At 46.9% G+C, this 40,767-nt stretch carries 26 protein-coding genes and 1 tRNA gene (1 of these 27 cut by a window edge); 12 read left to right on the top strand and 15 right to left on the bottom strand.

From position 1 onward, the window contains the following. Positions 1-1,587: 1,587 nt before the first annotated feature. Together B5D42_RS15230 and B5D42_RS15225 are read right to left on the bottom strand one after the other, a co-directional pair. A complete protein-coding gene (locus B5D42_RS15230; protein ID WP_078832379.1) occupies positions 1,588-3,603 on the bottom strand; it encodes a M1 family metallopeptidase in 2,016 nt (671 codons plus the stop codon). Between the two features lie 171 nt (positions 3,604-3,774). Then, positions 3,775-4,668, bottom strand: a complete 894-nt coding sequence (locus tag B5D42_RS15225; RefSeq protein ID WP_078832378.1) for a winged helix-turn-helix domain-containing protein — start codon at positions 4,666-4,668, stop codon at positions 3,775-3,777. 104 nt (positions 4,669-4,772) lie between these two features. Between B5D42_RS15225 and B5D42_RS15220 the strand changes: the two genes are divergently transcribed. Next, positions 4,773-5,384, top strand: a complete 612-nt coding sequence (locus tag B5D42_RS15220) for a YceI family protein (RefSeq protein ID WP_078832377.1) — start codon at positions 4,773-4,775, stop codon at positions 5,382-5,384. Between the two features lie 124 nt (positions 5,385-5,508). On the opposite strand, the gene B5D42_RS15215 is transcribed toward B5D42_RS15220, so the two are convergent. Together B5D42_RS15215 and B5D42_RS15210 are read right to left on the bottom strand one after the other, a co-directional pair. Beyond that, positions 5,509-6,168 (bottom strand): response regulator transcription factor, encoded by a 660-nt coding sequence (locus B5D42_RS15215; RefSeq protein WP_078832376.1) that lies wholly within the window; start codon positions 6,166-6,168, stop codon positions 5,509-5,511. Between the two features lie 47 nt (positions 6,169-6,215). Next, positions 6,216-9,185 carry a sensor histidine kinase gene (locus tag B5D42_RS15210; protein ID WP_176113034.1) on the bottom strand — a complete coding sequence of 990 codons (2,970 nt, stop codon included), beginning with the start codon at positions 9,183-9,185 and terminating at the stop codon, positions 6,216-6,218. Between the two features lie 287 nt (positions 9,186-9,472). Here B5D42_RS15210 and B5D42_RS15205 point away from each other — a divergent pair, with 287 nt between their 5' ends. Further along, the gene (locus B5D42_RS15205; RefSeq protein WP_078832374.1) at positions 9,473-15,961 is read left to right on the top strand and encodes an FG-GAP-like repeat-containing protein; all 6,489 of its coding nucleotides are present in this window, start codon (positions 9,473-9,475) and stop codon (positions 15,959-15,961) included. A gap of 18 nt (positions 15,962-15,979) precedes the next feature. After that, positions 15,980-16,978 carry a PorP/SprF family type IX secretion system membrane protein gene (locus B5D42_RS15200; RefSeq protein ID WP_078832373.1) on the top strand — a complete coding sequence of 333 codons (999 nt, stop codon included), beginning with the start codon at positions 15,980-15,982 and terminating at the stop codon, positions 16,976-16,978. Positions 16,979-17,152: 174 nt separating this feature from the next. On the opposite strand, the gene B5D42_RS15195 is transcribed toward B5D42_RS15200, so the two are convergent. Further along, a complete protein-coding gene (locus tag B5D42_RS15195; protein WP_078832372.1) occupies positions 17,153-19,273 on the bottom strand; it encodes an ankyrin repeat domain-containing protein in 2,121 nt (706 codons plus the stop codon). Positions 19,274-19,419: 146 nt separating this feature from the next. Between B5D42_RS15195 and B5D42_RS15190 the strand changes: the two genes are divergently transcribed. Next, on the top strand, positions 19,420-20,016 hold the full coding sequence (locus B5D42_RS15190) for an alpha-ketoglutarate-dependent dioxygenase AlkB family protein (RefSeq protein WP_078832371.1): 597 nt from the start codon (positions 19,420-19,422) through the stop codon (positions 20,014-20,016). 81 nt (positions 20,017-20,097) lie between these two features. Continuing rightward, positions 20,098-21,435, top strand: coding sequence for an ApeA N-terminal domain 1-containing protein (locus B5D42_RS15185; protein ID WP_078832370.1), 1,338 nt, complete (start codon positions 20,098-20,100; stop codon positions 21,433-21,435). Here B5D42_RS15185 and B5D42_RS15180 read toward each other — a convergent pair. Continuing rightward, positions 21,432-22,598: a hypothetical protein gene (locus B5D42_RS15180; RefSeq protein WP_078832369.1), complete on the bottom strand. Its 1,167-nt coding sequence runs from the start codon at positions 22,596-22,598 to the stop codon at positions 21,432-21,434. The two genes, B5D42_RS15185 and B5D42_RS15180, sit on opposite strands and share 4 nt — an antisense overlap. Before the next feature lie 167 nt (positions 22,599-22,765). Between B5D42_RS15180 and B5D42_RS15175 the strand changes: the two genes are divergently transcribed. Genes B5D42_RS15175 through B5D42_RS15165 form a run of 3 tightly spaced genes read left to right on the top strand, consistent with a single transcriptional unit; the run spans position 22,766 to position 25,797 of the window. Continuing rightward, positions 22,766-24,628, top strand: a complete 1,863-nt coding sequence (locus B5D42_RS15175; RefSeq protein ID WP_139367191.1) for a hypothetical protein — start codon at positions 22,766-22,768, stop codon at positions 24,626-24,628. A gap of 21 nt (positions 24,629-24,649) precedes the next feature. Beyond that, a complete protein-coding gene (locus B5D42_RS15170) occupies positions 24,650-25,381 on the top strand; it encodes a hypothetical protein (protein WP_078832367.1) in 732 nt (243 codons plus the stop codon). Positions 25,382-25,419: 38 nt separating this feature from the next. Continuing rightward, positions 25,420-25,797, top strand: coding sequence for a hypothetical protein (locus B5D42_RS15165; RefSeq protein ID WP_078832366.1), 378 nt, complete (start codon positions 25,420-25,422; stop codon positions 25,795-25,797). Positions 25,798-25,904: 107 nt separating this feature from the next. Here the strand turns inward: B5D42_RS15165 and B5D42_RS15160 are convergent. Next, positions 25,905-25,978 (bottom strand) — tRNA-Arg (locus B5D42_RS15160). A 120-nt stretch (positions 25,979-26,098) separates the two neighbouring features. Between B5D42_RS15160 and hutH the strand changes: the two genes are divergently transcribed. From hutH to tilS, 3 genes are read left to right on the top strand one after another with little or no spacing between them, the layout of a single operon-like run. Continuing rightward, positions 26,099-27,604: a histidine ammonia-lyase gene (gene hutH / locus B5D42_RS15155; protein ID WP_078832393.1), complete on the top strand. Its 1,506-nt coding sequence runs from the start codon at positions 26,099-26,101 to the stop codon at positions 27,602-27,604. Positions 27,605-27,642: 38 nt separating this feature from the next. After that, on the top strand, positions 27,643-29,304 hold the full coding sequence (locus B5D42_RS15150; RefSeq protein ID WP_078832365.1) for a glutamine--tRNA ligase/YqeY domain fusion protein: 1,662 nt from the start codon (positions 27,643-27,645) through the stop codon (positions 29,302-29,304). A 26-nt stretch (positions 29,305-29,330) separates the two neighbouring features. Continuing rightward, positions 29,331-30,710, top strand: a complete 1,380-nt coding sequence (tilS, locus tag B5D42_RS15145) for a tRNA lysidine(34) synthetase TilS (protein ID WP_078832364.1) — start codon at positions 29,331-29,333, stop codon at positions 30,708-30,710. Here tilS and B5D42_RS15140 read toward each other — a convergent pair. From B5D42_RS15140 to B5D42_RS15105, 8 genes are all read right to left on the bottom strand, one after another. Beyond that, positions 30,698-31,339, bottom strand: a complete 642-nt coding sequence (locus B5D42_RS15140; protein WP_245825719.1) for a rhomboid family intramembrane serine protease — start codon at positions 31,337-31,339, stop codon at positions 30,698-30,700. The genes tilS and B5D42_RS15140 overlap by 13 nt on opposite strands. Positions 31,340-31,679: 340 nt before the next feature. Further along, positions 31,680-32,153: a 23S rRNA (pseudouridine(1915)-N(3))-methyltransferase RlmH gene (locus B5D42_RS15135; protein ID WP_078832363.1), complete on the bottom strand. Its 474-nt coding sequence runs from the start codon at positions 32,151-32,153 to the stop codon at positions 31,680-31,682. A gap of 88 nt (positions 32,154-32,241) precedes the next feature. Beyond that, positions 32,242-33,864, bottom strand: coding sequence for a tetratricopeptide repeat protein (locus tag B5D42_RS15130; RefSeq protein ID WP_078832362.1), 1,623 nt, complete (start codon positions 33,862-33,864; stop codon positions 32,242-32,244). A 21-nt stretch (positions 33,865-33,885) separates the two neighbouring features. After that, positions 33,886-34,734, bottom strand: coding sequence for a putative universal stress family protein (locus B5D42_RS15125; RefSeq protein ID WP_217698841.1), 849 nt, complete (start codon positions 34,732-34,734; stop codon positions 33,886-33,888). 81 nt (positions 34,735-34,815) lie between these two features. Next, positions 34,816-35,475, bottom strand: coding sequence for an HAD family hydrolase (locus tag B5D42_RS15120; RefSeq protein WP_176113033.1), 660 nt, complete (start codon positions 35,473-35,475; stop codon positions 34,816-34,818). Then, positions 35,453-36,172 (bottom strand): glycosyltransferase, encoded by a 720-nt coding sequence (locus B5D42_RS15115; RefSeq protein ID WP_139367190.1) that lies wholly within the window; start codon positions 36,170-36,172, stop codon positions 35,453-35,455. Before B5D42_RS15115 ends, B5D42_RS15120 begins: the two co-directional genes overlap by 23 nt. Positions 36,173-36,510: 338 nt before the next feature. Then, positions 36,511-37,905, bottom strand: coding sequence for a sensor histidine kinase (locus B5D42_RS15110; protein ID WP_078832358.1), 1,395 nt, complete (start codon positions 37,903-37,905; stop codon positions 36,511-36,513). Further along, complete coding sequence (locus B5D42_RS15105; RefSeq protein ID WP_078832357.1) at positions 37,906-38,598, bottom strand: response regulator transcription factor; 693 nt, start codon at positions 38,596-38,598, stop codon at positions 37,906-37,908. A 155-nt stretch (positions 38,599-38,753) separates the two neighbouring features. Between B5D42_RS15105 and B5D42_RS15100 the strand changes: the two genes are divergently transcribed. Then, positions 38,754-40,767: the 5' portion of a B12-binding domain-containing radical SAM protein gene (locus B5D42_RS15100; RefSeq protein ID WP_078832356.1), read on the top strand. The gene runs 182 nt beyond the window's last position; the window shows 2,014 of its 2,196 coding nt (coding positions 1-2,014); it begins with the start codon at positions 38,754-38,756; its stop codon lies beyond the right edge, outside the window.

Raw genomic sequence — 40,767 nt, 5'->3', positions numbered from 1 at the left:
TCAAGTGCGGCGGTGATCCCGAAAAAATGAACGCTATTTTATTGTGTAACTCCTCATAAATATCTTTCGAACACCTGTGGTCGCCTGACCAGCAATTATCTTACGTTGTTAGTAAACTTGATATCTCCTGCAGGGGATTCAGCGCAACAGGTTGCATTCGATTATTCTCCACTGACGTCTCCCGAAGGGGACTCAGCGCAGCACACTGCCACCATTTCTAAAGTTGCTTATAGATTCCAATCTTCACGCGGGTGAGGTTAGCTTTTGGAAAGTTTAAAACTTTCCAAAAGCTTTTCGCGACGATTTTACGCTGCTTCTGCTGACGTCTCCCGGAGGGGGCTCAGCGCAGCACGCTGCCGCCATTTCTAAAGTTGCTTACAGATTCCAACCTTCATGCGGGTGTCTGCATTTGTGTCGCTCGGGCCGCTGGGCCTCGTCTTTGCGCCAGCGCTGCTTTGGCCTCTATCAAAATGATGCGCAGCACATTTTGATAGCCTTCGCTTCGCTGGGCACCGAAGCCAAAGAGGCGCCTCTGCAAAGACTGGTTTGGATCTTTTGGTGAATGGTTAATCATGCCGGTCTTACGCTGCCTTCGCTGAGGTCTCTCGAAGAGCGCTTTATCCTCCGCTGACGTCTCCCGAAGGGGACTCAGCGCAGCACGCAGCCACCATTTCTAAAGTTGCTTACAGATTCCAACCTTCACGCGGGTGAGGTTAGCTTTTGGAAAGTTTTAAACTTTCCAAAAGCTTTTCGCGACGATTTTACGCTGCTTCTGCTGACGTCTCCCGGAGGGGACTCAGCGCAGCACGCAGCCACCATTTCTAAAGTTGTTTATAGATTCGAACCTTCACGCGGGTGCTGTCATCTGTGTCGCTCAGGCCGCTGGGCCTCGTCTTTGCGCCAGCGCTGCTTTGGCCTCTATCAAAATGTGCTGCGCATCATTTTGATTGCCTTCGCTTCGCTGGGCACCGAAGCCAAAGAGGCGCCTCTGCAAAGACTGGTTTGGATCTTTTGTTGAATGGTTAATCATGCCGGTCTTACGCTGCCTTCGCTGGAGTCTCTCGAAGAGCGCTTTATCCTCCGCTGACGTCTCCCGAAGGGGACTCAGCGCATCACGCAGCCACCATTTCTAAAGTTGCTTACAGATTCCAACCTCCACGCGGGTGTCTGCATTTGTGTCGCTCGGGCCGCTGGGCCTCGTCTTTGCGCCAGCGCTGCTTTGGCCTCTATCAAACTGTGCTGCGCATCATTTTGATTGCCTTCGCTTCGCTGGGCACCGAAGCCAAAGAGGCGCCTCTGCAAAGACTGGTTTGGATCTTTTGGTAAATGGTTAATCATGCCAATCTTACGCTGCCTTCGCTGAAGTCTCTCGAAGAGCGCTTAGTGTAGTGAGGTTAACTTTTGGAAAGTTTTAAACTTTCCAAAAGCTTTTCGCGACGATTTTATACTGCCTTCGCTGACGTCTCCCGAAGGGGACTCAGCGCCACACTTGCTATTTTTTAAAGATGCCTATCATTGAAAGTATCACTCAACTGCAAAAGAAAAGGAGGCTATTTGAAGGCCTCCTTTTCTTTTCAGACTTATTTTTTATTTCTTCGTCCACACATTATTCGCCGGATTAAAATCAGGCAATACTTTGTCAGGATCGTAAGTAACAGATTCTATTTCTTCGGTGGATGGATATTTGAATGTCCAGCTTACATTCCGCATCCAGATCTCTACCGGCAGTTTTACACGGTCAGTTTTGCCGCTTTTGGTTTTGATCTCCAGGATCACAGGCATTGCCATTTTTTCGAGGTTGTCGATCGTGATCAGGGAACCTTTGGAGAAGTCGGTGCTATCGGTATATTTTACACCACGCACACCAACATCCAGGCGCCAGTTGTTTACGAACCAGCCGCGCCAGAACCATTGTAAACTTTCTCCGGCAGCATTTTCCATGGTACGGAAGAAATCATCCGGTGTAGGATGTTTGAATGCCCAGCGGTTGATATAGGTTTTGAAGGCAAAGTCGAAACGTTCTGGCCCAAGGATGGTTTCGCGAAGCATTGTAAGACCCAGGCCCGGTTTGCTATACAAAAGAGTGCCGTTGTTGATTTCTTTCAGGTTATCCGGACCGTTGCTCAGTACGGGTTCCAGGGTAGGGCGGGTATAGTTGCCTCCCGTCATCTGTACATTGGTAGGTCTGCCTTTGAATTCACCGTTGTTGAAATTATCGGTAGAAAGGGTATTGATGAAAGTGTTGAAGCCTTCATCCATCCAGCCATACAGTCTTTCGTTGGAGCCCACGATCATCGGGAACCAGGTATGGCCGAATTCGTGATCATGTACGCCCCATAAGCCACGTCCGCTGCTCCTCGCACCGCAGAATACGATACCCGGATATTCCATACCACCCGGCGCACCTGCAACAGCTGTAGCTGCAGGGTAAGGGTATTCAAACCATTTTGCAGAATTGTATTCGATGGATTTTTTTACAAATTCAGTAGAGCGTCTCCAGCCCTGGCCATTTTTGGCAGTATCACTTTCAACAGGGTAAGCGGAGATTGCAATAGATTTTTTACCACTTGGCAGGATCATTTTTGCCGCGTCGATCACAAAAGCGGCGGAAGCGCCCCAGGATGCATCGCGTGCATTCCTGATCCTGAATTTCCAGGTCAGTTCCTGTTTGCCCTGCGGACGGGAGCCTGCATCGGTTACTTCTTCTGCAGAACGGATCATTACCGTTTTCTCGCTTTTTTCAGCCGCAGCCCAGCGTTTGAGCTGTTCGGCAGTGTACACATCCTGCGGATTCAGCAGTTCGCCCGAACAAACCACGATGTGTTTGGCGGGTGCGGTGATGTTGATGTCAAAATCGCCGTATTCCAGGTAAAATTCACCAGGACCGGTATAAGGCAGGGTATTCCAGCCAGACACATCATCGAACACACACATGCGCGGGTACCACTGGGCAACGGTAAAAATCTTACCATTTTTTGTTTTCAGCACACCCATGCGGTCGGAACCCTGATCGGGTGAGATAAAGGAGTATTCGATTTTCAGCTTCAGTTGTGCACCGTTGGCGCCGAGTTCCTTCGGAAGGTAGATCTGCATACGCGTATCTTCTACCAGGTATTTTACATCGGTAGCAGCGCCTTTGGCGTCGAGTACTTTAACCGATTTGATCTTGTACCCGGCATCGAAGACCTGGCCACGGCCACCGTTACGGCTGCCACCGACAGGTACGATCAGGCTTCCGCGGGAATCGGGCTTGAACAGGTTCTGGTCAAGCTGCATCCACACAAAACCCATTTTCAGCGGGCTGTTATTGGTATAAGTAACGATTTCCGTTCCGGTGATCTCATTTGTTTCGTCGTTCAGTTTGGCGCTGAGCTGGTAATCCGCACGGTTCTGCCAGTATTTTGGTCCCGGCTCACCCGTGGCTGCACGCTGATCGTTCCCGTTTTTGGTGTAAAAAAATGGTGCGAATGCATCATAATAACTGTACTTGGTTGTAGGGGCATTCGGATCAGGCTGCTCGCCGCCTCTCGGGCGCTGTGCCTTAACAGCCGAAACACCCGCAAGCACCGCCAGAGAAAGCGATGCCATGAATCGTAGTTTCATTTACCTGGATTTTTAATGGAGAAAGACACAATGTAAAGAATAATGGTATGATAATACCGGGAATTAAGGGTAGATTCGGTGGAAAAGGGATGGATTCGGTAGATGGGGATGATGAAAGTCTCAGTCCGGAAATCCGGAAAACTGCCTCCCGTTTTCAATCCGCAAACAACTTTACACAGATTCGATCTGCAGCTTGTATCCTTTGCCGTGAATATTTACCAATTGTACCGATGGATCGTTTTCCAGTTTTCTTCTCAGTTTTGAGATAAACATGTCAAGGCTCCGTCCTACGATCACACCCTCGTCTTCCCAGATTTCTTTCTGGATCCTGCTCCGTTCGATAACCTCGTTGGGGGAGTTCGCAAGGATGTGGAGCAATTTGTTTTCTTTGGGTGTTAATTCGGTGATCATGCCCGAAACGGTAAGTGTGCGTTTTTCAGCGTCGAATAGAGTGTTTCCGATGCGAAAGCCCTGTTCCGGCTCAGGGATGACAGACCGCCTTCTTCTCTTCCTGAACGGACGAACCGCAAGAATCCCCATGAACGCGAAAAGGGATGCCCCGGCTATCACATAGCTTTTCGACAGCATAGGGTCTGATTCCTGAAACTCGATATTTACCACGTAACATCCTTTTGCCTGGATCCTTCCCTTGCAAGGGATGATATCATTTTGCCCCTTTTGCGAAATCGCATATCCGAACAGGATATCTTCATTGGAGCAGTCCAGAACATTTACGATATAATCGGCGGGATGATCTTCTTTCTCCAGTGTTTCCCTGATGATCTTCACCAATGTATCGGGTTCAAAAGTAAATTCCTTCTCGAACCGGATCTGGTATTTGCCAATGCCTTTTTCCTGAACCGGTAATACCCTGGAAGTGCTGTCGCCCGATGCTAAAAGTATTTCATGCCCGATTTTCCGGAGCAGGATCTGTTGTCTGGCCATGCTGAAATTATCCTTCCCCGAAAACCTGAATGCGGCCAGACCGGTAAATGCCACCAGCAAAAGCAGAAGTCCCCAAAAGTAACGGTTCCCGGAAACAGGGTTGTTTTTAGCGGTATCCATAGGTAAACGATGATAATTTACAATGTTTACAGTTTAATTTACTATACCAATGCAGAGCAATACTGGATGTGGCGCTAGGTTGCAGTTTCAAAAAAATATACATTATGAAACTGAAATCTTCAATCGTTGTACTGTTTTTTATGGCCATTCAATCCTTTGCTTATGCCCAGAAAATACAGGGCGCTTATCAACTCGATACCAAAAAAAGCAAAATTTTGTGGAATACCGGCAAAATGATGGGCGGCCATTCCGGTTATATTTTGTTTGCGTGGGGTAATTTACAATATTCAAATACAGGAGAGCCGGTAAAAGGGGTATTTATTATCGATATGAATTCGATCCGCAGCACCGAAGCCAAAGAGGAGACCAGCAGGCGGAAAACTGATGCCAATCTGCGGCAGCCGAAGTTTTTTTCATCAGATCAGTATCCTTCCGCTACAGTGGATATAAAGAAAATAAAACGCATTGGTAATACATCAACCTTTAACGTAACCGCCGATCTCACCATAAAAGGAATTTCCAACCCTGTCGATTTTATCGCCACGATACAACCCAGATCCGGTTCCGTATTTATTACTGCCAATATCGGTATCAGCCGCTCTCTGTGGGATATTGATGATGAGCCGAAACCCCGTACGCTGGAATTAATTCCGAAGCCCAAACAACCGGCTGCAGCGGATATTTTTGTAGCGCTGGATCTGGTGCTTGTAAAGTAGTTTTTCAGCCGGAAGACTTTAAAGATGTATGCAAAGCTATTTTGGGTGCTGATATGTTGGTAAATAAAGAAGAATGATTGTGAAACTGCTCAGTGATGAAGTATTGCAGGTATTGTTCTGTTAATTACACCCACTTATTTTTAATCGCCAGTTTTACGGCTTGCGTTTTTGAAGTGATATGCAGTTTGTCGTAGATCCTGGTAATATGGTTCCTCACGGTATGCGGACTGATAAACAGCTTCGCTGCGATCTGCCTGTAATCCATTCCGGCCACCATATTCCTCAGGATTTCTTCCTCCCGTTCAGACAGCCCTGTTTTAACTGTGTCTGTTTTGTGAACAGGGGATTGGTTCAATAAAAGCTTTAAAGTTTTCCGGGCGATGCGGGGAGACATGGGGGCCCCTTTTTTCTCGATGATCTCTTCAATCGCTTCCAGGATCTCCTCGTGCCGGTTATCTTTTAACAGGTAGCCGCCGGCACCTGCCTGAAGCGCTTCGAATAGTTTGTCATCATCGTCAAAAACGGTCAGCATTACATATTGTATGGCAGGATATAAACTGCTGCCCTGCCTTACCGCTTCAATACCATTCATTACCGGCATATCGATATCCATCAACACAACCTGCGGATGTTGGTCTGCCGGCAATTTGTTTAGCTTTTCCAGGAAATCGGCTCCGTTCCGGGCAGTGAACACAATATCGATCTTTCCCGAATGAACTAATTCCTGTGAGACGGACGCAATGATATTGGGCTTGTCATCTGTAATAGCCACTTTGTATCTCATAGGGTAAAACTATTTAGATTTTCAATAGCGGTGATGGTGCATTTGCTTCATTTTTTCCGGATGGTGATCACGGTGCCTTTTCCAGGCCGGGTATCGATCGTTAGTGTACATCCGATTTCATCGCAGCGGTGCTGCATATTATCGAGCCCGTAATGTCCATCGGCTCTCCGGGCAGCGTGGATAAAACCGATGCCGTTATCGGCAACAATAAGCCGGTAGTGGCCTTTATCGTTGTAGCATTCCAGATCAAGTTTCGTAGCATTTGCATACTTAAGCGAGTTAGCGATCGCTTCCTGGGATATCCTGAAAAGATGGATTGCCTCGGAAGGGCCCAGAATCAGCGAATCAGTGTTTTCGCCTTCATGGAATGTCAGTTGGCAACCTGCGGCAGCATTGTTGAGTTTTTGTGCGAATACTTTCAGTTTGTCGAACATTTCTTCAAGAGAGATCTTATCCCTGTTCAATGCCCATATTGTTTCGCGCAGTGTAAAAATAACCTCTTTTGAGGTCTGGCTTATATTCCGGAGGTTATACATGCGGTCCGATTCGGATACTGCTTCACGCGGATCAACTGCTTCTTCCAGGTGTTTGCTGATCAGGCTCAGTTGTGTGCCCACATTATCGTGCAGGTCGCGCGAAATGCGTTCGCGCTCCAGCTGGATCTTATGCTGTAATTCAAGTTTTCTGAATGTTTTTCGTTGCCTCCATTTCTGCACTGCAATGCCGGTACCGATAGCCGTGAGTAAAACAGATGCTATGATCAGTAAACGGAACCATGTTCTTTGCCAGAAAGGCGGAATAATAGTAATGCTGATATTTCTCTCGCTGCCCCAGATGCCATCACTGTTAGCGCCTTTTACGCGGAATATATACCGGCCGGGTTGCAGACCTGCGTACCGTGCAAAGCGCCGGTCTGCTGCATTGATCCAGTGATCATCAACCCCCGATAACATGAACTGGTAACGGTTGCCCGTTTCTCGTGTAAACTCGGGCAGGGCAAATTCAAAACTTATGGTATTCCTGTTAAAGGGCAACCGTATTTCTGGTACAAGCCAGTATGCCGTATCGGTTTGCAAAGGCTCATCGAAAACTTTAATACTGGTAATATTTACTGTTGGGGTATTCCTGTTCTGCGCAACCTGTTCCGGTCTGAAGCCGGTAACGCCATTGGTGCCGCCAAAGAATAAAGTGCCGTCTTCTGCCGCAAATGATGCGCTTACATTGAATTCGTTCGATTGCAGTCCGTCCTGTTCATTGTAATGTTCAAATGTTTTTTCTTTCGGGCGGTATACGCTCAGACCTTTATTATGACTGAACCATATATTGTTGAACCTGTCCCGTATGATCGCATATATATGACCGTTCACCAGTTCTTTTCCCTCGGTATAATGTGCAATTGTTTTCAGTTCCCTGCTTACAACGTAAATGTCGTGGTTGGTACCCAGCCACATATTACCATCTCCGTCTTCGCACATGGATTTGATCTCCTTGTCCTCAGGAAGGGCAACACGTTTCCATTTCCCGCCATCGTACTCCTTGAATACACCGGTAAAAGTACCCACCCATCGTTCCCCGTTGCTGTGTGTGAAGCCGCTGGCAATCGTTTCGCCGGGAAAATGACGGATCACAGCCGGCGTAAAATGAGTTTCACCAGATGGCGTAAGCCTTACCAGGTATTCGCCTGCATTGAGAACAAGATTGCCCTTTGCTTCTTTGTACAGGAAGTTGCGGAGGTTTCCGCTGCCCCAGTGGGCCTGTAGAAAGTCAGTCACTTCTTTATTTACAGGCCTGATAGTACCATTTGTCTTCTGATAAATCAGCGGCACATGTGCATCATTTTTCCTGGCGGCCGGAGCCAGCAGCATCAACCTGTTTTCCGCAACCGGCGTGATGGTGATCACACTGTTTGATGCCTGTGGTGCGGCCTTGTTCACCGTAATATTCTGATCCGGCTTCCCGTTTCGCGAAAAAATGTTCAGACCCTCTGCCCACCACATACCGGTATAAACAGATGCAGCATCTGCGGCAATGCCGAATACGTTGTTACGGGTGGTAGCAGAACGGAAGTTGCGGAATGTTTTGTAAGGGTAGGGGATCTTTTCCAATCCTTCACCGGTCATGCCTATCCAGGTATTACCCGATCTGTCTTCAAAAAAGCTACGGGCCGACAACACTTTCTTTCCTTCCCTGTCTGTATGCGTTATGCGCCTGGCCACGGAAAAAGGTTGCGTATTGATATAAAAAACGCCATTCTTCTGCGAACACAACACCGCCGAATTTGCCGTTCTGCGAAAGAGGCTGATGGAATTGTGGTGTGCACCATCGGCCATGACTGGCATCTTACTGTAAAGAAGCGTTTTCTTGTTGATCAGGAAAACGTTTTTCGAATCCATGCCGAGCGCCATGGAATCATTCATGTTTACAATATTGGTGACCGGCAACGGGATCGTGTCTGCCTGCTGCCGTGCGATATCATATATATAAAATACCGGCCTGGCCGATTCATTGTTGTCAATGACCCATAGCCGGTTATTATCGAGAAATCCATGATAGCTCACGTCATTACTTGATCTGTGTGTGGAACGTGTCAGTGATGTGTGATGAACCCTGAGCGTTTGTTTATCCACCTTAACGATGCCGTAACTGCATAACCCGATCCAGATAAATTGCTGGTCTTCCCCGAAGAAATGATTTTCCGCCATTACCACGCCCTGTGGTTTATAAGTAAGGAGGTTGTTGAAGTCATCGGTCAGTTCATTGTATAAACTGATCCCGTTAAAAGAAACGATCCATAAACGATCTTCCTTATCAATATGGAACCGGAATTCCTTGTAGGAGGAAATGGCCTTAGGATTTTTTTCCGACATCGCATAAGTATGGAACTGGTAGCCATCAAAGCGGCAGAGACCGCCGGCAGTGCCTATCCAGAGAAAGTTCCGTTTATCCTGTATTATGTCATAAATACTGTTTTGCGGTAATCCCTGCGTAACCGTATAATTCACGGAATGTCCGGGCACCTGTGCATTTGCACGGATGCATAAGGTAATACATATAAACCAAACATAATATCTGCTGATGAAGTTTTGCACGGAGGTTTGCAACAATACATTTTTTTTGAATCACATCTTCGGCTGCAGCGAATTTCGGGAACGCATTTGAAAAAAGAATAAACCGCAGTCTTTTAATGCCTCAATCCTGAGAATATGAAGCATATGCACTATTGCCCGTGTTTTATTCTGCTGATAGATTTGTGTCCGTCTTAGCAGACAACGAAATCCCTCAGAAAACATCTTAAAACAGGTTTATGCGTTACCAAACGGCATACAGGTATGTATTGTCTATAATTACCCTTTGTTTTTTCTCTTCAACAACATCATGGTCGCAATGGTCAACTTTTGCCAGTATAAACACCCCCGATGCAATTGCAACCGGTCATCAGGGTAACTCCCCGGTTGCCGGATACGGATCTGGCGGAATTCAGCAATGGTTATCTGATGGTATTACCGTATCCGAAGCCACAGATAACAAATCGGGTCAGCCTTTGTACTCGCCAGGCTTGCTTTCTGCCGTTCCGGTGATCAGTTCATTTACACCCGTTTCCGGAGCTGTAGGTTCAGTTGTAACCATTTCAGGAACTGGCTTCGATGCGGTTACCGCCAATAATATTGTGTATTTCGGAACGGTAAAGGCAACTGTCACAAGCGCTACCACAACCAGTCTCACAGTAACAGTACCGACAGGTGCTATGCTTGCGCCTTTAAGTGTATTGAATACAACGAATAACCTGCAGGGCCAATCGATGCTTAGTTTCATAGTGACCAATCCGATCGGTAAAGATCTCGGTAATAAAGACCTGCCCATGCCGGAAAAGTTCGTTATGTCAGGTCAGGTATCGCGAATGCTGTCGGTTGACATAGACGGCGACGGCAGGAACGATATTCTGACGACTGGCTTTGGTTCTGAATTCTCTGTATTCCGCAACACAGCTACTGCGGGATCCGTCAGCAGCAGCAGTTTCGGGGTTCGTCAGGATATTACAGTTTCAGGTGCAATACTCCACAAAATTACGGCCGGTGATATCGATGGCGACGGGAAGCCGGATATTGTTATCTCGGACATGATCAACCAAAAAGTACATATATTCAGGAATACGAGCAGCAGCGGATCAATCAGTTTCAGCACTTCGGTGGAACTGCCCATGGACTATCCATCACCGGTTGTGCTTGCGGATATAGATGGCGACGGGAAACTGGATATCGTAGTGAGCGATGGTATTATGTCTGCCAAGATCACTGTGTTCAGGAATCTCGCAACCCCGGGTTCAATTACAGTTTCATCTTTCGATGCAGGCGTTACATTTTTCCCGCCGGATGTTGTGAACGATATGGTGGCGGGAGATATAGACGGCGATGGGAAACAGGACCTGCTGATGTGTGCTTATTCGGGCAGGTTGCATATTTTCCGCAATACGGCTACATCCGGTGTTATCAACAACGGAACATTTGCCCCGGTTGTTTCCCTTCCCATTACAACCGGAACGGGTGCGGATTGTGCAAAACTTGCAGATATCGACGGCGACGGAAAACTGGATCTGTTAGCGGTCACCTACGACGGACCCGGTACAATGAATATATACCGGAATAACAGCACGCCCGGGTCTATCACCACTTCATCGTTCGATGCATTGGCAGCTTTCCCGGTAGCCGATTATGTAGTTGATGTGCAGATAGGTGATATCACCGGAGACGGGAAGCCGGAGATTGCGGTTGCATCGCCATCCAATGCGGTCATACAGATACTTCAGAATACGTCTGTGACCGGTACAATTGACGCAGGCAGTTTCAGCAAGTCCACAATATTCAATAGTTCTAACGGTATATCAAATCCATACTGCCTAGCATTGACAGATATAGACGGTGATGGGCTCATGGATGTTACCGCGGGTCTGCATTTCGGCACCTGGTACATGGGTGTATTTCGTTACAACCCGTTGCTTGCACCTTCAACCAGCGCTACTGCTATTAATTTTACAGGAAATACAGGCACCCAGGTAACGGTAAACTGGACAAAAGGTAATGGTCAGCAGCGCATGGTGCTGGTCAATAAGAATGCATCTGCAAGTGCGCCGCTTCCTGTGGACGGCACACTTTACAGCGCAGGCGCTGTGCTGGGACAGGGATCTGTTATCGGAACTGATAACTGGTCCGTAGTATATATCGGTGCAGGTAATTCGGTAACGGTCAGCAATCTCGAGGTCGGGAAGTCGTATAAGGTTGCGGTGCTGGAATTTAATGACAATGGCTACAATGGGGCCAGTGTATTCAACAGCAATGCGGCTACGGGTAATCCTGTAACGCTGATAATGCCGGCCACATTAAATACGATCAGCCGTGTTAGTGATGAAAATACCAATGCCGCAGTGGTTGATTTTGACCTGGTGTTTAATAAGCAGATAACCGGCCTTACTGCCGCCAACCTGGGTGTGATCACCACAGGCACTGTCAGCGGTGCATCTGTTGGAACGATAAGCCCTACCGGCGCTTCTGATGTTTACCGCGTATCGGTGAATACCGGCACCGGCAACGGAACGATCGCATTGCAGCTTGCAGATACGACGGGAATAAACTTACCGTTAACGAATGCGTTGCCTTTTACGGGAGAATATTATACTATTGACAAGGACGCACCGGTTCTTACTAATACGTCCATCAGCAGTAATAATGCAGTCAACAGCGCTTATGCAACACTGGGAAATGTTATTACGCTCCAGGTAGCTAAGCCAGCCGATGCTGTATCTGCAACGGCACTGATCAATGGTATTGCGGTTACACCAACTTTATCGGGCGGAATGTATCTTGCTGCATTAACCGTATCAAGTGCTATGCCTGATGGTATAGTGAATTTCAGCATGACGGTGCGTGATGCAGCGGGTAATACTGCTACTACCAATGCTGTTACCACAGGCACACCGGTAACGATCGATCAGACAGATCCCGGGCTGACAGGCATCGTCATCTCTTCTAATAACAGCAATACGGCAGCGGCAAAACCGGGTGACAGGATCACGGTTCAGTTTACCGCGAATGAGCCCCTTAGCTCAGCAACTGCCATTATCATGGGTACGGCAGCCACGGTTACACAGGTGAGTCCTACGGTCTGGACAGCCTCATATATACCAACCACCGCAGCCGCAGAAGGAGTGGTCAGTTTCTCCGTAGCATACAGGGATCTTGCGGGAAATAACGGAACAGCCGCAACTGCTACTTCAGACGGAAGTACCGTTACATTCCGGAAAACCACGCCGGTAGCAACCGCTGTTACAATCGCTTCGAACTATACGGATGCAACCCTGGCTGCAGCAGGTGATGTAGTAAAAATCACATTTACCATGAATGCACCGATCGTTACACCTGTAGCAACGATCGCAGGACATACGGTTACGCCGGTGAAGATCTCATCGCTGGTATGGGAGGCGAGTGTTACAATGACGGGATCAGAACCGTCAGGCCCGGTTGCATTCAATATCTCCAACATTATTGATCCGGCTGGTAACACGGGGGCCAATATCAATACCACCACCAACTTCACAAGTGTACGGTTCGATAACACTGCTCCGGCTTTAGTATTCATCGGGATCAGCTCTGACAATACTATCGGCACCTTGTCAAAGCCCGGCGATGTAGTAACGATCAGTTTCAGCGCGAACCAGACATTACGGGCCCCGGTGGCAACGATTGCAACGCATGCAGTAACGCTTGTCAATACCACTCCAACGAGCTGGACCGCTGCCTATACGATGACCGCAGCAGACACAGAAGGCAATATTCCATTCACGATCAGCTATACCGATTTTGCCGGTAATACTGTAAATACGGTAACTGCAACCAGCAACAATACCAGTGTGTTGTTCGATAAAACACCACCGGTGCTGGATCCACTCACCATCACATCCAATCATACCAACCCGGGCCACCTGAAACCAGGAAATCTGGCTGTTGTAAGGTTTACGGCAGATGAACCGATAAGGACGCCTGCGGTTGTTATTGCGGGTAATACTGCATCACCGACGGTTACCGGAACCAACAGGTGGCAGGCTGTCTATACAGCCAGGAACACTGACCAGGAAGGTATAGTTCCTTTCTCGGTGGTGGTTAGCGATATGGCAGGAAATACCGCATCTTTTACAGCTGCTACAGATCAGCAGGATCTGGTTCTTGATAAAACAGTGCCGGTAATAAACAATGCTTCCATCAGTTCAGGTAATACAGTCAGCAACAGGGCAAAATCCGGTGATATCATAACCCTGACATTTACTTCCAGCGAAGCGGTTGAAATTCCTGTTGTAACATTCGGCGGCCGTGCAGCAACAGTAGTGAGCACAGGCGTAAATAACTGGAAAGCAACCTATACCATGTCGGGAGTAGATCTGAATGGTACAATTTCATTTGCTATCAATGCTGTTGATCTTGCCGGTAATGCAGCAGCGGCAGTAACCACCACCAGTGATAACAGCATGGTAGTGTATGACAGATCGCCGCTGGTGATCAGCAATTCAAATATCAGATCGAATAACAGCATCCGGACAGACCGTGCAAAGCCTGGTGATCTGATCACGCTCAGGTTCGCCACCAATAAAACAGGTCCGGCACCGGCAGTGACCATCGCTACGCACATCGCAGCCGTTGTTAATACAGGCGGAAATAACTGGGAAGCGACCTATACAGTAACAACTTCAGACCAGGAAGGCGTCATTCCTTTTTCCATCAGTGCATCCGATCTTTCCGGCAATACAGCCGCACAGACTTCCGCAAGCGATAACAGTATCGTGCTCATGGATAAAACAATACCTGTTGTCACAAACATATCGCTGACCTCAGACCATTCTTTAGCAGACAAGGCGAAAGCCGGGAATATGGTTACACTTGCATTCACCACAAGTGAGCCGGTTACCACATCGGCAATATCCATCGCCACGCATAGTGTCACTGCAACCAGCGTTGGTGGCAGCAGCTATAGCTGGCAGGCTACCTATGTAATGACTTCAGCGGATGCAGAAGGAAATATTCCATTCAGCCTGCGCGTAACGGATTTCTCGGGCAATGAAAGTGTGATCGCAACCGCAACCACGAATACAAGTAAAGTTATATTCGACAAAACAGCGCCGGTATTGAACAGCATCAAACGGCAGGTACCATTGGCGGCAAATGTATCATCAGGGCCCGTAACTTTCAGGGCGTCGTTCAATGAACCCGTTACAGGTGTATTGAGAACCGCATTCACTGTTACCAGTACAGGAACCGCCAATGCAGCAATAGATGCGGTACTGATGATTAACGACAGTACTTATGACATCAGGTTGATCAACCTTACCGGTAACGGATCTATCCGGATCGACCTGTTAACGTTTGCAAATGTTACTGACAGTTCCGGAAACAGATTGACTGCAGCTTTTACCAATGGCGACAGTTATACCGTTACCACCAATTCCGCGCCGGTATTTGATGCAGGAACCACAACTGGTTTTGCCCTTTGCCAGAATGCCGGTGCATTCAATCTCTCGTCCCTGTTAAAAGCAACCGATGCAGATAACGGCCAACTGTTGACATGGACGGTCACCGGCAGTCCCGCACACGGAACAACAGGCGGTTTCCCGGCAACGGCTAACAGCAACGGCGGCTCTGTTCTGCCACAAAATGTTACCTATTCACCGGCTGCAGGATACAAGGGAACGGATCAGTTTACGATATCGGTTTCAGATGGTACAGCAACGGCTTCTATTGTTGTAAATGTAATAGTTAACCAGCTTCCCGCAGTTGCCATCTCCGCAGCACAGGGCACGGCGCTCTGCGGATCCAATGCTGCTTTGCCGCTTACTATTACTTCCGGAACTGGTTTTGCCTGGATGAGGAACGGCACATCAGTTGGTGGTAATACCAGTTCCCTGGTTGTAAATACAGCAGGTAGTTATACAGCTTTGGTTACTGATGCAAACGGTTGTACCGCACCTGCGTCCAACAGCATTGTTGTTACCATGGTTCAGCCACCGAAGGCAGCGTTTGGCTTCACCGGTTATTGTGTGAACATGCCTGTGGTTATCACCAATCAGTCCACGGCGCCGGGAACGATCGCTTATCAATGGAGTGACGGTAATGGTGGTAGTTCTGCATCGGCTTTGCCATCATTTACCTATCCGCAGGCCGGCAGTTACCAGCTGAAGCTGAAGATCACATCATCTGATTGCCCTGCACAACCGGATAGTCTTACACAGGTGATCCGTATAGAAAGCCCGGCAGCAGCTATCCGCATGAACACGATCAATACCCAGGTATCGCAACCGGTGAACCTGCAGGCGCGCAGTTTCGGCCTTGCTTACCAGTGGTCGCCGGCTACAGATCTTTCAAGCGCTGTGATCGCAAACCCGGTATTAACACCTAAAACGGAAAGACAGTATACGGTGAAGATCACTTCGGCTGCGGGATGCGTTACGGTGGATACCTTGCTCGTTAAAGTCTTCGAGAACAATGTGTACGTGCCCAGGGTGTTTACGCCGAACGGCGATGGCCAGAACGATGTGCTGTATTTCAATTTTGTCAACATAGCCCGCCTTGAATATGTACGTGTCTTCAATCGCTATGGAAAACAGGTATTTGAAACCCGGAATATGAATGAAGGCTGGGACGGCAGGTTGAACGGAACGCTTCAGCCGCTTGAATCCTACGTATGGGTGATCAAAGCCACCGACACCAATGGCAAGCCTGTGGTCAGGCAGGGAACTGTAACACTGTTACGATAAAAACAATACCAAACAGTTATGAAACGATTTACAATATATATGAGCTTGTGCCTGGTTTTAACAGCAAAGACCTATGCACAGGATCCTCATTTCTCGCATTACTTTAATTCGGCCTTTTCCATCAATCCCGCATCAACGGGTAAGAATGTCGACGACTGGCGTGCAACCGCCGTATTCAGATCGCAGTGGTGGGGCGCGTATTCAGAGCCGTACAATACTACAAGCATAGCAGTGGAGAAAGGATTTACTGCCGGACTTGCGCAGAAAAGCACATTTGGGCTGGGCATCTCATTGCTGAACGATGCTTCTAACGGCGGGCTGCTGAAAAACAATTATGCCGGCCTTCATGCGGCCTACCATCTCGCGCTGGATAAAAACGGGGACCAGCAGTTGGGTATGGGTATATCCGGGATCTATGCCAACCGCCTGCTGAACCTCAATATGTTCGAATATCAATCGCAGTTCGGCAGTATGGGATTTCAGCGAACCGCACCTTCCTATGATGTGCCGGTGATCGATAACAGGAAATATGTTGATTTTAATGTTGGTATGATCTACAGTAACAGGAAAGCAAATTCCGGCTATTACCTTGGCGCGGCTTTATTCCATGCCGCCAAACCCGTGCAGGGGGCTTTCAAGAACAGCAATTACAGCCTCGATCAGCGGTACAGTTTCCAGGGTGGTATACAGTGGTATGCAAAGAATGGAAACGAATTCGCTATCAGCGGTCTGCTCGATGTTCAGGGCGGGAATAAAGTATTCACAGCCGGCGCCGTATACAGGATGAAAATGCATACAACAGCCGTGGAAACTTTCAACCTGGGACTCTGGAACCGCTTCGGCGATGCGTGCTATCCTTATGTGGGTGTGCAGGGGAAAAAATGGCTGATAGGAATCAGTTATGATATCGTCACTTCAAAGATCAATGATTACAACTCGGTGCAGAGCCTTGAACTATCCTGTGCATGGTCATTCGGAAAACAGAAAAGTGAAGCCGGGATGATAATGCGGTATTAGAAGCCTGATATGTAAGGAGCGGTGCAACGGCTGTTTATATAAAGTATATTATTGATGATGTTGCAGCACTGGCAGAATTAGTAAACATGAAGACCGGAGATCTGCTCCGGTCTTCATGTTTAAAATAATCTATAGTTGGTAAGATCAATAATGGCAGGCATTATTCCCTGGTCTTTAATATTGCCGCGTAATACAGGTAGAGCGCATCTGCGCGAACTCATATTTCTTCAGATCCTCTTTTTTACTTTCCACCATTTTAGCAACGTAGGCCGCCGAGGCTTCGGACAAACGCTGTTCACCACTGCGATGCCGCCTGTCGATCAGCAGCGCAATATCCAGGATCTTTTTCGATGCATTCACCATCATTGCGATCGCATTGCACCTGGCCGCAGGAGACTGGGCGTGATTGGTGTAGATCTCCGTAAAACGCATTACGTCCAGCTTCCATTCCCGCATTTCCCGGGCTTCCTCTCTGTAGTACAATTGTAAATCGGCATAGGGATCGGTAGGGGGGATTTCGTAGAAGATCTTCCTGGGACTGATTTGCTGTCCCGGACCGTTTAACCCGTTCGGGAGGGAAAAGTTGAGCGGACCGGTGCTTACTTTGATCAGCTCGTCATAAAAAGAACGGCCTTCGCTGAAATTAATGGCGGCAACTGACATATAGTTGATCACTTCGGGGTCTTTAACCGTAGGCAGGGCTTTCTTAAATGCGGCCAGGTCGTTATCGATCATCGCATCCATCAATACTGCGCCGGGTTTGCCGATGATAGAGCCGCGTATGAAACTGGTTTCAGTGCAAGACGGCATAAGGCCAGGTTTACTTTTTTCCAGCAGGTACAGGACAGCCAGGCTGCCCGGACGGTAATACAGCGCAGAGCTGAAAATGTCGCGCCCGGTTTTGGAAGACAGGGTAGGATCTGCTCCAGCATTCAGCAACATTTTTACCAGCGAAGCCGAATTGTCGGTGCCGGAGTAACGCGATAACGGCGTGATGCCATCCTGATCAGCCAGGTTTACATCAGCGCCGGCTGATATCAGCAAACGGATATAATCCTCGTTCATGTAAGTGAACGAATACAGTAAGGGCGATTCGCCCCGCCAGTTGCGGATGTTCAGGTTGGGCTTTTGTTTCTGCAGGAGATCAGCCATCACCAGAACATTCTGTGCGCCGGTATCGGCAGGGCCGCCCAGGTAATGCAATGCGCTGAAGCCAAGATCATCCTGTGCATTCACATCCACACCTTTCTTCAATAATGTTTCAAACAACGGAAGATTTCTTGTTTTGGCAGCATATAAAATCGGGTAATTGATGGCGCGGAAACCAGCGCTGAAAGGAACATTCACATCAGCGCCAGCCTCAACTGCCTGCAGGGCTTTATCGGGCTGGTCTGACATGCAGGCTTGCAACAGCTGCAACGTTGCGGGCGAATAGTAACTAAAAAGGGTTTGTACCACCATTTTGTTATCTTCAAAATACGCCCGTTTGTCGGACGATACTGCAGCGCGTTTGCGCACATGATCTAATGCTTCGGTAACATATTTGCTTTTCGGACCATTCACTTGCAGCAGCGACGCATACAACAATGACAGAAACCGAGGCCCGGCTGAGGATTGATCGATGGCAGCGTATTTGCGGGTCATTGCCAGCGCTTCATCGTATCGTTTGAGCTGGAAAAGGATAAGAGCAATATTGTGGTAGGTCCAGGGGTACGAAGGAGCGCAGGCTATTGTTTTCTGATATTGTGCTATAGCCGCTTCCATATTGCCGTTGCCATACAGGTTGCCGCGGCAGAAACCGACATAGCAGTTTGCGGGATCCAGTTTTTCGGCCATGTCAAAATCCGCGAGGGCTTTGATGCTGTCGTTGGTCAGACTGTAATACACGCCGCGCATCAGGTAACCCATTGCGTTCTGTTCGTCGTATTTAAGAGCGAGGGAAGCGTTCTCCAGTAATTCGGCCTGCCAGGTTTTTTTACCGGCCTCGATCCTCGGGTCGTTCGGCTTGATCTCAGGCTCATTGTGCGGCGGGTAGGAGGCTGCGAAATTGTCGGCCATATTCCTGTACCAGTTATACCTGCGCCCTTCATTGATCAGCCATGCTTTAGCTGCATACGAAGCGGCATTTTCTTTTTCCTTCTTGCCTTTCGAACGCTGTATGATGCGATCGGCCGCTGAGAATTTTTGCGCCGCAACCAGGCGGTAAGCAGAGTCGATCAGGCTTTTATCCGATTGAGCGGTCGCAAACCGGGAACAAAAAAAGAAAAGCAGTACAAACGAAGACAGTGATTTCATGATGCAAACTTAAGGAGCGGGGTGTTGGTTAGTTGGTTGGGTTAAAATTAGGCTTTTTAAAATCTGAACAAAGCGAACACATAGGAGTTTTTCAATAGTAATGCTAAATAATTTAGTATAATAAAAAAACTTCGTATTTTTATCGTATGAACCTCTTCGATGGCATAGCCCTGTTTGACGAAGGAAAGAAGTGCTTTACTGATTTCCAGCTGCCCGATGCAGACCTGCGCCTGTGGGAACAGTTCTTTGCGCCCGGTGAGTCGGATCATTATTTCAGGCTGTTGCAGGAGACAACGCCCTGGGCACAGCACCGGCGCCGGATATATGAAAAATGGATGCCCGACCCAAGGCTCACAGCCTGGTATGGGATCGGCAGCACCAATGAGTGGACGCCGGAACTGCTGGATATTAAGGCAAGGGTAGAGCAGGAGAGCGGCATCCGGTTCAACAGTGTGCTGCTCAATTATTACCGCGATGGTCAGGATTCCGTGTCCTGGCATAGTGATACATTGCCTTCATCAGGAAAACATCACGCCATCGCTTCGGTCACTTTTGGTGAGAGGCGTGTGTTCAAAGTACGCCATAAAAGGGATAAGGATTTTAAGGTGCTCGATATACCGCTTACGCATGGCAGTTTTCTATTAATGGGCGAAACGATGCAGGATCATTACGAGCATCATGTGCCGAAGTCTTCGCGTAAGATCGGGCCGCGGATTAATTTGACGTTTAGGGTGGAGAAATGATAAAGGTTTAGATTAATATATCTGAAGTTTCTGCTACTCTTTACTCAAACTTGAATCAACTATATATATACGGTAACTCAGATGTTTGCGCTGAAGGGCATCCTGATTTATCTTTCGTTAAGTAATCAAAAAAATGAAATGCACGAAAAATTTACATTTAAAGCCAAATGGTGGCTGCCTGAGAATGATGGCAAGCAGGAGATTCTTGGCGAATTACAATATGAGCCTAATGGGAATTTGATCGCTATACTGGAAGGGAGCCTGTTCGGTACCACAGATATCCATAAATCGGACCACAATATCTCATTACCTGTGGTTCATGGAATAAGTAAGGAGGGACATTGCATAAGCCTGTTTGATGTGAAAGCATGGGAAGTAGGCCGTACCGGTTGGGTAACAATGGAACTTTATCCCGAGTTTGTGCTGATGTCAGAACACAATTATCTCGCCGTTCCGAATATGGAAATTATGAACTTCAATTTCTGCTTAAATGGTTTTGGAGCCTTTTTTCGTGGCCATGAAAATCGCTTGGTTCCGAATCATAGTGAAGGTGGGGTGATAAGTTTCGATTACAAGCAGCCATCGGCGATAGAAATTATCGATGATGAAGAATGCAACATCTATTTCTATTTTCAATATCAATACAATGGATTAAGTGAGGTTGCTACTGACACTTTTAACTTTAAAGAACGCATTTATTTTAATGTACATTGGAACAAACAAGGTCGATTGGATGAGTTTGTGCAGCAATTAAAATTTTACGGAGATTTTTTCAGGTTTTTTTCTCAAGAGATTCTTTCGTTTGATCATGTAAATGTTTTTGCAAAGGCTATTGGTGATAAAAAAGCTGGATTTCGTTTTATTTATAAGCAACCCTCTCAGTATGTTGGAGTCAGGCCGAGTACTTTTCATTCATTATTGACGTATAACGAGGTAAAGTTGGAATTAAGTACAATCATGCGAAACTGGATCAAGCATAAAAACTACATTGCAGGGGGGCTTTCTTTATATATACAAACAAAATATGTTCGTTTTCCGACTCCTGCACAATTGTTCCTGAATCTTGCCTTTGCAATTGAAACTTTTCACAAGACATTCTTTGGTAACAACCGAAAATTATATTTATCAGACCGGATTGATGAATTGATCGTGGAAAATGAAACTATACTCGCGAGTTATTCATTGAACAAAATCGAGTTTGCAGAGAAGGTAAATAAACAGAGAAATTATTTGGCACACGATCATTCCGCAGAAGATCGCTCTCATATTACGCACGAGGAGTATGAAGCCATAAACACTTTCCTGGAAATAATTTTTGAGCTATCGTTTCTTCGATTACTTGGTGTCAGTGAATCATTACTACAGAAGATGGTAAAAAGAAATGACAATTATCAAAAGATAGTTGCTAACGGAATTTAAATTAAAATTTTATCAATTTCATTTTTCCATTTTTTAAACCCATTCAATTCTTCTTTGTATTGGTGTTCGACGAAATGAAAGCCGGGTTCTTTTTCTCTGCGGTAAGCCATGCGAGTGTTTTTGCGCAGTTTTTGAATCAGTGAGTATTTTGATTTGATCTCCGACACATCATTCAATTCCCAGATATAGGTGGCTTCCTGGGATAGATAGGTTTCCCAAACCAGGAAGATCTTATGATTCACAGCCACAACAAAGACAAAGGAAATGGGTTTGCCAGTGATGGCGAGCTTCTGCATGTCAATAGCCTGTCTTTTTGAGAGATAACTTAAGTGATGATAGTGTTTTGTCTTTTCCTCTTTGACCAGTTGATTCCAAACCCAATGTTCATTGAGTGTATCATCTTCAAGTGGGGCGGTCAGGTCACCGATAATATTAATGTCATCCGATGCAATGTCCAGGATGTGTTTTTCGAGCCAGCCATCGTTAATTTGCTCCAGTATATCTGTACTGAGGCTTTGCAGTGAACATTCGTCGACTGAGGTTACCACAATTTTTTCATTTACTCTATCAAATGTCGCCGTGCATGGTGTTTTTCTTTTGCCATATAGTGTCCAGATATAGTTCTTTATCGAGTCGAAGTGTTTTTTAATAGACGGGTTTTCAATAACTATGTTAACCCTGGCCGAGGTGGATTTCAATTTGGCTTCGAAGCTGACTTTGCCATCTTCAAATACTGCATCACGGAGATCAAAGCTGACTGTTTCCTGGAAAACCCAGTTGCTGGGAGGCACTGGCTCATGCTCACGCACTGATTGAGTAACTGGCTGTGGATATACCTGTGGTATCGATGGTTCTTGCAAATCGGACCAGTCAATTAATGCCTCAAAGCGGTTTTGCCTGACCGAGATTTTTCGAATATCCATCCCTTTAAGAATTTTCGTGTTATCATTAAAGCTGATCTCATAGTCAGATTCCGGATAATTGCCATCTGTTTTTAAATGCAAGGTTCCTGTATGTGCATCGTAGTGTTTAACCCGGTACAATTTGTTCGGCTGATAACCAGTAACTGCACTTGGTGGCAGGGATAATTCCCAGCCAAAATAAATAGCATCTTCCGTCCTGTAAAGGATAACAGCGAGATCAGTTAGTTTTAAATCATTCATAGCAATACAAGCCAATAGGGTAAGAAAGTTACGCAAACTCGTAAATGATACTCAAACAAAGTAACCAGTACTTTTGTTGCGCCGTGGTTTTTTGGAAAAATGGGTGTTTAAACGGTATTTTAATCCATGCCCGATCTATACCTTCATCTGACCAAAACTACACTGTTGTGAAATGGACAAAACTCTTATTCAGGCCAGCCATATTATGGCTGATGGTAATGACATTGCATGTGTCCTGCCGCAAACTGGAGATCAACCGAACCGCGGATCAGATTAGCCAGGAAAAATTCTTTAACAGCCATCGCAGTGGCGATGCAGCTGAAACTGCGATTGTCGCGTATATTCAGCGACAAAACGAAAGCCAGCCGTTTATCGGCCAGGCGATTGAACGAATCGGTTATCCCCGGTGGAATAAAATGGTGAAGAAGGGAGGGAAGACGATCAGGGTTGGAATGAACGGAGGAGGTGTGACTGTTAATGCAACGCAAAACGCCAATACCAGTGATGTCTATTATATTCCCTTCGCACGCGATTCTCAAAACCATATAAATGCACTGATGATGGTTACTGCCTCTGCCACAGATACCTCCATCAGTTATGCTAATGACTGGCAATACAGGAAGTTGTTATATACAGACGCTTCAAAACAGAAAGCACAGCAATTCGCCTTGTCGTTTATGATGTTCGATAAAATCGTATTTGGATATACGAATTTCAGGGTGAAGGATCAAGCGCTTTTTGCTAACAATCAATATCCCGACAGGTACGATATATCCATAAAAATTGGTAAGAAGGAAGGCCAGCAAAAAATTAAAAATGATATGCTGTATTACTTAGAGGAATGCGAGGATGTAAGTGTTTTTTATGCTGATTGTCCCTTTATTAAAGATGTAGAGAGAGGGTATTGTCATATCCCAAATGTAATGATATGCGATCTTTGTTGGAAATGTCCCTATATCCAATTGGACTTAACTTTTTGCTATGGTCAATGGTTGGAGGACGGACTTGGTGGGGGATCTGGAGACGGCGGTGGAAATAACGGTGGTGGCACGGGAGGCGGCGGTGGATCTGGCCCTCCTCCAAACCCATGTGACGGAGGTGATACCAACCCTGATTCAAAAACCAACATGCTGCAGGGTAAGGTTAAAATCAATGGCGTTGATCCAAACGATCCCTGTGCACCAGGCTGGGAGCCAGACCCGGAACCTGAACCTGATCCGGAACCGCAGATGACGATAGCAGAGAAGGCTGTTTTCGACGATATAGATGCGGAAGACCTGGCAGATGCCAATACTATTGCCGGGGGATGCCATGGAACGAACAGAACCGGTAATATTCAATGGCCGGGCACTTTGGAGCATTGGATCATCATGTATAATTATGTGCTGGAGCACCCAATAGCAGGAGAAGTGGAATTTAAAATTCCTGGAGCGAGCAGTACCGGAAGCGGCTATCCGGGTTATGCGGATTTGGCTAACACACTTACCGGCGAGATGTTTGAGATTAAACCCGCAGGAGGAACAGGTCTATCAAGAGGACGTTCAGAAGTTGAGACATATATTAACCTGGCAAACCTGAACTGTTCGATGTCTCCCAATGCGATTGCGCCTGCATGGCAAAAGGGCTTTAATTTCCCGACCAAGTACTACCAGGCGAAAGATCCCAATAGCTGGCTTGAAGCAAAACTGACTGAAAATGGGGTGGTACAGTATAGTTATGTACCTAAAAACATCAGCCCATCACCAGTTCCTTCAGCTATACCTCAATCCAATCTGAGCAAAATCGCCAGGCTGGCTCAGAAACTGACACAAAACCTATCCAATGGAGATGCAGTCATTGCTGAGTTTTTCCGCGATCCGGCAAATGCACCGCTTTTAAATTCTATCAAAGCTGCCGGTTATGGTGTTGCTGCCGGAATAATAATAGGAACACTTGTGCAGGATATTGCTACATTCGGAGCAGGCATTGTCGATGACTGGGCGAGTTTTACCTTAGCGCTGAGGATCATTCGTTATGCCCGTGCCATATAACAGTATTCTAAAACAAATTTGATGGATAGACAGGTTCCCAATACGCTTTTCCCGTTCCCTGATATTTATATTGCGCAAAACAAAAAGAATTTCGGGTTGATCATGAGTAAGGAGTTTGTGGATTGTGCTAATGCGCAATTGACTCCCTTGTTTGAAAAGGAAGTTGGGTTTAAGGTGAATAAGCGTGTAGAACTTTGCTGGGTCAGCCCGCCCTACCAGGAATTTTTTCTGCGCACCAATGGGTTGATAACTGAACTTTCGTCTCAGATCATGGTTAATACCCGCAACCTTCCCATGATTATGGCCTGGAAATCAAAGTCAGGCAGGATGTACCTGGTAAGTGATACGGATATAGACTGTTCTGATATTGAGTTTTGGTTAGAAGGGATAGATCCACTGGAGTTCAATAAACTGATGTTTCCCATGACCAGCCAGCCCTTTAAATTGAAAGACCTGACTTATGAACTCATAGTTGAACGAATTAACCTGGATTGTACGATTCGTTTACGGGTAAAAGAGGGTGTTGACATGGCCAAACTCTTTAAAGAGATTGATGGCTTTATCGGTGGCTACAATGAAAGGTCAGAGAAAAATAACAGAATTGATGGCGTGGTCCATAATTGGAAATATTCACAAGCTGAAGATGAGATCACTTATGTGATAGATCTTGGCTCTGCGCGAGCAGCTTTCCTGAAAAAACTGCTTACTTATTTCTCCAAACTTGGACAGTTCCTGAAAATTACTGTGGAATAGACGCTGATCTTCATCAGCGAAAAAATTAAATTCAAATCATGGAAAGATATATGCCCAATACACTTTTTCCTTATCCTGACCGGTTCATTGAATTGTGTGAGCAGAAACATGGACTAGGCTTTTCCAGGGAATTTCTTGATTGCGCTAATCGCAAACTCACCGCTTTATATGAAAAGGAGGCCGGTTGTCAGGTGGATGGTGCGGTGTTCATCGGGATCGTTACACCGCCGGAAGACAATTTTTTTCTTCAAACAAAATGGATCGTTACCCAATTCTCCTCAGTTATTCATGTAGGTCCGGACAAATTCCCGGCCACTATTTCATGGCAGTCCAAGTCGAACAGGATGTACACGATCGGGGATACGAATATTAATGAAACGGATATAGAATTTTTATTGGTTGTGGATGGGATGTAGGATGAGAAATGAAGTTATTAAGTCTAATGCAAAAGATAGTATTTACTTAATGGGTTCTGCAAAAATAAAAATGGACAAATCGAAAAAAAACGACTTGCCCATTTCAGTGAACCGGATTGGATTCGAACCAATGACCTGCTGCTTAGAAGGCAGCTGCTCTATCCAGCTGAGCTACCGGTCCGGTTTTATGGAGCGCAAAATAAGGGAAAAATCCGCAGCTGAACAAAACGGAACCCATGTTTTCATAAATCCGGCACCCGCTTCCTCCAAATATCCTTACTTTGCCGGAAACGATGTTTGCATGAGTTATAATTATCTTCCGCTGGACAGGAAATGGCTCCATTTTGAACAAGTAAAGCACCTGCTCGACTTCGATCAACTGGTTTCTATCACATTCGACGCCCACGAACGCATCCTGGCCTGCAGGGCTTATCTCGACCGGAAAATGGAAGATAAAGAAGGACTTTTCTACGGTATCAACACCGGCTTTGGCTTTTTACAGAATGTGAAGATCGATGCCAGCCAGATCGAGCAGCTGCAATATAATCTGCTGGTTTCCCATGCCTGCGGTATGGGCGAGGAAGTGCCTGCCGATATCGTGAAGCTGATGCTCATGCTGAAGATCAAGTCGTTAAGCTATGGCCACAGCGGCGTACAGATCGAAACGGTGAAACGCCTGATGGAAATGTACAACCACAATGTTCTACCCGTTATCTATACCCAGGGTTCACTGGGCGCTTCCGGCGACCTGGCGCCTTTAAGTCACCTGAGCCTGCCCCTGATCGGGTTGGGCGAAGTGTATCACAACGGTAAAAAAGTACCAGCCGCTGTAGTAATGGAGCAGCTGAACTGGAAGCCGATTCAACTACAGAGTAAAGAAGGGCTGGCGCTGATCAATGGTACACAGTTCATGAGTGCTTATGGACTTTATTGCCTGAAAAAGGCAGAGCATTTGCTGCAGATGGCAGACCTGATCAGTGCGTTGTCGTTTGATGCGTTCGATTGCGTTACCCAGCCGCTGGATCCGCATATTCATGCTGTAAGGGCGCATAATGGACAGGTAACTACGGCAGCGGCTTTAAGAAATTACCTGCAAGGCAGTGAGATCGCCGCCGGCCGCAAAAGCCAGGTGCAGGATCCTTATTCGTTCAGGTGTATTCCACAGGTGCATGGCGCCAGCAAAGATGCATTTGAACATGTGCTGGGCGTATTTATAAGAGAGATCAACTCTGTGACCGATAACCCGAATATTTTCCCGGAAGAAGACCTGATCGTGAGCGGGGGGAATTTCCATGGCCAGCCACTGGCGATAGCACTGGACTATTTGTCCATCGCGATGAGCGAGATCGCGAATATATCGGAAAGGAGAACTTACCAGCTTATCAGCGGACAGCGTGGTCTGCCGCCGTTCCTGGTGAAAGATCCTGGCTTGCATTCCGGATTTATGATACCACAATATACGGCAGCCGGCATCGTGAGCGAGAATAAACAACTCTGTACACCGGCTTCGGTAGATAGTATTTCTTCATCCAATAACCAGGAAGACCATGTGAGCATGGGGGCCAATGCCGCCACAAAATGCCTACGGGTGATCAATAATGTGGAGAAAGTACTGGCGATCGAGCTGCTCACAGCTGCGCAGGCGCTTGAATTCAGGCGTCCGGCCACCAGTTCGGAGCAGATCGAGCAGCTGGTCAGCGCCTTCCGCGAAGCGGTGAGCTTCAATACGGAAGACCGGGTACTGCATCATGATATGATGACCGCCATTTCATTCCTGAATAAGTACTTTCCGAACTCCAAGGTTTGAGGCGCATAGCTTAACTTTGCTGCCCTAACTTAAATGGTATGTCTGAAGAAAAAAGCCTGAATTTTATTGAAGAGATCATAGATGCGGATCTGAAAAGCGGGAAATATGAATCGATCGTTACACGTTTTCCGCCTGAACCGAACGGTTACCTGCATATCGGTCATGCCAAAAGTATCTGTCTCAATTTCGGGCTGGCCCTGAAATTCGGCGGAAAGACCAATCTCCGTTTTGATGATACCAACCCCGTTACCGAAGAGACCGAATACGTGGAAAGTATCAAGGATGATGTACGCTGGCTGGGATTCCAGTGGGCGGAGGAATTATATGCTTCCAATTATTTCGAACAATTATATGGATTTGCGGTAAAGCTGATTGAAAAGGGGCTGGCTTATGTGGACGACAGCAGCAGCGAAGAGATCGCAGCGCAGAAAGGTACACCCACACAGCCCGGTATAGAAAACCAGTACCGCAGCCGCAGTATTGAAGAGAACCTGCAATTATTTGCCGACATGCGTGCCGGCAAGTACAAAGACGGCGAAAAAGTATTACGTGCCAAAATAGACATGTCCAGCCCGAATATGCACATGCGCGACCCGCTGTTGTACCGGATCAAACATGCCACACACCACCGTACCGGCGATGCCTGGTGCATTTACCCGATGTACGATTTTGCACATGGACAGAGTGATTCCATCGAAAATATAACGCATTCCATCTGTACGCTGGAATTCATCCCGCACAGGCCATTGTACGACTGGTGTATTGAAAAACTCGAGATTTTCCCGTCGCACCAGTACGAATTCGCGCGCCTGAACATGACCTATACCGTGATGAGCAAACGCAAACTGCTGCAGCTCGTTAATGAAAAGCATGTGACCGGCTGGGATGATCCGCGTATGTCGACCATCAGTGGTATGCGCCGCCGTGGCTATACAGCTGAGGCCATCCGGGAATTCTGCGAAAGGATAGGGGTAGCCAAAAGAGAGAACCTGATCGATGTAGGTTTGCTCGAATTCTGTGTAAGGGAACACCTCAATAAGATCGCTTTACGCCGTATGGTGGTATTCGACCCGCTGAAAGTGGTGATCACCAACTATACCGCCGATGAAGAATGGCTGCAGAGTGAGAACAACCCTGAAGATCCGGCATCCGGCAACCGTAAAGTGCCGTTCAGCAGGGAACTGTATATTGAAAGGGAAGACTTCATGGAAGTAGCGCCGAAGAAATACTTCAGGCTGGCACCCGGTCAGATGGTAAGGCTGAAAAGTGCTTATATTATCCGTTGTGAAGAAGTGATCAAAGACGCGGAAGGCAATATCACCGAAGTGCATTGTACTTATATCCCGGAGAGTAAAAGCGGGGAAGATACATCCGGTATCAACGTGAAAGGCACGCTCCACTGGGTAAGTGTGAAACATGCGATCAACGCCGAAGTGCGCCTGTACGACCGGCTCTTCAAGGTAGAAGATGTCGGTAATGCCGAAGGTGATTTCAAGGATCATATCAATGCGGATTCTCTGACTGTGATCAGTAATGCATACGCAGAACCTGCTCTGAAGGAAGATGGTGCGGAAGAACGCTACCAGTTCATCCGTAAAGGATATTATATCATTGATAAGGACAGCACGGCAGACAAACTGGTATTCAACCGAACCGTAACACTGAAAGATACCTGGGCCAAGGAAGCAAAGAAAGCCTGACCCGATTAGGATCGTTTAAGAAACCGATGGATCTCCTGCAATCTTTTTTACAGCACTGGCAACAGCAATACCCTGCATTGCAACCGGGCAGCTGCCGGCTCTTACTGGCCGTAAGCGGCGGCCCGGACAGTATGGTTATGACAGACCTGCTCGTCCGCGGTGGTTTTGATTGTACGGTACTGCATTGCAATTTCGGCCTGCGCGGTGATGAAAGCGATCGCGATGAACAGGTTGTTAAAAGCCTGGCAGCAGCGTACAATGTAGAAGTGAAAGTGCGTGCATTCGACACGAAAGCGGAAGCGGACAGCCGGCAGTTATCTATCCAGGAAACAGCGCGTGAACTGCGTTATGAATGGTTCGGTGCTGAATTGAATAAAATACAGGCGCCGGCTTATATTGTAACAGCGCATCACGCAGATGACAATATAGAAACAATGCTGATGCGCCTTTTCAGGGGCACAGGTATCCGCGGCCTGACCGGTATCCCTGCCTTTCGTAAAGATGCCCGCTTATTACGTCCGCTGCTTGTTTTCAGGAAGCAGCAGTTGCTGGATCACGCGGCAGCACATGCAATTCCTTTTGCAGAAGACTCTTCTAACAGCACAGATAAATACACCCGTAATTTTTTCCGGAACCGGCTGATACCTGCAGTAAAAGAAGTGTACCCGAATGCAGAGGAGAACCTGGTACATACGATCGCGATGCTGAACGAGGCAACGATGCTGTATGAGCAGTCCGTGAATCTCCAGTTGAATAAATTACTGGAGCAGAAAGGTAATGAATGGCATATTCCCGTGCTCAAATGGCAACAGGCTAAACCGTTGCAAACGATTACCTGGGAGATCATCCGGCAATTTGGTTTCTCCGCAGGCCAGACCGCGGAAGCCATCAAATTGCTAGGCGCAGTCAATGGCAGTACGCTTACATCACCTACCCACCGGCTGATCCGCAACCGTAACTGGATCATCATTACAACAACCGATACTGATCAGGCGGCCCACCTGCTGGTAGAAGAGCCCGTAAGAGAATTGCGTTTTCCTGGTGGTACACTTCGCTTCCACACAGAAGAACTTCCATTGGATGAAACTGCAAAAGCTGCAGCTATTTCAAAACTTCAGGAGAACCGCGATGCAGGAACTGTTGTTTTTGACGCGGATAAAGTTGATTTTCCCCTGTTGGTACGTAAATGGAAAACAGGCGACTATTTCTACCCGCTGGGTATGCAGAAAAAGAAAAAACTGAACCGCTTCTTTATCGATCAGAAACTCTCGCCAACTGCAAAGGAACAGGTATGGGTACTTGAATCCAACCGTAAACTGATCTGGATCGCGGGTTACCGGATGGATGATCGTTTCAAGGTCACAGCCGCCACAAAACGTATCCTCAAGGTCGTTTATCTGAAATAATCCTGTATGGAATTAATGAAATTCCCGATCGCGTTAAAGCCAGTGAACATACTGGCAACGGCTACAAATACTACACCCCACACCGCACCCCAGATATGGGCGGAATGATTGATGTTACCACGGCCTTTTTTTGCGAGATAAGCCGACAGGATCAGGTATAAAGGACCAAATACAAAGCCCGGAATACTGAATGGAATAGGGAAGATGCCCATCCCGATTGTGGGAAATAAAAAAATACCCGCGAAGATTACGGCAGAAACCGCACCAGACGCACCAAGACTTCTGTAATGATAGTCATTTTTATGTTTCAGGTAAGTTGGTAATAAGCAAACAAACAATGCACTGATGTACAGCAGTATGAAAAAGATTTTACCCTGCTCGCCAAAAAGCACAGGATCGTTGAATACTCTTTCCAACAGCTTGCCGAAAAGATAAAAAGAATACATGTTGAAAAACAGGTGCATAAAATCAGCATGGATAAACCCGCAGGTAATGAACCTGTACCATTGGTTGCGGTTGGTAACGGCCGGGGGATAAAAGATCAGGTCGTCCGTTACTTTCTCATTGGAGAAAGCTGTGAAGGAAATAACACAGGTCAGTATAATAATGGCAATGGTGATAGTGATCATAGCGGAAAGATACAGATTTGAAAGGAAAAGAATGGAAGCCCTGTCCTAATACTAAATCAATATTTATATCAATTGTTTAATCCGGCCAACTGGTTTTCGGGTTACAATAGCTATAAGTACTTCGGTAATATTTCATAAATGCCTTTTCTCATAATAAGAGCGCTGCTCCTTTTTTTCATCGAAGTTTTCAGGCAGTTTAATTGAACCAATCAGTTTTTTTAATCTTTTGGAAAATTTTTTTGCTCTGCCTGTTTTCTTTATGCGACTCCAGGCCACTTTTTATGGTAAGATTTGATCTCATAAGGTCTGTGCTTTTGCTGCTTAAATCTATCAATCATAATCACATATGATGGTATTTTTCATTCTTAAGAATAGTACAGGCCCGGTACAATTGTTCTGCCAGGATCAGGCGAACCAGCATATGCGGGAAAACCAGTTTCGACAGGCTCCATTTGGTATCGGCACGGGCTGCAACCGCATCATCCACCCCGAATGCACCGCCGATCAGGAACACAATCCTGCGTGTACTTTCGTTGGCCCGCTGTTGTATGAACTCGGCCAGTTCCGGTGAACTGAACTGTTTTCCGCGTTCGTCCAGGAGCACCAGGTAATCGTCTTTCTGCAGCTGCTGCAATATCAGCATTCCTTCTGCTTTTTTCAGTTCATTGGTACCGAGACTGGCGGCATTTTTCGGGGGAGCGATCAGGTGCCATTGTGCAGGGAAATACTTGCCCAGCCGTTTGGTGAACGCTTCAATTCCTGCCGCAGCATAAGGTTCATCTGCTTTGCCTACCGACCATAATTGTATTTTCATGATACGTCAAAAATAGGAAAGCCGGCAGAAAAATCCGCCGGCTCTGTTTTCAGTGTGTCTATAACTAAAAACTAACTACCGATTTGCATCAGTTGTTATCTTTGGGAGCATTGATCATCTTTTCAAGGATGGTCTTATATTTTTCCGCATCATTGTTTCCCGGATCGAGCGTCAGGATCCGGTCGTAATAATCCAGTGCGTCCTTGTACAATTTTTCCTGGTTCACTTTATACGCCGCGAGGTAGCCATATGCTTCGATCAGCCATTTTTTATTGTTGGCATTGGCGGTATCTTTTTCAGCCACATCGATCAGGTGCTCGTAATGGGGGATGGCCAGACCTTCGGTCATAGCGGTATCAATTGCCGCATTAGATCTTGCGCGCCAATAGTAGCCATAGGTCTGTTCGGGATATTTGTCTGAATACATGGTGAATACACTGTCGGCCATATCATAATCCTTCGCATTATAATATGCTACGCCCCAGTTGAACAGGTCTACATTACTCATCGGTGCATGAAGCGCGTATTGCTGACCGATCCAGTATGCCTGCTTGCTGTAATCTTTTTGTGCTTTATAGAATGCATACATTTTTTTGGTGTAGTCTATTTTCATAGCACTGTCTTTTTCCATATTGTATGCTTTCTCATACCAGGTAACTGCTTCTTCCGGCCTGTTGCTTTTTTCTGCAATCTTGCCCATCAGGTCAAAATCTTTCGCCACGTAATTGGTGTCGTTCTCCGCGCTGAAGTATTTTTTGAGACTGGCCTCTGCATCGGTATAATTACCAAGTCCTTCATAACTATAAGCCTGGAGCTTGTAAATCCGCGGCTTCACTGCATTTCCTTCGGTCGCGATCACATGATTGGCCGCTGCAATGGCTTCGTTGAATTTCTGCGATACATAATAGAGATCAGTGAGCAGGTATTCATTTTTGATATCCGCATCCGTTTTTGCAATGTACTGCTGCAGGTATTCATTGGCTTTGTTCACATCGCGGAAATAATTATAGAAATACAACTGGTAATATACCGGTGCAAAATTCGCATCTGCTGCCAGTGCCTTGTTGTAATACTCAACAAACACATCTGCATTGTTCTGCGTCTGGTAAATTTTACCCAGTTTGTAATAAGCTGCTGCACTGGATGCATCAACGTCTATCGCTGCCTGGTATGCCCTTGCAGCTTCCGAACCATTGTACAGTTTCCGGTAAGCGTCGCCGATGGCAATAAATACTTCGGGGTTCTTTTTGTCTTTTTCAGCTGCGGTTTGCAGAATATTGATGGCTTCCTGCAGGTTGCCTTTGGGTGCATCGAGAATGGCGCGGCCAACTGCTTCCTGTATGGCCGGGTTCTTTTTACGGCCATTACCGATGGCTGCTGCAAATGATGCCGCGGCTGCAGTTGAATCGCCTTCCTGTAACTGCAGGGCTCCCTGTGTTACGAGGATATAAGGATCATTTTTAATTTCCTGCGGGATACGGCCGAAGCTTTCCTTGGCAGCTTGTAAACTGTCTTTCGCCAGTTGTGTTCTGCTGAGCCAGAACCAGGCTTCCGCATTGTTCGGCGTCTGCTCCAAAGTCTGGCGGAGGTTAGCAGCCGCGCTGTTGTACCGTTCGTAAGAGAACAATTTTTTTGCTTCCGGAAGCTGCGCTTTTGTGAGACCGGTAATAGCTGTTACAGCCAATACCGTCATTAGTATTGATCTTTTCATGACCTGGATTTTAGGGGGTTATCAAATAGAAAGTTTGAGCGACAGAATATGCAATGATGCAAGCGGGTGGAGCAGGTCTGTCATCTTTTTCTGTACCTGGCTTAAGAATGACGGCTTTTTTTCCGCATTCACCAGTATCAGATCGGCTTTGACCTGCGCAGCATGACGCAGCAGCATATCCGCAGGATCGGTTCCCTGCAGGATCTTGTAATGCGGCGAATGCCCGTATTCTGCCAGTATCTTGTATGCCATATAAAAAGCATCCGTTTTTGCCTTGGGTGCCGGCTCGTTATTGTGCAGCAGTGCCACCAGGTGGATCTGTGCATGGTAATGTCTTGCAAACAACAGCGCGAGTTTGATCTTTTCATGCGTCAGCACGTCGTCTACCGGAAGCAGGATCGATTTCACCGGGTGATTCAGGCAATCGCTTGTGATCGTGAGCACCGGTATAGTGGTCTCGTTTGCAAGTTCTACTGCAATGGTTTTATCGTTTACAGCGGTCGCCTGACCGTTCTCGTATTTATTGATGACCACAAGGTCTATACCATGTGTGCTGATATAACCAGCCATGCCTGTAGTATCCGTTTTGTCAGGGATCTGTTCCACAACAAAATCAGCGCCACCCGTATCTGCATTTAATTTTTCCTTCAGATCCGACAGTTGCCTGAATGCATCTTTCGCATCTGCAAAAGATGCTGGTTCTGCAGTCTTCCATGGAAAAAAACGCTCCAGGATTGTCTTATGATGCTCGCTGTATGCAAGATGGATCGTTGCCCGGTCAGGCCCGCAGAGTTCAATGGCTTTCTTTGCCGCTATTTCAGCGTCGCTCATCGTGTCTGCAGGAACCAATATATTTTTGAATGCGAGCATGCTTTTTTCTTTCTGTTCAGTAAACCTAATCATGCGCCATTAAGAATCTATTAAACAGGTATTAGAATGAAATTAGAAATGTCAGGCACGTGATAAAATCTGTTCGAAGGACGGCTCTTCTATCACAAAATCCGCTGCCTGTAAGAGGCAGTTATGTTTGGGCTGAAAAGCGATACCGGTGCCTGCTGCTTTTACCATACAGGTATCGTTTTCACTGTCGCCTACAGCAATGCAATCTGTCCGTGCTATTCCCCTGGTGCGAAGTATATGCTCCAGCGCGTTCTGCTTGCAGATCTCATGCCGGCAGCTGCTTTCAGGTGTATGATATAAAATAGCCGGTATCGTTACTTCGCCTGTGGCAATTCCGCCTTCGAATGCGGCGTGATTGGCTACTGCGAAATCTGCGCCGATTTTGCGGCAGACATGCTCTGCTGCAAAATCGTAACTGTCTGTAATAATTCCTGTGAGATAACCCTGTTTCTTCAACGCTGCTATTACACGCTTTGTGCCTGGAACGAGTTCAATGCCGTCTACCAGTTCAATCAGTTCTTCCCTGGTATGTCCTTCCAGCAAACGCGCAATGGCATGTGTTCGTTCTGCACTGCTGTAATGCTGTGCCCGGATCTCCTTCAATGCCGCTGTTTGCTGGTAGCGCTCCGTGAACCGGTCTATGAACCGGCCCCTCAGCAGTGTATCGTCCATGTCAAAAACGGCCAGTTTATCGGGTAATGCTATATTCATACTGAGATGTTGATGATAAAATATCTTCGGGCTGAAAGGGTGCAGGTACATTGCTGTGACGGAATGCCTTGAATAAAATCGCATTGGCTACTTCGCGGCTCATGCGGCCCAGTTCTTTCAGGGGTTTGCTTTTGTTTTCGATATGACCGATATGTACTTCGGCAATGCGCGCTTCCTGTATATGCATATCGATCAGTATGCCTATATCCACACCGTAATCATTGAAGAAACGGATGTTTTCAAAGAAACGTTTCCTGCCTGCGATCATACCTCCGAGCGGTTGTTCATAAGATGTAAGCTCGGGAAAGAATATACTTAAAAGCGGTTTGGCCAGCAGTTCCGTTACGCGGCCACTGTTACGCGAAAAACGTGCCTTGATAAAATCCTGCTCATCGTTCAAAAGCGGTGTGCAGATAAGATGCAGCATGTTTGCCGGGTAAGGGTCGATATCGGCATCGAGAAATACGATGATTTCATTTTCGGCATGCGCCAGCCCGTCTTTCATGGATGCGCCCTTGCCGCGTGTAAAGCTGGTAATCACTTTGGCGCCTGCCTGTCTTGCAATAGCTGCCGTACTGTCTGACGAACAATCGTCTACCACAATCACTTCTGATACTTTAGGATAACGATTGCAATAATCTACAACCTTTGCAATTGTTTTTGCTTCGTTGAGCGCCGGAATGATAACACTGATCATAAGCTCTGTTTTTTGGATGATGAAATACAAACAACAATGGTCTGCTTGATGGTGTGTTGCTCTTTAACCGGGTGAAGGTGGGCACCGGCTATTAAAGGGTGATTAGTCTCGAATTAGAATGACATTAAAGTGTTCCGGATAAAAAAATACCGCTCCTAGAAAAGAGCGGTATTAAACTAAACCCTGAGCAAATAATAAAAAAGGTGGTATTCCATAGGGAGTATGTATACCAATATGCTGAATCCGTTTGAATGATCTTGTTACAGGTGCAATTTGATCAATTATTATTAATGCGCAATTAAGATCAGATTAGAAAAATATTAGAAATAGGAGGGTGCTCAGATCTGGTGAAAAGTGCGCGCTATCGGCAGGCTGATCTGGAATGCCGTACCCTTTCTGGAAGATTCCATGATCCTGATCTCTCCCTTGTGCAGGTTGATGATACGCAGAGCCAGCGAGAGCCCAAGCCCGGAACCATGCGTTCCTTCCACATCGCTGCCGCGATAGAAGGGCTGGAAGATCAGCTGCTGGTCTTTCTCGCTGATGCCCGGACCGTTATCTCTCACAATAATGTCAAGCTTGTCTTCTGCAAAGTTAAGGGAAATCGCAGCAGTATGATTGTCAGAATACTTACAGCCATTAAGTACTATATTTTTAATAGCGCTGTAGAGCAGATCGGTGTTGCCGAATACAAGCAGATTGTCCTCGTTGTCGGGGAAAGTATCGAAATGAAGTTCGGTGGAATATTCCTTGCTGGCTTTCCGGATATCTGCCGGGATCCGCATCAGCAGTTCATCAATGCGTACCAGCGATAACTCCATCCCGTCCGACGTACCCGTTGCTTTTGCAAGTTCCAGCAGGCTCCTGGTGAGCTGTGTTAATGTTCTTACATCATCATACACAGAATCGATCACATGTTTGTATTCTTCTGCACTCCGTTCATTCTGCATGGTAATTTCGAGCTGACTGGAAATGGACGTGAGGGGAGTTGACAGTTCATGCGATGCGTTCGCGATAAAACGCCGCTGTATCTCAAACGACTCCTGTAAACGGGTCAGCAGGGCGTTAAAGGTTGAAGACAGTTCATTCAGCTCATCTTTGGGTTCATTCACATCGATCCGGCGTGATAGATTCTGCGATGAGATCTCTTTTACCTCGTTGGTGATCTTTTTTATGGGAGCCACCAGCCCCGATGAAAAGAACAGGCCCGAGATTACAGTGATCAGTATCCCGGTAAAGAAACTGAGGATCAGAACAAACTTCAATTCGCTCAGCCTGTTGGCACCGTCCCGGTCATAGGCAGCTGCTACTACCAGGTAAGCTTTGCCGTCGCCTGCTTTATAGATCAGCGCAACAGCGTCCCTTCCGTCGCGCTTGAAAATATACTGCCCGTCTTTCTTTACCTTGTCCAGTATCTCCTGGTCTGCCTTTACAGGTGTGGCATTTACATCCACGGCATGGTAGATTTCCTGGCCCTGTTCATTGTATACGATCACACTTTTCTGCTGCTGGGTGATCACCATCTGCTCATCGATCCGCCGCATCATTTCCCTGTCCATCCCGTTTACCTTGAACAACAGTCCGCCGGTAGTCAGCGCCCTGTTCCTTACCCTTGTTCTGAAATCCTTTTCCCGGTTCAGCTGTGAGAGATAATACACGGAAACACATACTACCAGCAGTATGGCCGTAACTACAATAGTGAACAATAACGTGATGCGGTATTTGATCTTCATCTAACCATTCTCCTTTAAAATATAACCCATGCCTACCTGGGTATGGATGAGGCGTGTGGCGAAATTCTTGTCTATTTTTTTACGCAGGTAGTTCACATATACATCGATCACATTTGTCTTTGTATCGAAATCGATATCCCATACGCGTTCCGCGATATCGGCACGCGAGAGTACCCGGTTTCGGTTTCGCATAAAGTATTCCAGCAACTGGAACTCTTTTGCCGTAAGAAGGATCGGCTGATCGCCCCTTTTCACTTCCTTGGTATCCAGGTTCATCTCCAGGTCGGCAGCTTTCAGGATATTACCCGTAGGCAGCTGCTGGTTCATGATCCTTTTCAGCAATGCCCGGATCCTTACCAGTAATTCCTTGAATTCAAACGGTTTGATTACATAATCATCCGCACCTGCGTCGAAACCTTCGATCTTGTCCTCGGTGGTATTCATCGCAGTCAGCATGATCACGGGGATCTGCTGGTTATGATTGCGGATCTGTTTGCAGAGATCGTAGCCGTTTAGTCCCGGCAGGTTGATATCGAGTATGATCAGGTCGTAGGGATGAGACAGGAACAGCTTTTTCCCGATCAGCCCGTCATAAGCAACTTCCACATAATAACCGTTCTCTGTAAGGCCCTTTTTTAATGCAGCGGCAATCTTCTTTTCATCTTCAACAATCAGGATCTTTCTTTCTTCCATACTGCAAGTTTAACCCCATCGCCCGTATTATCCTTTTTTGAGGGGTGTGAACGTTCAATTTTAACCGGCTTTTAATTTGAAAGCAGGCGCTGAAACAGGCAGATTGGCCCGATAATTAAATTTAAGAAATACTTTTGCATTCTAAAAGCCCCGATTTGAGCAAACCCGTTTTCCTGCTGACGCCTCCTTTTACACAACTGAATACCCCTTACCCGGCCACGGCTTACCTGAAAGGTTTCCTGAATACCAAAGGAATTGCTGCCTCGCAGGCCGACCTGGGCATTGAAGTAACGCTGGCGATCTTCTCCAGGCAGGGACTGGAAAAACTGTTCGACCGGGCTGCCGGCTGCACTGAAAAATCTGACAATGCGGCAAGGATCATTGCTTTAAGAGAGGATTATATCCATACCATCGATGCTGTTGTATTATTCCTGCAGGGAAAGAACCCTACACTGGCACATCAAATCTGTAAACGGAATTTCCTGCCCGAAGCCTCACGTTTTGCACAGGTGGACGACCTCGACTGGGCTTTCGGAAGCATGGGTATGCAGGACAGGGCCAAACACCTGGCAACCATGTACCTGGAAGACCTGTCTGACCTGATCAAGGAATGCATCGACCCACATTTCGGTTTCAGCAGGTATGCAGAAAGACTGGGCCGTTCGGCGAACAGTTTCGACGAATTACACAGCTTTTTACAGCAACCCTATACGTTCACCGACGAATTGCTGATAACGCTGCTGGAAGAAAAAATGGAGCAGGTGCAACCCGGACTTGTGGCGGTGTCTGTCCCTTTTCCCGGTAATCTCTATGCGGCCTTCCGTTGTGGTCAGTGGATCAGGCAACACCATCCGGAAGTGAAAGTGGTGATGGGCGGTGGTTTTGCCAACACGGAATTACGTTCACTGTCAGATCCGCGGGTATTTGATTATTTCGATTTTATCACGCTCGATGATGGTGAAGCGCCTATCGAGAACCTGTTACGGTATATCGATAATGCTATTACGGAAACTGGATTGAAACGAACATTCATGCGGAAGGATGGGGCAGTGGTCTACATGAACAATGCCACCTGCGGTGATTATAAACAAGGCCAGGTAGGCACGCCTGATTACAGCGACCTGCTGCTCGACCGCTATATTTCAGCCATAGAAGTGGTTAACCCCATGCACAGTCTCTGGAGCGACGGGCGCTGGAATAAGCTCACCATGGCCCATGGCTGTTACTGGGGCAAATGCACGTTCTGCGATATCTCACTCGATTATATACGCTTGTATGAGCCTGCTACTGCAACATTGCTATGCGACAGGATGGAGGAAATCATCGCGCAGACCGGGCAGAACGGTTTTCACTTTGTGGATGAAGCCGCACCACCCGCACTCATGCGTGCCCTGGCACTGGAGATCATCCGCCGCAAACTGAATGTAACCTGGTGGACGAATATCCGTTTTGAAAAAAGCTTTACCCGCGATCTCTGCCTGCTGCTGCGCCAGTCGGGCTGCATTGCAGTATCTGGCGGACTGGAAGTAGCTTCCGACCGGTTGCTTGAGCTGATTCAGAAAGGGATCACTGTTGCACAGGTAGCACGGGTGAACAGGCATTTTACGGAAGCCGGCATCATGGTTCATGCATACCTGATGTATGGGTTTCCTACACAAACCGCGCAGGAAACCATCGATTCGCTGGAAATGGTGCGGCAGATGTTCGAGACCGGCATACTCCAATCAGCGTTCTGGCACCAGTTTGCAATGACAGCACACAGCCCGGTAGGACTTAATCCGGAAAAATACCAGGTTAAAAAAGAAACAGAAGCGATCGGCAGTTTTGCCAATAACGATATTGTTCATACCGATCCCACCGGTGCAGATCATGATTCTTTCAGCTTCGGGTTGAAAAAATCACTTTTCAATTATATGCATGGCAAATGCCTGGATCTGCCCCTGCAGAAATGGTTTGAATTTAAAGTGCCGAAAACCACCGTAGATCCGGATTATATCCGTAAAGCGCTGGATGCCGACCTGCACGTAAGCGCCAAACCAACAGCAAAAGTGGTGTGGCTGGGCGGACAACCTGTTGTGGAACATTTTGTGAAATCCAAAAAGGGGAATCAGTGGGCCATGACATCGCTTACTTTCCAGGGTAAGAGGGAAACGCTGAATATCCGCGTGA

The sequence above is a fragment of the Sediminibacterium ginsengisoli genome, assembly GCF_900167075.1.
Lineage (GTDB): Bacteria > Bacteroidota > Bacteroidia > Chitinophagales > Chitinophagaceae > Sediminibacterium > Sediminibacterium ginsengisoli.
Note: the sequence above shows the minus strand (reverse complement) of the source record. Positions and strands in the feature narration are given on the sequence as shown.

Coding starts and splice junctions, on each gene's coding strand:
- B5D42_RS15120 (WP_176113033.1), bottom strand. CDS start 35,475: ATGAATATAGCATTACCCGATAAACTGGCCGTTTTTGACATGGACGAT.
- B5D42_RS15135 (WP_078832363.1), bottom strand. CDS start 32,153: ATGAAAATACAATTATGGTCGGTAGGCAAAGCAGATGAACCTTATGCT.
- tilS (WP_078832364.1), top strand. CDS start 29,331: ATGGATCTCCTGCAATCTTTTTTACAGCACTGGCAACAGCAATACCCT.
- B5D42_RS15185 (WP_078832370.1), top strand. CDS start 20,098: ATGTTTGCGCTGAAGGGCATCCTGATTTATCTTTCGTTAAGTAATCAA.
- B5D42_RS15115 (WP_139367190.1), bottom strand. CDS start 36,172: ATGATCAGTGTTATCATTCCGGCGCTCAACGAAGCAAAAACAATTGCA.
- B5D42_RS15170 (WP_078832367.1), top strand. CDS start 24,650: ATGGATAGACAGGTTCCCAATACGCTTTTCCCGTTCCCTGATATTTAT.
- B5D42_RS15105 (WP_078832357.1), bottom strand. CDS start 38,598: ATGGAAGAAAGAAAGATCCTGATTGTTGAAGATGAAAAGAAGATTGCC.
- B5D42_RS15165 (WP_078832366.1), top strand. CDS start 25,420: ATGGAAAGATATATGCCCAATACACTTTTTCCTTATCCTGACCGGTTC.
- B5D42_RS15180 (WP_078832369.1), bottom strand. CDS start 22,598: ATGAATGATTTAAAACTAACTGATCTCGCTGTTATCCTTTACAGGACG.
- B5D42_RS15190 (WP_078832371.1), top strand. CDS start 19,420: ATGAACCTCTTCGATGGCATAGCCCTGTTTGACGAAGGAAAGAAGTGC.
- B5D42_RS15140 (WP_245825719.1), bottom strand. CDS start 31,339: ATGATCACTATCACCATTGCCATTATTATACTGACCTGTGTTATTTCC.
- B5D42_RS15125 (WP_217698841.1), bottom strand. CDS start 34,734: ATGCTCGCATTCAAAAATATATTGGTTCCTGCAGACACGATGAGCGAC.
- B5D42_RS15220 (WP_078832377.1), top strand. CDS start 4,773: ATGAAACTGAAATCTTCAATCGTTGTACTGTTTTTTATGGCCATTCAA.
- hutH (WP_078832393.1), top strand. CDS start 26,099: ATGAGTTATAATTATCTTCCGCTGGACAGGAAATGGCTCCATTTTGAA.
- B5D42_RS15230 (WP_078832379.1), bottom strand. CDS start 3,603: ATGAAACTACGATTCATGGCATCGCTTTCTCTGGCGGTGCTTGCGGGT.
- B5D42_RS15205 (WP_078832374.1), top strand. CDS start 9,473: ATGCGTTACCAAACGGCATACAGGTATGTATTGTCTATAATTACCCTT.
- B5D42_RS15110 (WP_078832358.1), bottom strand. CDS start 37,905: ATGAAGATCAAATACCGCATCACGTTATTGTTCACTATTGTAGTTACG.
- B5D42_RS15130 (WP_078832362.1), bottom strand. CDS start 33,864: ATGAAAAGATCAATACTAATGACGGTATTGGCTGTAACAGCTATTACC.
- B5D42_RS15225 (WP_078832378.1), bottom strand. CDS start 4,668: ATGGATACCGCTAAAAACAACCCTGTTTCCGGGAACCGTTACTTTTGG.
- B5D42_RS15150 (WP_078832365.1), top strand. CDS start 27,643: ATGTCTGAAGAAAAAAGCCTGAATTTTATTGAAGAGATCATAGATGCG.
- B5D42_RS15195 (WP_078832372.1), bottom strand. CDS start 19,273: ATGAAATCACTGTCTTCGTTTGTACTGCTTTTCTTTTTTTGTTCCCGG.
- B5D42_RS15215 (WP_078832376.1), bottom strand. CDS start 6,168: ATGAGATACAAAGTGGCTATTACAGATGACAAGCCCAATATCATTGCG.
- B5D42_RS15200 (WP_078832373.1), top strand. CDS start 15,980: ATGAAACGATTTACAATATATATGAGCTTGTGCCTGGTTTTAACAGCA.